The sequence below is a fragment of the Marinobacterium sp. LSUCC0821 genome (genome assembly GCF_012848475.1).
GTDB lineage: Bacteria > Pseudomonadota > Gammaproteobacteria > Pseudomonadales > Balneatricaceae > Marinobacterium_E.
Genome location: NZ_CP051666.1, coordinates 377,291 through 434,961 on the forward strand (window position 1 = coordinate 377,291; position 57,671 = coordinate 434,961).

Annotated in this window: 50 protein-coding genes and 3 tRNA genes (2 of these 53 running past the window's edge); 33 read left to right on the forward strand and 20 right to left on the reverse strand. The window is 47.7% G+C overall.

The window, feature by feature from the left end; translation table 11 throughout:
- A protein-coding gene (locus HH196_RS01935) for an ABC transporter ATP-binding protein/permease (protein ID WP_248276875.1) crosses the window boundary here: on the reverse strand, nt 1–566 show its 5' portion. It extends 1,240 nt beyond the left edge of the window; the window shows 566 of its 1,806 coding nt (coding positions 1–566); the start codon lies at nt 564–566; its stop codon lies off the left edge, out of view.
- A gap of 110 nt (nt 567–676) precedes the next feature.
- Here HH196_RS01935 and HH196_RS01940 point away from each other — a divergent pair, with 110 nt between their 5' ends.
- From HH196_RS01940 to HH196_RS01970, 7 genes are read left to right on the forward strand one after another with little or no spacing between them, the layout of a single operon-like run.
- Entirely contained in the window at nt 677–1,462 is a 786-nt protein-coding gene (locus tag HH196_RS01940) for a hypothetical protein (protein WP_169450416.1), read from the forward strand.
- A gap of 10 nt (nt 1,463–1,472) precedes the next feature.
- On the forward strand, nt 1,473–2,147 hold the full coding sequence (locus tag HH196_RS01945; protein ID WP_169450417.1) for a hypothetical protein: 675 nt from the start codon (nt 1,473–1,475) through the stop codon (nt 2,145–2,147).
- A gap of 14 nt (nt 2,148–2,161) precedes the next feature.
- Complete coding sequence (locus tag HH196_RS01950; protein WP_169450418.1) at nt 2,162–3,610, forward strand: caspase family protein; 1,449 nt, start codon at nt 2,162–2,164, stop codon at nt 3,608–3,610.
- Nucleotides 3,601–4,704 carry a hypothetical protein gene (locus tag HH196_RS01955; protein WP_169450419.1) on the forward strand — a complete coding sequence of 368 codons (1,104 nt, stop codon included), beginning with the start codon at nt 3,601–3,603 and terminating at the stop codon, nt 4,702–4,704. The genes HH196_RS01950 and HH196_RS01955 overlap by 10 nt, the downstream gene beginning before the upstream one ends.
- Nucleotides 4,694–5,164, forward strand: a complete 471-nt coding sequence (locus HH196_RS11520; RefSeq protein WP_211160806.1) for a hypothetical protein — start codon at nt 4,694–4,696, stop codon at nt 5,162–5,164. Before HH196_RS01955 ends, HH196_RS11520 begins: the two co-directional genes overlap by 11 nt.
- Before the next feature lie 9 nt (nt 5,165–5,173).
- Nucleotides 5,174–5,467 (forward strand): hypothetical protein, encoded by a 294-nt coding sequence (locus tag HH196_RS01965; RefSeq protein ID WP_169450420.1) that lies wholly within the window; start codon nt 5,174–5,176, stop codon nt 5,465–5,467.
- 4 nt (nt 5,468–5,471) lie between these two features.
- The gene (locus tag HH196_RS01970; protein WP_169450421.1) at nt 5,472–5,996 is read left to right on the forward strand and encodes a hypothetical protein; all 525 of its coding nucleotides are present in this window, start codon (nt 5,472–5,474) and stop codon (nt 5,994–5,996) included.
- On the opposite strand, the gene HH196_RS01975 is transcribed toward HH196_RS01970, so the two are convergent.
- Nucleotides 5,981–7,360 carry a histidine kinase dimerization/phospho-acceptor domain-containing protein gene (locus HH196_RS01975; RefSeq protein ID WP_169450422.1) on the reverse strand — a complete coding sequence of 460 codons (1,380 nt, stop codon included), beginning with the start codon at nt 7,358–7,360 and terminating at the stop codon, nt 5,981–5,983. The genes HH196_RS01970 and HH196_RS01975 overlap by 16 nt on opposite strands.
- The gene (locus tag HH196_RS01980; RefSeq protein ID WP_169450423.1) at nt 7,360–8,019 is read right to left on the reverse strand and encodes a response regulator transcription factor; all 660 of its coding nucleotides are present in this window, start codon (nt 8,017–8,019) and stop codon (nt 7,360–7,362) included. The genes HH196_RS01975 and HH196_RS01980 overlap by 1 nt, the downstream gene beginning before the upstream one ends.
- A gap of 162 nt (nt 8,020–8,181) precedes the next feature.
- On the opposite strand from HH196_RS01980, the gene HH196_RS01985 reads away from it, so the two are divergent.
- The 12 genes from HH196_RS01985 to HH196_RS02035 all read left to right on the forward strand — a co-directional run bounded on the left by HH196_RS01985 (nt 8,182) and on the right by HH196_RS02035 (nt 17,924).
- On the forward strand, nt 8,182–8,763 hold the full coding sequence (locus tag HH196_RS01985; protein WP_169450424.1) for a cytochrome b/b6 domain-containing protein: 582 nt from the start codon (nt 8,182–8,184) through the stop codon (nt 8,761–8,763).
- Nucleotides 8,753–9,139, forward strand: a complete 387-nt coding sequence (locus tag HH196_RS01990; protein ID WP_169450425.1) for a DUF1924 domain-containing protein — start codon at nt 8,753–8,755, stop codon at nt 9,137–9,139. The genes HH196_RS01985 and HH196_RS01990 overlap by 11 nt, the downstream gene beginning before the upstream one ends.
- Before the next feature lie 15 nt (nt 9,140–9,154).
- A complete protein-coding gene (locus HH196_RS01995; RefSeq protein WP_211160807.1) occupies nt 9,155–9,778 on the forward strand; it encodes a diheme cytochrome c in 624 nt (207 codons plus the stop codon).
- Between the two features lie 16 nt (nt 9,779–9,794).
- The gene (locus tag HH196_RS02000; RefSeq protein WP_169450426.1) at nt 9,795–10,052 is read left to right on the forward strand and encodes a PepSY domain-containing protein; all 258 of its coding nucleotides are present in this window, start codon (nt 9,795–9,797) and stop codon (nt 10,050–10,052) included.
- Between the two features lie 2 nt (nt 10,053–10,054).
- The gene (locus HH196_RS02005; protein WP_169450427.1) at nt 10,055–10,726 is read left to right on the forward strand and encodes a response regulator transcription factor; all 672 of its coding nucleotides are present in this window, start codon (nt 10,055–10,057) and stop codon (nt 10,724–10,726) included.
- Nucleotides 10,727–12,055, forward strand: coding sequence for a sensor histidine kinase (locus tag HH196_RS02010; RefSeq protein ID WP_169450428.1), 1,329 nt, complete (start codon nt 10,727–10,729; stop codon nt 12,053–12,055).
- 50 nt (nt 12,056–12,105) lie between these two features.
- The gene (locus tag HH196_RS02015; protein ID WP_169450429.1) at nt 12,106–12,618 is read left to right on the forward strand and encodes a helix-turn-helix transcriptional regulator; all 513 of its coding nucleotides are present in this window, start codon (nt 12,106–12,108) and stop codon (nt 12,616–12,618) included.
- 97 nt (nt 12,619–12,715) lie between these two features.
- Nucleotides 12,716–13,708 carry a hypothetical protein gene (locus tag HH196_RS02020; RefSeq protein ID WP_169450430.1) on the forward strand — a complete coding sequence of 331 codons (993 nt, stop codon included), beginning with the start codon at nt 12,716–12,718 and terminating at the stop codon, nt 13,706–13,708.
- 52 nt (nt 13,709–13,760) lie between these two features.
- Nucleotides 13,761–14,879, forward strand: a complete 1,119-nt coding sequence (locus HH196_RS02025; protein WP_169450431.1) for a PQQ-binding-like beta-propeller repeat protein — start codon at nt 13,761–13,763, stop codon at nt 14,877–14,879.
- A 92-nt stretch (nt 14,880–14,971) separates the two neighbouring features.
- Nucleotides 14,972–16,909: an acetoacetate--CoA ligase gene (locus HH196_RS02030; protein WP_169450432.1), complete on the forward strand. Its 1,938-nt coding sequence runs from the start codon at nt 14,972–14,974 to the stop codon at nt 16,907–16,909.
- Nucleotides 16,910–16,981: 72 nt separating this feature from the next.
- On the forward strand, nt 16,982–17,107 hold the full coding sequence (locus HH196_RS11600) for a hypothetical protein (protein ID WP_256366882.1): 126 nt from the start codon (nt 16,982–16,984) through the stop codon (nt 17,105–17,107).
- Nucleotides 17,097–17,924, forward strand: a complete 828-nt coding sequence (locus HH196_RS02035; protein ID WP_248276876.1) for an HD-GYP domain-containing protein — start codon at nt 17,097–17,099, stop codon at nt 17,922–17,924. Before HH196_RS11600 ends, HH196_RS02035 begins: the two co-directional genes overlap by 11 nt.
- 36 nt (nt 17,925–17,960) lie before the next feature.
- On the opposite strand, the gene HH196_RS02040 is transcribed toward HH196_RS02035, so the two are convergent.
- Complete coding sequence (locus tag HH196_RS02040; RefSeq protein ID WP_169450433.1) at nt 17,961–19,220, reverse strand: MgtC/SapB family protein; 1,260 nt, start codon at nt 19,218–19,220, stop codon at nt 17,961–17,963.
- A 170-nt stretch (nt 19,221–19,390) separates the two neighbouring features.
- Here HH196_RS02040 and HH196_RS02045 point away from each other — a divergent pair, with 170 nt between their 5' ends.
- Nucleotides 19,391–22,405 carry an ATP-binding protein gene (locus HH196_RS02045; RefSeq protein WP_169450434.1) on the forward strand — a complete coding sequence of 1,005 codons (3,015 nt, stop codon included), beginning with the start codon at nt 19,391–19,393 and terminating at the stop codon, nt 22,403–22,405.
- Here HH196_RS02045 and HH196_RS02050 read toward each other — a convergent pair.
- The 5 genes from HH196_RS02050 to HH196_RS02070 all read right to left on the reverse strand — a co-directional run bounded on the left by HH196_RS02050 (nt 22,379) and on the right by HH196_RS02070 (nt 24,701).
- Complete coding sequence (locus tag HH196_RS02050; protein WP_169450435.1) at nt 22,379–22,774, reverse strand: response regulator; 396 nt, start codon at nt 22,772–22,774, stop codon at nt 22,379–22,381. The two genes, HH196_RS02045 and HH196_RS02050, sit on opposite strands and share 27 nt — an antisense overlap.
- Before the next feature lie 82 nt (nt 22,775–22,856).
- Nucleotides 22,857–23,354 (reverse strand): GyrI-like domain-containing protein, encoded by a 498-nt coding sequence (locus HH196_RS02055; protein WP_169450436.1) that lies wholly within the window; start codon nt 23,352–23,354, stop codon nt 22,857–22,859.
- Nucleotides 23,351–23,710 carry a hypothetical protein gene (locus HH196_RS02060; protein ID WP_169450437.1) on the reverse strand — a complete coding sequence of 120 codons (360 nt, stop codon included), beginning with the start codon at nt 23,708–23,710 and terminating at the stop codon, nt 23,351–23,353. Before HH196_RS02060 ends, HH196_RS02055 begins: the two co-directional genes overlap by 4 nt.
- Nucleotides 23,711–23,757: 47 nt before the next feature.
- Nucleotides 23,758–24,240 carry a hypothetical protein gene (locus HH196_RS02065; RefSeq protein WP_169450438.1) on the reverse strand — a complete coding sequence of 161 codons (483 nt, stop codon included), beginning with the start codon at nt 24,238–24,240 and terminating at the stop codon, nt 23,758–23,760.
- 65 nt (nt 24,241–24,305) lie between these two features.
- Nucleotides 24,306–24,701 (reverse strand): response regulator, encoded by a 396-nt coding sequence (locus HH196_RS02070; protein WP_169450439.1) that lies wholly within the window; start codon nt 24,699–24,701, stop codon nt 24,306–24,308.
- Between the two features lie 142 nt (nt 24,702–24,843).
- Here HH196_RS02070 and HH196_RS02075 point away from each other — a divergent pair, with 142 nt between their 5' ends.
- Nucleotides 24,844–25,416 carry a peroxidase-related enzyme gene (locus HH196_RS02075; RefSeq protein WP_169450440.1) on the forward strand — a complete coding sequence of 191 codons (573 nt, stop codon included), beginning with the start codon at nt 24,844–24,846 and terminating at the stop codon, nt 25,414–25,416.
- Nucleotides 25,417–25,833: a DUF4426 domain-containing protein gene (locus tag HH196_RS02080; RefSeq protein ID WP_169450441.1), complete on the forward strand. Its 417-nt coding sequence runs from the start codon at nt 25,417–25,419 to the stop codon at nt 25,831–25,833.
- Here the strand turns inward: HH196_RS02080 and HH196_RS02085 are convergent.
- Both HH196_RS02085 and HH196_RS02090 read right to left on the reverse strand, forming a co-directional pair.
- Nucleotides 25,830–26,318: a universal stress protein gene (locus tag HH196_RS02085; RefSeq protein WP_169450442.1), complete on the reverse strand. Its 489-nt coding sequence runs from the start codon at nt 26,316–26,318 to the stop codon at nt 25,830–25,832. The two genes, HH196_RS02080 and HH196_RS02085, sit on opposite strands and share 4 nt — an antisense overlap.
- Nucleotides 26,319–26,514: 196 nt before the next feature.
- On the reverse strand, nt 26,515–26,706 hold the full coding sequence (locus HH196_RS02090) for a DUF6726 family protein (RefSeq protein ID WP_169450443.1): 192 nt from the start codon (nt 26,704–26,706) through the stop codon (nt 26,515–26,517).
- 159 nt (nt 26,707–26,865) lie between these two features.
- On the opposite strand from HH196_RS02090, the gene HH196_RS02095 reads away from it, so the two are divergent.
- Complete coding sequence (locus HH196_RS02095; protein ID WP_169450444.1) at nt 26,866–27,759, forward strand: DMT family transporter; 894 nt, start codon at nt 26,866–26,868, stop codon at nt 27,757–27,759.
- Nucleotides 27,760–27,762: 3 nt separating this feature from the next.
- On the opposite strand, the gene HH196_RS02100 is transcribed toward HH196_RS02095, so the two are convergent.
- Complete coding sequence (locus HH196_RS02100) at nt 27,763–28,233, reverse strand: hypothetical protein (RefSeq protein WP_169450445.1); 471 nt, start codon at nt 28,231–28,233, stop codon at nt 27,763–27,765.
- Nucleotides 28,234–28,529: 296 nt separating this feature from the next.
- On the opposite strand from HH196_RS02100, the gene HH196_RS02105 reads away from it, so the two are divergent.
- Complete coding sequence (locus tag HH196_RS02105) at nt 28,530–28,859, forward strand: co-chaperone YbbN (protein WP_169450446.1); 330 nt, start codon at nt 28,530–28,532, stop codon at nt 28,857–28,859.
- A gap of 597 nt (nt 28,860–29,456) precedes the next feature.
- Here the strand turns inward: HH196_RS02105 and HH196_RS02110 are convergent.
- The 3 genes from HH196_RS02110 to HH196_RS02120 all read right to left on the reverse strand — a co-directional run bounded on the left by HH196_RS02110 (nt 29,457) and on the right by HH196_RS02120 (nt 29,743).
- Nucleotides 29,457–29,533, reverse strand: a tRNA-Pro gene (locus HH196_RS02110).
- Nucleotides 29,534–29,571: 38 nt separating this feature from the next.
- Nucleotides 29,572–29,648 (reverse strand) — tRNA-Pro (locus HH196_RS02115).
- Between the two features lie 19 nt (nt 29,649–29,667).
- Nucleotides 29,668–29,743: transfer RNA gene (locus HH196_RS02120), tRNA-Asn, on the reverse strand.
- 151 nt (nt 29,744–29,894) lie between these two features.
- Between HH196_RS02120 and ycaO the strand changes: the two genes are divergently transcribed.
- Both ycaO and HH196_RS02130 read left to right on the forward strand, forming a co-directional pair.
- Nucleotides 29,895–31,628 (forward strand): 30S ribosomal protein S12 methylthiotransferase accessory factor YcaO, encoded by a 1,734-nt coding sequence (gene ycaO, locus HH196_RS02125; protein ID WP_169450447.1) that lies wholly within the window; start codon nt 29,895–29,897, stop codon nt 31,626–31,628.
- Nucleotides 31,629–31,800: 172 nt separating this feature from the next.
- Nucleotides 31,801–41,439: a retention module-containing protein gene (locus tag HH196_RS02130; RefSeq protein WP_169450448.1), complete on the forward strand. Its 9,639-nt coding sequence runs from the start codon at nt 31,801–31,803 to the stop codon at nt 41,437–41,439.
- Nucleotides 41,440–41,706: 267 nt separating this feature from the next.
- On the opposite strand, the gene HH196_RS02135 is transcribed toward HH196_RS02130, so the two are convergent.
- Complete coding sequence (locus HH196_RS02135) at nt 41,707–42,285, reverse strand: gamma-glutamylcyclotransferase (RefSeq protein WP_169450449.1); 579 nt, start codon at nt 42,283–42,285, stop codon at nt 41,707–41,709.
- A gap of 202 nt (nt 42,286–42,487) precedes the next feature.
- Nucleotides 42,488–42,973 (reverse strand): hypothetical protein, encoded by a 486-nt coding sequence (locus HH196_RS02140; protein ID WP_169450450.1) that lies wholly within the window; start codon nt 42,971–42,973, stop codon nt 42,488–42,490.
- A 414-nt stretch (nt 42,974–43,387) separates the two neighbouring features.
- On the opposite strand from HH196_RS02140, the gene HH196_RS02145 reads away from it, so the two are divergent.
- Nucleotides 43,388–45,106 (forward strand): long-chain fatty acid--CoA ligase, encoded by a 1,719-nt coding sequence (locus HH196_RS02145; protein WP_169450451.1) that lies wholly within the window; start codon nt 43,388–43,390, stop codon nt 45,104–45,106.
- 61 nt (nt 45,107–45,167) lie between these two features.
- Complete coding sequence (locus tag HH196_RS02150; RefSeq protein WP_169450452.1) at nt 45,168–46,169, forward strand: ArsJ-associated glyceraldehyde-3-phosphate dehydrogenase; 1,002 nt, start codon at nt 45,168–45,170, stop codon at nt 46,167–46,169.
- A 132-nt stretch (nt 46,170–46,301) separates the two neighbouring features.
- Here HH196_RS02150 and HH196_RS02155 read toward each other — a convergent pair whose 3' ends face one another.
- The 3 genes from HH196_RS02155 to HH196_RS02165 form a co-directional block, all read right to left on the reverse strand.
- Complete coding sequence (locus HH196_RS02155) at nt 46,302–46,619, reverse strand: hypothetical protein (protein ID WP_169450453.1); 318 nt, start codon at nt 46,617–46,619, stop codon at nt 46,302–46,304.
- Nucleotides 46,620–46,775: 156 nt separating this feature from the next.
- Complete coding sequence (locus HH196_RS02160) at nt 46,776–47,633, reverse strand: pseudouridine synthase (protein WP_169450454.1); 858 nt, start codon at nt 47,631–47,633, stop codon at nt 46,776–46,778.
- A 79-nt stretch (nt 47,634–47,712) separates the two neighbouring features.
- Nucleotides 47,713–49,983 carry an Orn/Lys/Arg decarboxylase N-terminal domain-containing protein gene (locus HH196_RS02165; RefSeq protein WP_169450455.1) on the reverse strand — a complete coding sequence of 757 codons (2,271 nt, stop codon included), beginning with the start codon at nt 49,981–49,983 and terminating at the stop codon, nt 47,713–47,715.
- Between the two features lie 335 nt (nt 49,984–50,318).
- Here HH196_RS02165 and HH196_RS02170 point away from each other — a divergent pair, with 335 nt between their 5' ends.
- From HH196_RS02170 to HH196_RS02190, 5 genes are all read left to right on the forward strand, one after another.
- Complete coding sequence (locus HH196_RS02170; RefSeq protein ID WP_169450456.1) at nt 50,319–51,725, forward strand: Wadjet anti-phage system protein JetA family protein; 1,407 nt, start codon at nt 50,319–50,321, stop codon at nt 51,723–51,725.
- On the forward strand, nt 51,725–52,456 hold the full coding sequence (locus tag HH196_RS02175) for a DUF4194 domain-containing protein (RefSeq protein ID WP_169450457.1): 732 nt from the start codon (nt 51,725–51,727) through the stop codon (nt 52,454–52,456). The genes HH196_RS02170 and HH196_RS02175 overlap by 1 nt, the downstream gene beginning before the upstream one ends.
- Nucleotides 52,443–55,856, forward strand: a complete 3,414-nt coding sequence (locus HH196_RS02180; RefSeq protein WP_169450458.1) for an SbcC/MukB-like Walker B domain-containing protein — start codon at nt 52,443–52,445, stop codon at nt 55,854–55,856. Before HH196_RS02175 ends, HH196_RS02180 begins: the two co-directional genes overlap by 14 nt.
- 297 nt (nt 55,857–56,153) lie before the next feature.
- Complete coding sequence (locus HH196_RS02185; RefSeq protein ID WP_169450459.1) at nt 56,154–56,501, forward strand: hypothetical protein; 348 nt, start codon at nt 56,154–56,156, stop codon at nt 56,499–56,501.
- An 18-nt stretch (nt 56,502–56,519) separates the two neighbouring features.
- Nucleotides 56,520–57,671: the 5' portion of a DUF3422 family protein gene (locus tag HH196_RS02190; protein WP_169450460.1), read on the forward strand. The gene runs 177 nt beyond the window's last position; 1,152 of the gene's 1,329 nt are visible here — the first part of the coding sequence; it begins with the start codon at nt 56,520–56,522; its stop codon lies off the right edge, out of view.

Here is a 57,671-nt window from a genome sequence, read left to right on the forward strand (position 1 = left end):
ATGATCAACGCGTAATAGACGCTAAAGTTGATCAGAAGAATGGCTGCCACCATGCCAAGCTCTATCAGGGTTGGCACAATGTTGAACACCATCATGCGCATTAGGAAGCCAAAACCGTTACCACCTCGATCGATATCGCGCGAGATGCCGCCTGTCTGCCGTGATAGATGGAACTCCAGCTCCAGTGAGTGAAGATGTCTAAACACCCGCAACACCATCTGCCGCATCGCCCGTTCGGTTATGCGGCTAAATACCGCATCACGCGCTTCGCTAAAAAAGACAGAGCCAAAGCGGAGCAGGCCATAGAAGATCAGCATCAAAATAGGCACTGCAATGATTATGTGCTGTGTCTTATCTAGGCCATCAACAATCTGCTTTAAAACCCATGGCATCGTCACCGTCGCCACCTTGGCAAGCACCAATAGAACAAAGGCAAAACCCATGCGAGCCCGGTACGCCCAGAGATAGGGCCAGATCGTTTTTAATACATTAAGGGCATCGTTCAAACCAACAGGTTCTTTATCTGGGCCAGAGCTACGACGACTGTTATGGGCGCTTCGGGACACAATTAAATTCCAATAGAAAATTGCAGTTTGCAAAGCTTATCAGATGTTGTGCTAAGGGGAGGTTTTTAATGGTTCAGAAAGGCTTAAGAATGGTTTGTTAGTATAAAAATATGAAGAAAAAGCCACTTAAATTAATTGCTCTTACTCTTGGTCTGCTCCTAGCTGCAAATGCTCAGGCAACGATCTATGAGCACCGTCAGTATTTCACCGGTGATATGACAGCTAACCAGGCCTGTGATGCCGCTGAGCGCGAAGTTCGTCGCTTAGCTCTTTCGGCTCAGTTGGGAGAGATTATTCAGAGTAGTAGTTTTCAGCAGTGCCTTGCCCAGGGGGATGAGGCGGGGCGCTGCTCGACACAGACGGACCTCTACGCACAGACGCCCAATGGATTCGTGAAGCGATTTGACCTTGTAAGTAAAGAGCTTGCTGTAACAAACCTTGGCCAGCTCTGTTTGGTTAAAGCGGATGTTGAGGTGGTTGCATTTAATGGCCAGCCAGATCCAAACTTTAAACTGATTGCCGATATCATTCCGGGATCTATTATTCGCGACCAAGAGGAGATCTCATTGAAGATCTCTAAACCCAATGGCAGTTGGCTATATATCTTTGCAGGGCGCCCTCTAAAGAGCTTTTCACTGCTCGTGGATGGGGAGTCGCATCTGAATGCATTGAGTGAATTTACCTACCCGGGGGATCTCTCTTCGGTACGCTGGATTGTTGAGAGTGCACTCTCTATCCAGAATGAGGAGCGACTTTGGGTAATTGCATCTCGCGAGCCGATCCAATTTCCATCAGAGTTGACCGAAAACCAACTCTTTGAACAGTTAAATCGAGCGGAGCGCTCGAGCTGGGATGCAGCGCCTGTGTCCTACACCATTTTACCGACCGAGAACTAGGAGACTCACTATGCGTCGTATCATTATTGCATCTACTGTTGCTGCTCTTTTAGCAGGGTGTTCATCAACACCTAAGCCAGGCACACCAGAAGCAGTCGCCTATGCTGAAGAGAAGCGTACTGAGACACTCACTGAAGCCGTTGAGCAGGGTATTGATAGCTTGCCTGACTGGTGTATGGAAGTGCCGCGTGAGGATTATGCGATCTTTGCCTGTGGTATCGGTGCATCGCAAGATATCAACATGTCTCGCACCCGAGCAGAACTTGAGGCGAAACGTCAGCTAGCTGACCGCATTGCGGGCACAGTAAGTTCACAGATCAAGCAGTTCCAAGAGTCTGTAGGTCAGGGTCTCAATGAACAAGTGGTTGAACAGATCTCAGTGGTAACCAAATCGTTAGCGACTGATGTTGATCTGACAGGCTACGTCACCAAAGAGATGGAGATTCAGGCACAGGGGCCACGTTACATGACCTATGTGCTTTTGGAGTACCCAATCGGTGAGGTGAATAAGTTGGTTGTCGATAAGGTGCGTAAAAACGAGGTGTTAAATACCCGCATCGCAGCAACTGAGGCCTTTGCCGAGTTGGAGCGTGAAATTCAAGCTGCGCGCAAAGCTAAAACGGGTTCATCAACAACCAAGGTGTTCACTGTCGATAACCCTGCTGAGCAGCTCTCGAATCAGTAAAAGCTGGGTGGCTTATGAAACGAATACTCTTAACAGCACTAGTTTCAATCGCTCCTGCAACGGAGGCCTTAGCTATGAGCAAGGTCTCTGCATTTATTGATGATTGTGTTCTTCAAGGTCAGCAGACAGAGGTGAGTAGAGTTCTGACGCCTTTCTCCTCAAAGGTGGCAGCCAATATTATCGCCTTCACGCGTAAGCAGCTTGATGGGGATTTGACCCCTGACGCCTGTCTTTTTGCACTTCGTGGTAATGCCGATCGACTTTCGCGCATGGTGACAAGTTCACAGCCCAGTTCTATAACGCCTATCGCGCGAACGCAGATAACCACAAACTCTAATACTTCGATTTCTAAAGTTAATTCTACTTCGACTACTCCAGCCATCCCAGTGACGCCTATTAGCCCATTTGCTGATCCTAAATCGGACTACTTTGAGAGTGCGTTTGAGACAGTTCGCGTGGATGTCGACGGAATAGAAGCACTCTTTAGCGGCAGAGTGCCATCGGACATCACCACTGTACGGTTAAACCGCCAGGCAGTGGCCATTCGTGCCGATGGCTCTTGGCAGCACCGTGCCTACCTTCCGGAAGCTGGATTGAGTGTTGATCTAGAGATGATTGATCGAGCGGGCGCTATGAATGGTCGAGCATTCAATATCACCCGTGGTAACTTCACACTAAGTGGTGGAGTTGAGCCAATTGAGCCGAAACTCCACGATCGAAGCCTGGGTGTCGATAGGGTTGCGGTGATTATCGGTGTCGATGGCTATCGCTCACTGCCTAACGCTGCATATGCAGAGGCTGATGCCTTATCTGCCTACAAGATGTTTACACGAACCCTAAATATCCCTGCAGCTAATGTTAAAGATCTGATCGGCACTAACGCCAATGAGGTCAATATCAAGTTGGCTTTTCGTCAGTGGCTAGCAAGCCGTGTCGTTGCAGGTAAAACCGAGCTCTATATCTTCTATGCCGGCCACGGATTAACAGACGGGCAGGGCGAGAAACGCTATTGGATGCCTTACGATGGACACTCGCAACTTCTTGATGATACAGCGATCGCGTTCAATGATGTGATGGAGACGGTGAATCGTTTCTCACCAGCCAAAACATTTGTCATTGCCGATAGCTGTTACTCAGGTGCTTCTCGTACTGAGGTCGCATTAACTGCACAGCGTCCTATTCGAGTGGTTAAAAAGCTCGATGCTTTACCAGAAAATACCTACCTATTTGCAGCAACTCAGCCAGATCAAACGGCACTTCCATATTCTGAAGCACAGCACGGCCTTTTTAGTTACTGGTGGTTGAAAGGGCTGGAAGGTGATGCAGATCTAAATGGTGATCGTCAAATTTCTGCTGGCGAACTCAACCGTTTCACACGTGATCGAGTTTCTCGCCAGTCGGGTGGCTTACAGGTTCCTGAGTTTTCCGGTAACCCCGAAACAGTGGTGTTGGCATGGGATTAAGAGAGCTCACTATACTTGGTCTGACGCTGACTATTACCGGATGTCAGACGCTTGATGTGGTTAAGCATCAAGAGCCTGAGTTGGGTGAGTTACAGGAGAAGAGTGTCGATTTCTGGTTAGATCCAAATTTCGTGCCGGATTCGTTGGAGTGTATTGCTGTTTACCCAACAGAGGCGGGTGATACAGCTGTAAAAGCCGAAGAGCTTACGCAAACTCATAGCATTCTGGTATCGCAAATTGCCCCTTATAATTACCGCGATGTGATTGTTCGTCGTGACCAAACAACTAAAGCTCTTGAAAACTGCCGAGGTCGAGTGAAATCGACTTTGCGCGAAGTGTCGGGTACCAACGTTGCGGTCTTTAGTGAGAAGAAGCGTGCACTCGAGATCCAGTTAACGGTAGATGGCAAAGAGGTGTGGCATGTGCAGCATCGGTTTGTCGCACGTGCTGGTTCTCTACCTACCAATCCACTCTCCTTGATAGTTGGAATTTACGAGGCGCAGCTCAACCTTAGCGAAGAGAATGTCTATGTTCACAACACTAAGCTTATTCGCCGCATGGTCGCAACCCTACCAGATCGCTCTGTCATCGATAACACCCAAATAACTAAACAGAGTCGAGTAGATTATGACCTGCTTTTAGATGCCGCAAGATACAGCGAAGTCGTTGATTTGTTGGCCACTCAAGCGCAGTTATCACCTTCAGAAAACTGGGTGCTAGGGCGTGCATATTTGGGCTTAAACAGTGACGAGCTGGCGCTGAATCAATTCATGGAGACGCTTCTCTATGAACCTAATTCTGCAAAAGCCTGGCTTGGTGTTGGACTAGCTAAGGGGCGATTAGGTCAGCTATCACATGCTTTTGCCGCATACGATAAAGCCCTAACGATTGATGAGCAGAGTTTTGTTGGGCACTTTGAACTCGGTGTGCTGCTACATCAGATCGATAACCCAGAAAGTGCTAACCACCTCAAACGTGCCGGATTGCTCGCAACGCAGAGTGATAACTTGGCACTAGCGAGCCGAGCGTTGTACGCTATCTCAAGCCAAGCACCCATGGCGCTTTCTAATGAGGAGTTGAACAGTGTCTTCTAAACTCACAATCTATAGCTTGCTAGCGATTCTCCTGCTGCCTCTGCCAAGTATGGGGGATGATGATGGGCATTCGGATTCACACTCATCCGATTCGGACTCTTCCAGCTCATCTAACAGCTCTTCAAGTAGTTCATCTAGCGGCTCGTCGGGTGGTTCTAGTAGTGGTTCAAGTAGCGGCTCCTCTCAAGATAGCCGCCATTTCTTAGAGCAACAGGCCTCTAAAGTGGATCGCTCACCTAGCTATCGAAAAGAGTTTTCAGCAAGTCAGCTTTCACAGATTAAAACCCTGAGGGCTATCTACCTAACAGATCAAAAGAAGAAACCGTTGTTCAGCTTTGAGGTGAATGAACGAAATCGTGAAGAGGCTGTGGTCGCTATCTCTAATGAGCTTGAATCCCAGGGTTTCACCGCTGTCGCTGCTGGTGACGTGCAATCAACGATCCTAGAGCAGTTGAATTAAGGGGCGATCATGTTACGAATTTCACTAATTCTAATCTCGCTGTTGATGGTTGGTTGTAGCTCTTTGGGTACACAGTTAACCCAGCAGAAAATGGCCGAGATACAGTTGCCGCTGACTACGCTCGATGACGGCGTTAAATTTACCTGGGGAATAGATCCAACAACGCGAGGTGAGGTAACACTCGTGCGCACCTTCGCAAAGGACGGGCAGGTATGTCGTCTTGTAGAAGAGCAAGAGATGATTAATGGAAAGCAGGGTAAAGCGGTATCAACCTATTGTATGCACGATGGTGAGTGGAAATAACAGCATGAAGTTCTCTCTTCTAAGTCTGGTGTTACTGGTATCAGCGCAGAGCTTTGCAGATGATATTGCCAGTGTTCCAACTGAATTGAGCTGTTCACTCTCGGGTTCCGGTTTCTCATCGGAAAGCGCTATGCAGAGTGAGACGAGGATGATCAATCTAACCTTTCTTACTATGCCGCCACTTCGCAGTGACCTGCAGAGCTTATCGGATGCCGAACTGGCTTGTCTCTATGTCGCTGGTTGGAGAGACAGAGCCATTTATGGCGATAACTTCGCAAGTGAAAAACTCTGCTACTCAAGAGAGCAAGCCGATTCGCAAAGTGTCTATGCTTGTCAGGTGGTTGGTCATAAGCGGGAAGATGGTCGCTACGCGTTTGATAATATGGATTGTGAAAATGGCGAGTTGGATCGACTCTCCTTGAATGACCAAGGGTTGATCATTGCAAGTGACTTCGCTTCGTCTCGTGAATTTGAAAATCACAATCGTGATTTCTTTCTAGGTGCTGGGCGCTGTCAGTTAACTAAGTAGTTGCTAACAGCCAAACGCGCGCAAAATATTCTCTTATTATTTGACTCCGTCACCATCAGGTTTAGCTCAAACCCTAAACGTTGCGCTATGGTTTTAGTGATGGATAGGCCAAGTCCGGAACCCTTAGCGCGATCAAGTTGTTGTCTTGCTCCCCGCACAAACAGCTGTTGGGTGTCTGTGTCGAGATCAAGGTCTGTCTGATTCATGATTTGGAGCTCACCCTCACGAAGATAGATCTCTAGAATAGAACCCTCGGTCCGGTATTTTAAGGCGTTCTCAATCAGGTTTTTCATCAAAATACCGAAGGCATCAATGTCGGTACGAATTTTCGTTGAGCTATCAATGGCTATCTGATGATCAGAGGGCTGCTCTCGTAGATCCATCAAAATCAGTTGAATCACTTGAACTAGGCTCACCTCTTCATTCGCCTCACTTTCACTAGCGTCGGCACGTGCCAGTTGCAGGAGCTTTTCAGTAACGGTCACCAGCCTGTCGACTTCACGCATTAAATGACTCAAATCGTTTTGTATCTGACGGTTGTGCGATGCATCCATCAGTTGAGTAATCTCACCCTTCATTAACGCCAGCGGTGTACGCAGCTCATGGGCGGTGTTTGAAGCAAATTGACGCTCCCGTTCTAGTAGCTGATCTACTCGTCCTAAAAGCTCATTTAGGCGCTTATAGACAGGTTTAAGCTCAATCGGTAACTCAAACTCTTGAAGTGGTTTTAGGCTATTAGGGTTCTGTTGTTGAATCAGGGCCGTTAGTCGGTGCAGAGGTTTAAGGCCTCGTTGAATTGAAACTGTAACTAGTAAAATCAGCAGAGGCAGCGCAACTGAGATTGGTACGAAAAATGAGAAGAGTACATCCTGAATCGCACTAAAACGTAAATCACGCCGCTCATGTATTTGTAGGATAAAGCGCCCATCCTGGGTGTGCAGGTTGAAAGCTCTTAATTCATTTGATTGAAAAAATCCCGGCTCCAAATTAGCTAAAGCGAGGTTGTCGCTTTGCTGGTGGGAGTTGATGACGGTATCGCCGGAGCGACTGTCGATTAGCCGATAAACAATATCCTCCTCATGGTCTGGTGAGGTCGCATTTCCAGAAAAGAGGCGATTTGAAAACTGAGGTTTAATGCTGGTGTTGTTGCTGATACCCCCCTGCGTGATTTGGCGACTGTAGTAGTCATCAAGTGCTAAGGGAAGAATGCGTTGTGCTGTCTCTTCTAGGGATACATCAAAGTAGCGCTCAAGTGCTGAGCCCACAGAGAGATAGGTGAGTCCAATGGCTGCGCTCCAAACCAGTAGAGTCCCAACAATTAAACGTTGGGTAAGGTGTTTGGAGAGGCTATTAATCTTTTTCATTAATCCAGATCTAATCTGTAACCTACACCGCGAATAGTGTTGATTAGCTTGCTGCCCAGCTTTTTACGGAGCCGGCTTATGTAAACCTCAACGGTGTTACTTTCGACATCACCTTTGTGGCCGTAGAGGGCTGACTCTAAAAATTTGCGTTCTAACACGCGACCGTGTGCTGCAACCATAATCTCAAGAACTTCCCACTCGCTGTAGGTCAGTTCTACCGTATTACCCCGTTTCTTGGCAATTTTTCGCTTCATATCGAGCGTGACATCACCCAGTTGGATAAGGGAGTCTGTCTCACCAACACGGCGTCGTTGCACCGCTTTGGCCCTGGCGAGCAACTCTGGAAAATCGAACGGCTTAACAAGGTAATCATCGGCGCCTAACTCCAAACCTTTGAGTCGATCTTTTAACTGATCTTTAGCCGATATAATTACAATCCCCATGTCAGGAAGGTTTTTGCGAACATAGTCGACAAGGTCCAATCCTGAGCCATCTGGTAGATTCAGATCACATAGCAACAGGTCAAAAGAGTCTGAAGTGAGCTGGGTCCGTGCTTCCGACAGGTTGAGTGCCTGTTTGCACATCATGCCATTTGAGACTAAATAACCCCGGATAAGGCCATTTAGATTTTCCTCGTCTTCAAGAACCAATATGCGCATTCAATTTTCCTCTTACGATTTCGCCAGTCTAACCTACTTTTCTTAATGAGTTCTTAAGTTAGAAATCAGCCTTTAAAAAAACGTAACTTAAAAAAATTAAGCTTGGTTTTAAGTTACCTAGTCGAAACTTCATGTCATAGAGAAGATTGTTTGGAGGCGTTTATGCCGATTATTAAAAAGAGCGTTCGAGTTTGGGACCCACTGGTTCGCGTATTTCACTGGACGCTGGTGCTGAGCTTCGCTGTAGCATGGGTCAGTGCAGACGAGTTTGATACCTTGCACTTCTGGGCAGGTTACACGATCGCCGCCTTGGTCGCATTTCGAGTTGTATGGGGCATTATCGGTACGCGCCACGCACGCTTTACCGACTTTATTTACCGTTTCAGAACTATAAAAAGCTATCTAATCGATTTGGCAGCGTTGCGTCCTAAACACTATGTAGGGCACAACCCAGCGGGTGGTTTGATGGTGGTTATCCTACTTCTTTCTTTAGCATTACTAACCTTTACCGGCATGGCCTCTGTTGCAATTGATGGCATAGGGCCGCTTGCAGGTACCTGGGTTGAGTCAATTTCAGGGCATTGGATGGAAGATATACATGAGGCCGTTGCTAACCTAGTTCTAGCCTTTGTGCTGTTTCATATAGCCGGTGTCTTGGTGAGTAGCTTAGTCCATGGGGAAAACCTGGTTCGGGCAATGATTAATGGAAAAAAAGAGATCGAGGAGAAGAGCGATGAGAATTAATAAATTAGCGATCGCGCTGACATGTTCACTCTTTGTCGTGGCTGCAAATGCAACACCAGTGAGTGATCGAATGGTGGCAGCATTCGAAGCGGCCAGTGGCAAAAGTGCCGATGCTTCTGCAGGTGAAGCTTTCTGGAATCGGGATTTTAACGGTAAGAGCTGTACTACCTGTCATGGGTCTGATGTGAAACAGGTAGGCCAACATGCAAAAACCAAAAAGGCGATTGATCCTCTAGCGCCTAGCGTAAATCCGGAGCGACTTACGCAGGATCATAAGATTAATAAGTGGTTCCTAAGGAACTGTAAATGGACGCTTGGCCGCGAGTGCACCCCTGCAGAGAAAGGGGACATCCTAATCTGGCTATCTAATCAATAAGAGCGAGGCAGAAAAATGAAGCTTGGAATTAAAACGGTCCGTTGGATTTTGGGTACGACACTTTTAACTAGTGCCTTAGGTGTTGGAATGGTTGGCGTCGTAAATGTCGCTTCAGCAGATGAAGGTTGGAAAATCTTTGGACGTGACGATGACGACGATGAGCATGGTGAACGTCGCAATAGTGCGTCAAAGCAGGCTGACAATTCGCCGGTACGCCAACTCTATGTTGATGAGTGTGCTGCCTGCCATATGGCCTATCCAGCAGGTTTTCTACCGGAGCGTAGTTGGCAGAAGATGATGGGTAGTCTGGATAATCACTTTGGAGAAAATGCGGAGCTGGATCCAACAACGCAACAAGCGATTACTCAGTATCTGGTTGATAATGCGGCAGAAAACAGTTCAAATCGAAGGGCACGTAAATTTTTACGCAGTGTTTCAGATGGTGCTACACCACTGCGTATTACTGAGTTACGTTACTTTAAACAGAAGCATGATGAGGTGCCGGATCGTATGGTGACCGGTAACCCTGATGTTGGTAGTTTCAGCCAGTGTCAGGCTTGTCATGGCGATAGAGCAGAGCAGGGCTACTTTGATGACGACTCGGTTAATATTCCGAATCACGGCCGCTGGGATCATTAATCTCCTAGTTGCAGCAATGCCTTCTAATGCGGGAGAGAATCTCTCGCAGCGGGAGGCGCGTGAGTTGTTGGAGTCAGGTCATATCCTCTCGCTTTCTGAACTGCATGGCCGCCACGCTGAGACCTTCACGGGTAAAATTTTAGATCTAGAGTTAGAGCGTAAAGATGGCAAACTGATCTATGAGTTTGAGGTCCTTGGCAGTGACGGCGAAGTGCGTGAGTACTACATCGATGCAGCTTCAGGTGAACTTCTTGAAGAGAAGTTAGAGGATTAAGCATGCGCCTACTGCTTATAGAAGATGATCTCGATCTCATTAACCAGTTGAGACCCCAACTGCAAAAATCGGGTTTTGCGGTTGAGGTTGCGCAAGATGGTGTAGATGGCGAATTTCTTGCGCAAGAGGAGTCTTTTGACGGTATTGTTCTTGACCTTGGATTGCCTAACCGTCCTGGACTTGAGGTTCTCTCTAACCTGCGAAGTGCGGGTGTTGAGACTCCAATTGTGATTCTTACAGCACGCGACTCCTGGCAAGAGAAGGTAGATGGTCTAAAGCACGGAGCCGATGACTATCTCACCAAACCCTTCCATTTTGAGGAGCTTCAAGCCCGTCTAGAAGCCGTAATGCGCCGAAATCAAGGGCGTGCCGACAACTCGTTGGTCTGTCAGGGCGTTAGATTAGATGTGGATACCCAACAGGCGGTTGATGCATCAGGGCAGACTATTTCACTGACCGGTAAAGAGTTTCGACTGCTGCGTTATCTCATCACACATGCAGGTAAAATCGTATCCAAGACAGAACTGAGTGAGCATGTCTATGAAGAGGAGATGCTTAAAGATAGTAATGTGATTGAGGTCTACATCAATCGTCTTCGCCAATACTTCGGGAAGGATTTTATTGAGACAAAGCGCGGTCAGGGCTATATCGTTCAGCGGGATGAGAGCAACTAAATGTTGAAACAGGGTTACTCTATAGAGGCGCAGCTACAGAGTCGTTTAACCAAACTCCTGTTTCTTCTGGCTATCCTGCTACTAGTTCCATTACATCTAACTGTTCGCTCATTTGTTGATGGCATTGTCGAACAACGCCTCGGCCATGATGCTGAGACAATTATCACCGCAGTGAGTTTGGATCCAAACAACCAGTGGCAGTTGCAACAAGAGCGCATCTCTTCCATCTATCAGCGAGTAGAGTCAGGCCACTACTTTAAACTCCAGTCAGATCAGTTTCAGGCACTTTCGCGCTCTTTATGGGATCGCGAGTTTAACGTCTCATCACTAGCTCCTGGCATTGTTGATATTGCGGTGGTTATTAATGATGACCAGCGCTGGATGATTCTGACCCAGGGTTTCAAAAAATCTGATGTCACATTTACCATCGCTGTTGCTGAAGATGTGACTGAGCTCTATCACAATCAATGGTTGCTTGAGCTGGTTCTGTTGTTAATCATGTTTGTCGTTTTTGGATTTGTGGTGTGGTTGCAAAGGCGAATGGTGAAATCTGGTTTTGCTAGCCTAGAGCCTGTGCGACAAGCGATTGAGAAGGGTGACATTCGCGCATCGATCCAATTTCCGGATCAGTTGCCTAAGGAGATTGCCCCCTTAGCCTTTGCGCTTAATCGTTTGTTAGCTCGCTCAGCAGCGCAAATAGAGAGATCTCGTACAGGGTTAGGTAATCTCGCTCATGAGTTGAAGAGACCTATACAGAAGTTACGTTGGCTCGCCGCTGATCTAGATTCAAACGAAAACTCAGACAAGGTAATAGCGCTGAGTGAAGAGTTTCAACAGTTGATGGATCGTGAACTTCGCAGAGCTCGCATCTCTGGCACACCGACTCCTGGCAAACTGTTTACTCCTGATGCTGACTTAACCCCTATGGTTGAACTCTTTAAACGCATTTACCCAGCTAAAGCGTTGCGTCTGAAACAGTTGCCGCAATCTGAACTCCCCTATGATCGAGATGATATGCTCGAGCTTATCGGCAATCTGCTTGATAACGCACTCAGGTATGCGAAGACAGAAGCTGAGGTCTCGATCACCTTCTCAAGTGAAAACCACAGCTGGAGTCTCTCAATTGAGGATGATGGTAAAGGGGTGTCACCAGAGAATATGAGTCGTCTAGCGGAGCGGGGCGTTCGCTTAGATGAGGATTCTCCTCTGACAGGATCAGGGCTTGGTATCGCTATTAGTAAAGCGGTAGTTGAGAGTTATTCAGGGAGCATGAGTTTTAGTGATGCATCCATCGGCGGACTTTGCGTTAAAGTCGAATTACCCATCTAAGCTAATTTTGTTTAGACTCACTGAAAACAAAAAATAGACGAGTCGCCTGAATGTCATCATCGAAAACTAAACAGTTCCGTTTAACCTGGTTAATATCAGCTCTGGCTGTCATGTTGTTCGCAGAACTCTTCTTCGTTTTAGATTTCGTAGATGATCTCTATCTGTTCAACTTTTATCTGGTTAACCCTATTTATCACACTAAATTGGAAAACCTATCTTCATTTGCACTGGCGATCGCAATCTTCTTCACCTTTTACGAAATCAAACTCGTGCTGAAAGAGCAGAAGGATGTAAAGACATCTTTAGAGGTGGCCGCAGGTCATTTGAGTGATGTGATAAATACTCAGTTTTCGCAGTGGCAGTTCTCAGCGTCAGAATCTCAAATTGCATTATTGTTGATGAAAGGGCTCTCTTTGCAAGAGATTGCCGACGCTCGTGGGGCGAAAATCGGTACTGTGAAGAGTCAGTGCAGCAGTATCTATCGAAAATCTGAGCTGGCTAATCGCAGTGAATTAGTCTCATTTTTCATGGAAGACCTACTTGTCGCAAATGACGTGAATTAAACCTAAGGTTTATTCAAATAAACATAAGTTTATAGTCAGGTTTAAGCTACTGTTTTAAAAAGAGTGTGCAACCGAAAACAAATATAAGGGGATGCACATGAAGAAGCTCGCTACCATTGGTTTGGCGGTGACTTTAGCGACAGCTAGTCAATTTGCTCTTGCAGATAAGGATATCGACGAAAACACTCCTGGCGCTCAAAAAGCCGTTAATCTTATCGGAATGTGGGTTGATGCAGGCGCGCCTGAAGGAAAATTCAACTACACCGACCTTGGCGGTCGAGACTGGGAAGGGGACTATCAGTCCGATATATTGCCTCTCTTTACTAAACACAATGTATGGGGCGATAACCTACCTGCCTGTGCATCTTGTCACTCGGGTAATACCGAACACTCTCTTCACGAGATGGACCTAACAGGTTACAAAGGGTTGATGATTGGCGGCGATGCGCTATCAAAACCACCGGGTGTTCCTCTCTTAGGTCAGAGCAAATCAGGCTCATCAGATTTCAATTGGAATACTTCAAAGCTTAAAGAGCGTCTAAGAAATAATCGTATGCCGCCTAATATGCAGTTTGATATCTCTGAGACAAACCGTGATGGCCCCTGTGTCGATCTCTCAGGTGATTCGGCTAAGATTCTGACTGGTAAATATGGTTGTGATCTTAACGCCGTTGGTATGATTGGTGCCTGGGTTGAAGGTGGCGCGACTCAAAATGATCCGTTTGAGTACGCTGGCGTTAAGCTGACCTTTGAAAAAGATGTTAAGCAGCTTTTTGTTACCCATGGTATTTGGCAGCAGGGCACGATGGCTTGTGCTTCTTGTCACTCTGGCCACACCGAAAATTCATTGCATGAGATGGATTTGACTGGTTACCAAGGCATTATGAGTGGTGGGGATGTTTTGTCTAAACCACCAGGAGTCCCGATTCTGGGTGAGTCTAAGATTGGTGCAAAAGATTTCGATTGGGCGAACTCTAAACTAAAAGGTCGCTTAAGAAATAATCGTATGCCACCGGGTATCGAGTTTGATATCTCGGAAGAGAACCGAGATGGTCCAGTAGTGCTACACGGTCAGCGCGCAGACGATTAACCCTCTGTTAAAAGGCCTCAAGTCCATTCGCTTGAGGCCTTTTTGGTTTTATATGAATCACTTCTTTCTGACTATACTGCTGGGGCTTATCCCCTTTGAATCTTTTGCTGCGCAAGCGCTGTTAAAACCATTGTGGCAAAGCCAGCTATCCGCACCATTTAATAAAGCACCAATTATTGGTGATAATCTCATCTATGCTGCGCCGTCAGATGGCTCTCTTTATGCGCTAGACCAGCGGACGGGTAAGACTCTTTGGTCGCTACCCACTGAATCTATCTGGGATAGAGGCGTTACCCTTCATGGAGAGCAGATTGTTGTCTGTTTACGCGATGCCTCTGTGGCAGGACTTGATGCTGCTACTGGACGCGAGCTCTGGAAAACATCACTTGGGGATCTCAACTGTCAGCGTGATTCTGTTGCTAAAGGGGATGACCTCTACATATCAACCACCTATGTTGGCCCCGGCCTTAAAGGTTCGCCTCTCACAGGTGCTAAGTTGTTTAAGTTGGATCGCACCACCGGTGATATTCAATGGGAAGTGACGACTGAAACCTTCTTACTTCAGAGCGCATCCGTTGATGGTGATCGGCTTTTTGTTGGCGGTAGTTTTATCGACACTGCATTTACTGAAGAGGAGGGTGGGCCGGCCTACTACTACCTCATCGATACCGAAACTGGCAAAGTTCAATGGCGGGCCTACTCAGAAGATGGGCTCCCTAAAACTCTATTTTTAAACGGCGGTGTAGCAAGTTACATCGCCTATCAGGATTTCATTCAAGCCTTGGATGCCAAGACAGGGCAAGCGCTTTGGCGTCGCGATACAGAGAATTGGGTCTCGGCATTTTTAGGTCAGGACAAGAGGCTCTATTTTGGTTCTGCAAACACCTTTGTGCACTCCTGGAACCAACAAGATGGTAAAGTAAACTGGCGCTACAATATGCCAGGTAGCTCGTTTGAGTACCTACTTGTAGCCCCGCGATTAGTAGGTGATAGCCTCTGGTTTTTAAGCCAAAAGGGACAAGTATTTTCACTTGATGCGAATACGGGTGGGCTCGAATACACAGCACCTACAGGGGTGGTGAGCCGGATAGAAGCGGATTTTGCAGCAGGTAAAATGGCTGTGGGAGACCTTGATGGGAAACTACACCTCTTCGAGCTTCCTCAACCCTAATTTCCAGATGTGAAATCAAATGGTTGGACCAGCGTTGAAGTGCTGTGCTGCTCGCGCTAAGGTTGCTTGAGTTATCTTTTTGGGATTGTTCTATGCAGCCTCTCTGGTCACCAACCGAAGCACAAATTTCTGATGCTCAATTAACCCGTTTTAGAACCTGGTTAGCGACTCAAGATCCAGAGTACTCTTTTGCCGATTACGATTCACTCTGGCATTGGAGTACGAGCGATATTTGGGGCTTTTGGGAGGCGCTGCGTCGTTTCTTAGCGATAGATTTCACAATCCCTGCGCATTCCGTCGTCGACACTCTTACCGATATTCCAGGTGCTAATTGGTTTTCGGGTGCGTCCCTTAACTTTGCTGAGGCGCTATTAAAACGACGCGACAGTGAGAGCGCCGTTATCTTTCGTGGCGAAAATGGTCGCCGATATTCATTGAGCTATGCCGATCTGTATCAACAGACTGCTAAGTTTGCGCACTATCTAAAGGCGCAAGGAGTGGTCGCAGGAGATCGCGTAGCGGGCTATATGCCCAACATCCCTGAGACTATCGTTGCGATGTTAGCAACTAGCTCGATAGGCGCTATCTGGACTTCATGCTCCCCCGATTTTGGTGCAAATGGGGTGGTCGATCGTTTCGGGCAAACAGAGCCGAAAATTCTAGTGACAGTGGATGGTTATCATTATGGCGGTAAGAAACTAGATAATAGAGACAAGCTTCCGGAGATCTTAGAGCGTATTCCTAGCGTTAAAACAGTTGTCGTGGTGCCTTTCTTAGATCTGGATATCGACCTATCAAACATCCCCAAGGCAATAAATTGGAATTCAGCGACAGCTAACGATGTGGCTGAGGTTGAGTTCGCACAGTTACCCTTCGATCACCCGCTATACATCATGTACTCATCAGGCACGACGGGTGTACCTAAGTGCATAGTGCATGGCGCAGGTGGCACATTGATACAGCATCTTAAAGAGCATGTGCTGCATACTGATATGTCTGCTTCAGATCGAATGCTCTATTTCACCACCTGTGGTTGGATGATGTGGAACTGGATGGTTTCGGCACTGGGGGCAGGTTCTTCGCTTGTGCTGTTTGATGGCTCACCTTTCCACCCATCCGCTAGTGCGCTCTGGGACATCATTGAAGAGGAGTCGGTGACGGTATTTGGTACAGGTGCGAAGTACATTGCTGCCATTCAATCGAACGGTTTAAAACCAGCAGCATCGCATGATCTAACCAAGCTAAGAGCTATCCTCTCTACCGGTTCTCCTCTCTCACCTGAGAGCTTTGAATTTATCTACAAGGATGTGAAGTCTGATCTGCATCTTGCTTCGATTTCAGGGGGTACAGACATCATCTCCTGTTTTGCCTTGGGTAACCCAACGCTTCCGGTCTATACCGGCGAGATACAGTCGCGTGGTTTGGGTATGGCAGTAGATATCTTCGATGACGAAGGTAATTCAATGCCAGCAGGTAAGGGTGAACTCGTCTGCACTAAACCCTTCCCAAGTCGCCCACTGGGCTTTTGGAACGACCCAGAGGGTGTACGCTACCATGAGGCCTACTTTGACCATTTTGAAGGGGTGTGGGCACACGGTGATTACGCAGAGATCACAGCGCATAAGGGGCTAATTATTCATGGTCGCTCAGATGCCGTGCTTAACCCAGGTGGTGTTCGTATTGGCACAGCTGAAATCTATCGTCAGGTTGAGAAGGTTAGCGAGGTGGTCGATTCAATCTGTATCGGCCAGCCCTATGAGGATGATGTTCGCGTTGTGCTGTTTGTCGTGCTGCGCGACGGTGTAGAGCTGGATGATCAATTAATCGCCAAGATTAAAACCACAATTCGCTCTAATACAACGCCACGCCATGTGCCATCGATCATCAAAACAGTTGCAGACATCCCACGAACTAAGAGTGGCAAAATTGTGGAGCTGGCTGTCCGAAATGTTGTGATGGGTGCGCCGGTTAAGAATGTGGAGTCACTGGCTAACCCTGAGGCGTTAGATAACTTCAAAAATATTGTCTGAAATCACCCAGCTTCGTTACAGCTCGCCTATACTGCTTTTAGAATTAAGCTAAAAATAGATTTTGAGGCGTATATGACAGTTGATCGATTTGGTTTGTTATCTGGACGGTTAGGTACCCTGACTGATCGTGTTGAGTATGTTCACGGTTTAGTGATGGAGAAACTTCCCACGGTCGATCGCATCATGGGTGTGCTCTAAGGGTTACAAATCTTCATTCACAGTAACCCTAAACAACGGTTCACAACTGATCGGTTTTCTCTTCTTCGATAGCTCGCAACAAGGTACTTTTACGCCGGAAGTACAACGCGATCTGTTGATCTACTCAAACCTCATTCAGATGGCAGTTGCCTCTGAGTTGATGGTGATCGATTCGTTGTTAGCAACCACGGCAGCTGCGCGAGATTTTGCTGATCTGCGTGACTTTGAAACTGGTAAGCACCTAGACCGAATGGCCCAGTTCTCAAGGCTTATTGCCCGTGAAATTGCCGAGCAACTTGATCTGTCGGATGAGTTTGTGGAGCAGCTTTACCTCTTTGCGCCGTTGCACGATATTGGAAAAATCGGTATTCCCGATCAGATACTCTTAAAACCGGGTCGTCTAACACCAGAAGAGCGAACTGTGGTTCAAGAGCACGTTGCTAAGGGGGTATCCATCATCGAAAAAGTACTCACTGAGTACAGCTTAAATGCAGTTTCTGATACCCAGGTGTTGATGAATATCATCAGTTGCCATCATGAGTATTTAGATGGATCGGGTTACCCAAATGGGAAGTCTGGCGATGAAATTCCGGTTGAAGCGAGGGTTATCACCGTTGCTGATATCTTTGATGCGCTAACCAGTATTCGACCCTACAAAAAACCTTGGGATGTAGATGATGCGATTGATGAACTGCGTCGTATGGCAAGTGAATCCAAGCTCGACTCTCGTGTTGTTGAAGCGCTAGCTAAACACCGTGACGAGGCGGCGAGACTGGTCGTTGAGCTGGCCGACCTACCAGAGGATATCTCTGCTTAAACCTTCGTTTACGTGATTAGCAAGGGACTCTAAACCCTAGCTGTAAAGCACCCAAACTGCATAGAATGCCACCCACATCAGTAGCAGTGTGCCTGGAACTAACAGGCGAAAGAGTAGCGCGCGGCTCCCAAGTACACCCACATAAGCAATCTTAACTAAGCTGTTTACGGTGGCTGCAAGAATAATCCCAACGCTGGCTGTCTCGTTGGTAATGGCATCTCCCGCCATGCGAGACATGGCTAGGGTAGGTGCATCCGCATCAGTCAGAGCCGATATCATCGCCACCCACACCACAGCGCTCTCACCTAGGTAGGTAATCGCTAAATGTGACGCGAGCAGTATGGCAGCTAATAAGCCCCCAAAAATGAGTGCTGGAAGCGGTTGGAAGGGGCTCTGTTTAAAATCGGGTTGTGCCAGTGCTGGTGATGTATCGGTTTGCCTGAAAAGAAAGAGTAGAGCGCTTGCAAGAAAGATGAGTGTCATGCCGCCTAACGGAAGCCATAACGCGGCCAATAGTTCAGGTTTAACCACCATCACCTCTAAAAGCATGCGCGGAAACATGATGGTACAGGCCAATAGAATGGCGCCTGCGCAGACATCTGGAAGCGTTGGGCTGCGGATGCTAAAACGTGCCATCGATATAGTCACTGCCGTACTCGAGACGAGCCCGCCAGCTAGACTAGTGATAACCAGGCCACGCGTTGCTCCAAAGATACGAATTGCGAAGTAACCGATCAGGCTAATTCCTGCGATTAACACCACCATCCACCAGATCTCGTAAGGATTAATAACCTGCCAGGGGTCGATTGGGCGGTCGGGTAATATCGGCAGTAATACAATGCTGATAATGGCGAGTTGCAATATGCCAGTCATCTCTTCTCCATTCAGAGAGCGCACACCTGAGTGTAAGAAGGCTTTAAATCGAAGAATTACCGCAACGGTCACGGCGCCAATAGAGGCCAATTCAGCTTCGTTGTAGAGAGGTAGCATACCTATCAAAAATGTTATGAATGCCGCAATCAAGGTCGTGATGCCGGCATCATGGCCACGTTGTGACCTCAACCAATAGGCGATAGCCAACAGGCTAAATAGACCCAGCATCGCCAGCGGAGCGATTAAAATCGAGATGATTTGCGACAGGTGTGCAGTAAACGCCCCAGCTATAGTAATTAGAGCGAATGTTCTTAAACCTGCAACCCTTGCTCCCTCAGCACGCTTACGTTCATGCCAGCCGCGTTCTAGGCCAATGAGCAGTCCCAGCATAAGTGAGATGAGAAAGGGTAAAAACTGATCCATGGAGCATTCCGATGGGTTGATGATCGGGTTTTATCTCCCCTAATAATGCGCGTTAGATCGCTACTTTTCTATTGAATTATTAAACTAATTTCGTCGGCATTTTTTGGCATGATGCTTGCATATTTAAAATAAATTAACTCAGCTAAATTTTTTATAAGGCTATGTTTTTTATGAAAAAATATCGGTTTATCAAAGGCGTTTATTCAAGTTCTCTGAAACTGCTTTTTATGATTGGTGCGCTACTTATTGGCAACTATGCGAATGCTAATCTTCACACTAAGAGTGCAGAGCAGCACGATGAGGTGTGGATTCTTCTTTCTGGCCATGAGCAGATTCCTTGGTATGCAGAGCTTGCGCGCGGTATGGATGAGCGCACATTTGAATTGATCAATGAAAGTGTCGAACATCTGCAACGCAATGTATTTATTGAAAGGATAGATGCATACCGCACTGGTAACAGCCAGCGACTTGATGAGATTGCACAGGCTCTTGTAATGAAACACCAAGGGCACTACCCCAATCTTATTGTTGCCGAAAACAACGCCGCGCTTTGGGTGGCTAACAGGGTAAATGAGCTTTTAGGAGCACCAATCAAAATCAATGCAGTCAATGTGAGTTCACAAGCTATCGCTGGTTTTTCTAAAAATGAGATGTTTAATTTCGCTAAGGGTTTCGAGACCATCACTAGGACTATGCCAGAGGTTGAACGAGTCTATGCCATTTTGCCAAGTTCAAGACGGACCGAGGTAGAGGATACCTGGTCATTTGAGTATGAATCTCAATTTGAATTAGAACTTCTGGATGATGCTTATACCAATCAAGAGATAGTAGATACCTTGGCAAATGTCCCTGCCAATAGTGCCATTCTTTACTTAGGGCGAACTACCGACTCTATTACTAGTGAAGGCTTGCCTGTTCTCTTGGTTAAAGAGATTACAGAGTTAAATACGGCTCCGCTCTTCAGTGTCCAAAGTACCCTAATGCGAGCAGGTTCGGTCGGTGGTTATGTTGTACATGCAAAAGATTTAGGTCGAAAGATTATCGATATGGCATACCTAATTGATGAGAGTTTGAACGCTGCTAAGCCACACTACTTTTTTGATTATCAGAAGGCAAATAAATGGGGTTTGCAACTGGAGAATCTTCCTGAGACCGCAGTGCTGGTTAATTCACCAGAGTTACTTCTTGATGCGGAGCAACTTACAGAAATCGGTGCTGGTGCTGCGCTAGTGGTTTTATCAGCACTGACCCTTGTACTACTTCGTGAGAGACAAGTTCATATTCAAAAAGAGAGAGCTTATGAGATACAGCAACATCTAACAGAGGTCTCTGAACAACGGATTCAACAACTCAAAACGGCGATGGATTTCGCCAAAATCGTACTGTTTGAAGAGAACGTAACCCAACAAACAGGTCGGTTTATTATTGCGCCTGAAATTGACGAAGGTGAAGCACCTTATGTTGGGTCCGCTCGTCTTGCCAGAACACGCCCTGAATTTCGAGAGGCTGTGCAAGAGAGTTTGTCTAAATTGAATGAACCTGTTGAGTACCCTCTAACAATCGATGCTTGGGATGAACCCAAATGGGTTCGAAATATGGTGATTTCCGAATATCGCAACGAGAACGGAGATCTTATGCGTCTTCAGCTATCTCGTGATATCACCCAAGACCTCAATCAGCAGCATGAGCTGGTATCAGCATACAAAAAGACCGAAATGCTGCTAAAGCGATTAAACGATGTGGCAAATGCTGGAGAGATAGGTCTCTTTTCGCATGACATCATCAATGATGTATATGAATGTAATGATACTTATAGGGAGATTTTCCAACTTTCAAAAGATCAGTATCCGAAGATTACGATGAAAGATACTGCGTCAAGATTTGACCCCGCCTTTCTAGAAAAGTACCACCAAGAGCGTATGGATGCTCGCAAAACTCGGGAGGCAACAACACACTCCCGTCGTTTATTGATGCCAGATGGATCGATTAAAAATGTGCTGTTACATGTGCGTCCAGAGTTTGAGAGCGATACTTTAACTGCGATCACGGGTAGTGCTTATGATGTCACAGAGCAGGAGCGTTTGATTCAAGAGAAGTCGGATGCGTTAGCCCGTATGGAGCAGTTTGCAGAACGTCAACGTCAGCTATTCGGTGTAATTGGCCACGAATTGCGTACACCTGCTGCTTCTTTGAAGATGATGTTGGACGCACAAAAGAGTGAGGCGAAAGGGCCCTATTCACAAGAGATTCGCAACACGACAGATCATCTAATGTCCGTATTGGACGATCTACGTGCAGTGGTAGAGCCTGATCTTTTGACTCATAGAGTCTTTAGTAACGGCGTTCCACTTCAGGTGGTGGAAGGGGGCATTACTACGCTTCGTCAACGCATCGATGTTGATGGAATTAAACTGTCTATCACGTCTGATGAAGCTTCAGGTAAATGGTATAAGTTTGATTTGCGAGGCTTACGTCAGGTTGTTACAAATCTTGTTAAGAATGCACTGATTCATGCCAACCCTAGTCAGCTTGAGATTGATCTTTCAGTGAATGATGGACGGCTAATGGTCGCGGTAAGTGATGACGGTAAAGGTATTGCAGAGGATCAATTCGAAGAGCTACTTCAACCCTTCGTTCGCGGCGATACAACGGCTGATGGTACGGGGCTTGGTTTACATATCTGTCGCGAAATTCTGCGAGGTTCAGATGGGGATTTAACCCTGGGGACTTCGAGACTTGGTGGCGCTACCTTTATAGCGGAAATTGAGTTGTCAAATGCTACTGATACTTCAGGAGCAGTTGAAAACGAGCAGCCAGATCGGACCCTAGAAGGTAAACGAGTATTGGTAGCAGAAGATAATCTAATGCTTCGGACACTCACCAAAAAGTTGTTGGAAGAGATGGGTGCAACGGCATCACTTCATGATAATGGGGAAATGGCATTTAAAGCGTTTGAAGCAGGTGAGTTTGACCTAGTAATTACAGATATCTTTATGCCAGTTATGAACGGTTATCAGCTATGTGAAAACATCCGTTCTTTGGGGAGTGATATTCCTATACTTGGTGTATCGGCAGCAACAGTTGGTACAGAGGTAGATCAGCTCATTGATGCGGGTGCGAATATTGCACTCCCTAAGCCGATTACTAAAGAGGCTATTTTAAAAGCTTGGGCTGTTTTGGTTTAGTTTTCTGCGTATAAAAGCGTCGTCAATATTGCGACGCAGTTTACTCACCACGCAAGGCTTATTCAGTATCGCCTCTACATTAAAGCGAGATAGCTTCTCTTGCTGCGCTTCATCTGAAGTGGCGGTCAGGACAATGATAGGGGTCTCTAAGTATTTAGGCTCTGAGTGGGCGAGATAGTTGAGTAGCTCAATCCCATCCTCTTTATCGATTTGTGGGTCGATTATGATTAGATCGATCTCTTCATCCATAGCCTGTTGAATAGCGGACTGTGAATCACGCGCAAGCAGAACCTCAAACTCATCCGAAAGAGCCTCTTTAATGCTTGCTAGTGTATATGTCGCATCGTCGATGCAGAGAATCTTCTTCATAACAATCCATTCGTACTATGTATACGATTGGACAACAGTTACTGAATTGCCTCAACACATCTTTAGGCTATTATTCCTAAGTCTATGATTTTAATGGTAGATAGATGTCAGTAAGTAGTGCTTCAGGTGCTGTGTTTGGGTCTGTATCTAGAAACTGAAGAATCACCGGCCCACCGCTATCTTCTTCGCCACTATTAGGTAGCCAAGAGGTCACTAACCACTCAACCATCGGGATGTTTTCCCTAGGACCTTGGTACTGTGCACGTGCATATCGCCCAGAACTTATAAAACCGGGCTTTACTCCTGCATCTGCATCGCTAATTTCACTCTCTACAGAGAATGCCAGTTCAACTCGTTGCTCTGGTGGTTGTCCTGGGTTCTGGTGAACGGCAGATTGATTGGGTGGGTAGAAGAGGGCGTAAGTGCGATGGCCTTTGCTAGGTGAGAAGCCATTTGCTTTGCGAAATGCAATCATCTTACCGATGGTGCGTCCAAGTTCAGTTACTAGGCCTTGATGTTCCATATAGGCAATTTGCACCTCTGGAAAGCGGACGATTTCAACGGTTGTATCTCTATTCATTCCTGCACGATATCACTCTGATTACGCTCTGCCAATCTAGCTTGAATGCTCTCCAACTTAACTCGAGCATTGTTATAGCTTAGTAGAGGTCTTCGATCTGTGGATCGTCTTCCACGTTTCGTTAATTGATGCCCTTCAAGGATCATATGATCGCGTTTAGTACTGTTTTTGCGGCGATCAAAGGTGCTGATGCGTCGCTCTTCACCTTTGTATTGGCGTTGTGACATCATGCGCCACCACTCGCACGCCAACTCTTTATTGGCAAAGAGAGGGCTACTCTTTCTGCAGCACTCAGTCTCCCAATAGAAGACGATTCGTGTTTTATGAATATCCCGACAAAGAACTAAATCTTCCACAATTTCTGCCTATTTTCTCAATCGTTTAATAAGGGTAGTACAAATATCTAAATGCGCGATCGAGAACGTATCGGAGAGCGGTGTAGATATTGAGAGGTTGTGAGATCTAACGATTGTGCAACCGCTTTTACTGCGATTGGGTTAGGTGTGTGGGCGAGTTGTTCAATCAGTTTGCATTCGAAAAAGAAGGCGCGCTCAGTCCTCTCGATCCCCGATTCGATGACTGACAGAACCCACTCCACCATTTGACTAAGTATGTTTGGTGTCAGAAGGGGGGCGATCTCATGCTGGAGCTCTCGCTCTGCAATTTTAATGGTGCGATAGAGTTCTGACTGGGATATCTGGCCGTTAAACGCCTTTTCTGTCGCTTCGACAACGGCAGGGTGGTCGATGTGCTCCAGCATCAAGGTGCGTGCAAGTTGTGGCAGGTGGCGAAGATCTATTTCAGGCTCGTGTGTCGCAATGGGTACCCGTGCGGTTAGGGAGTGAACCGGTTTAGATGAGTCGGTGTTAGTAGTTTTGTTATACATCCTATTCTCCTAAGAAAAACTATTCCTAGGAGATTAAGCAGGAATCGTGCCAGTTATTTAGTAAGCTAAGATTTAGCTAATGCAATGATCGCCTCAACTTTCATTCGGAAAAGTTGCGCAGATAGCCCTTTAGGGATGGTTAGGGATGCGCCTGCTTCAAACGCGATTCGCTCCATCTCGTAATTGTTATGGCTGGAGAACAAGATAACAGGGATGTGGTGCTCTTTGATGTTGGCGCGCACATATTTGGTCAGTTCGATGCCATTCATGCCACCCAAAACTATGTCGATGACCATAAGGTCGAGGGATGGTTTGCTACCCTCGTAATAGCTAACAAACTCTTCACCAGATGAGAATCGTGAAACATTCGCAATTGATGAGAGTGCCGATTTCGCAAAATCACGAGTGAACTGGTCGTCGTCGATTACAGCGATATTTAATTTGGCGTTTGAATCTGTCATTAATAGTTTCACTCTTGATAGCAGTATAGTTACATCGTAAGTGTAAGTATCAGTTACTGATTGATTCTTTGTTCTTGCGAATGACGTTTAATCTAACATATTTTATGTTTCCAGATGTTATTAATTCGGAGCTCCTTAATCAATGACGAACTCTTCGCCGATTAGTGCCTTTCCAATACCTGAAATGATTGATATCCCAGAGGATATTCGTGAATTGATTCTATCTGTTCAGGAGAAAAGTGGTTTTGTTCCTAATGTGTTTCTTGCATTAGCGGCGCGCCCTGCAGAGTTTAGAGCGTTTATCGCCTACCATGATGCATTGATGGAGCGCGAGGGAAACCTTACCAAAGCGGAGCGTGAGATGATCGTTGTGGCTACCAGTAGCTATAACCAGTGCCAATATTGTGTTGTTGCGCATGGCGCGATTTTACGTATTCGAGCAAAAGATCCACTGATTGCAGATCAGATAGTCGCTAACTACCGTAAAGCTGATATCACATTGAAACAGCGAGTGATGCTCGACTTTGCACTTAAGGTCGCTAAAGAGGCCAATGCAGTAGGTGAAGCTGATTTTGAACTGTTGCGCAGCCATGGCTTTAATGCGGACGACATCTGGGACATCACGGCTATAACAGGGCTGTTTGGATTTTCAAATCGCATGGCAAATGTTATGAGTCTGCGACCGAATGATGAGTTTTACTCTTTAGGACGATAAATGAACATTAAACATCTACTTCTGCCCTTGGTACTTCTGGTTAATCAGGCTGCTCAAGCAGAAGATGCACCCTGTAAAGTGAAGATCTACGCCTCTTCAACTGCTGAGCTATCCTCAGCGGTAGCTGATCTATATGGTTTTAGAAAAGAACCTTCGCTTGGTTATCTGACCGTGACCTGTGTTAATCCGGCAAGTTTTCAGTCACTAGAATTTGTTAATCCACAGGTACATGTGACGGGTGGCGGGCTTGATCAGACGCTTACCATGAAAGAGATGTATGAGAGTACACGGGTTATCTACACCACCAATTTCCAATTTGTGCACGGAAATGAGATGCAATTTGCGATTAACACCCCGTTGGAAGGGAGTGAAGGGGTGTTAGATCACAAATTCAGTCAGGTCTTCTACAACCGTTAACGCGGTGGTAGTGGTACCACTAAAACCGGAATCATGCTGTGGCTAATGACCTTCTGAGAGGTAGAGCCTAACAGCATGTGCTGTAGTGTTGAGTGGGTTCGCACACCCATAACAATCATGTCGGCATTCATCTTGTCAGCGGTATCGGTAATTGTGCGCCAAGGCGTACCCTGTTCAACAACTGCTTCAACGCTTGGTGGGCGTTGACTAGGGTCGTCAATCTCATCAAAGATAAACTTTTCGATGCGCTCTTTGATCTTGTTGATCATGCGCTCGGCACCTTCGCGCTCCAACTGCTCAAGAGTTTCGCGGTCAATTACATTCTGTAACACCCCCTTAGCTCCATCACTTACCTGTTCTAGGGTATGAAGAAAGGTGAGTTTGGCACCGTATAGGTTTGCCATTTTTACAGCGTGGCGAAATGCAGGGCGCGAACCCTCACCAAGATCTGATGCGTAAAGAATATTTTTCACACTAGGTAACATTGTCGACTCTCCATTCGATCCAATGTCTGTACTCTAGCGGGAATAATAAAAGCTGCTACAAGAACCTGTTGTTCTTATGATCCATAGCAATTTTTGCCCTGAATAGACTTCAAAGATTGATATAGGTTAGGGCAACCAGTCCAGAACAAGCAGGACAGGACAAGGTAGGAAGCAGAGAGAGGGTGGTACGTAAGGGTTAAATCGGAATCTCGTCGATACCATCTGCAACTGTATCAATTGCTTCATCAACGGGTTCACCCACGACAGGAACGACAGAGACGATAGCACCGCCTATACGCATAGGAACTGTGACAACCTTGGTGAGTACGCAACCCTGCAGTGTCAGGATTGAGGCGATCACGATTAAGCCTTTCAACGCGGTGTTCATAAGATCACTCCAAATGATTTCGGGGTATGGTAACACGATGGGAGCGAATCAAAAAAATCGAATCAATTTACTATTTTTAATAGAGATTCCACTTTACACTGCCGCTAATCTATTTGATGCGACCAACGTCAAATTATCTCTTATTCGCAGGTTCCCTAGATGAGCACCGATCAAAAATCCCAGCACACCCAGAACACCGCACTTGGTATCGCTCTTATGTGCTTAGGTTTTTTCTGTTTCTCAGTCTCGGATGTGGCTGCAAAGATGCTTACTAACCACTTTCATGCCACGCAAATCGCCTGGTTTAGGCAGTTAGGGCTGTTTACCGGGGTATTGATTCTGCTGGTTTTGAAAGGGCCTGGTATCTATAAGACTAACCATCTTGGAACCCAAGTTTTCCGTGGCTTAATGAGTGCTATCACCCCGGTACTGTTTATATTTGCGATTGCGCATATGGCCTTGGCTGATGCTGTGGCTGTTACCTTTGTTGCGCCTTTTATTGTCATCATTATCGGTGCTTTGGTGCTAAAAGAGCGTCTTACCAAGAAGCAGTTATTGGGCATAGTGGGTGCTTTCATCGGGACGTTGATTGTTATTCGACCTAGTTCAGGCGTCTTCCAGCCAGCAGTTATTTTTATACTCTTGTCGTCAGTAGCTTTTGCGATGCGCCAGATAGTCTCTAGGTTAATTGCAGGTTCCGATAGCAGTTCAACGACGGTTGCCTACGGTGGTACGGTATCTGTTCTTTCGCTGGGTGTGATTATGCCCTTTGTTTGGCAAACCCCGACCACGATGGAAGAGTTAGGGTTGCTGTTGGTACTAGCAGGTGCAGCTGGATTTGCGGAGTTCTTTTTGATTAGAGGGTTGGATGTTGCCTTGGCGGTGATACTTTCACCCATGCAGTACACCCTGATTTTGTGGAGTTCGATTTGGGGCTGGCTCTTCTTCGCAGACCTTCCAGATATCTGGACACTGATTGGATCCGCAGTAATTATCCTTTCGGGGATCCTCTCTTCAGGTGTACTTAAATACCTTAAGAGAGGCGTGCGTTAAGGACTACTGAAGGCAGTTTATTTCGGTATCTTTATCGCTACAGCTGTAGAGTATTTTCATGCCGATTTGGTGAAGCTCGCGGTCATAGCTTTTTTGGCTAAAACAGCTGTTTCCGGTGCGATTAAAGTAGAGCGTTTCGTGATCGAGTAAGACAAACGCATGCTCCTTCTCTTGGTAGTTAAAACGCATCACAGTCTCACCTTGAATCTCTCCGAACTTATCTGTTCTAACAAACCCGGTGTTGCAGTTGGTAGGAGTGTTATCGACCACTTTTGGGCCTGCCGCGGTGGGGCTTATGATAATGGTCGGGTCAGCACCGGTTAAAATCGCAAGCTGCTGCTCTTTAATCTGTTGCTCTGCATCCATTTTTACTAATACCTCATTGGTGTACTCCAATAGAGGTGATACCAGGTAGGATACCGCTAAGTAAGTACCGGCAACGGCACCTGACATAATTGCAGCTAAGCGAAACATAACGCCTCCTGAATCTATCTTCTTTACTGCACCATAGTTCGTTTTTTGTACATGTAAAGTGCGCAGATATGACAGATAAGACTCAGGTTGTTTCTAAGCGCAAAAAAGTTAAAAAAGTTTAAAATATCGGGGTCAGAGTAGTCTTATTAGACTACTCTGACCCCATGGATACGGCTCGTAGGAGCTAGCCTGTAAGGCTAAGCGGCTTCAAAAATTCCCGTAGGCACGCATGCGCAAAGCGAAGCCGCGAATATATTTTCGGGGTCAGTGGTAAGACTCCAGTGGAAACCCTAAGCATGATTAATCTAACCACCCATCAAGAGCTAATAGATCAGATCCAATTGAACCAAGCTGTATTGGTTCTGTTTGGTGGTATCAATTGTGGAATATGCCAAGCGATTAAGCCCCAGTTAGAGAAGTTGATAGAGCAGAACTACCCAGAGATGAAAACCCTCTACGCAGACTGCCAGACCTATCCAGAACTAGGCGCACAAGCATCTGTATTCTCCCTACCTGTAGTAAGAGTCTATTTCGAAGGTCAGCTCTTTTTAGAAGAGGTAAAGGCATTTAGCTTAGGTAAGTTGGTCGCTGACTTAGAGCGCCCATATGCTTTGATGTTGGAATGAATAAACATTGGGGGTTAAAACATCGGGGTCAGAGTAGTCTTATTAGACTACTCTGACCCCATGACTCCAGGAGCGCATTCGCAACGCGAAGCCGCGAAGAATATAGAGGGATAGACTCATTGCCTCGCTTGCGCGATCTAATGCCCCTGCGGGCGCCTTTGGCGGTCTCAATTGCTGGCGCAATTGATACTCGGGCTATCCATGCCCTCGGCCTTTCAGGCCCTGACTGAAGTCAGTTCAAAATTGTTCCAGACAATTTTGGCGACCCCCTTCGGGGGTTCTCACCCTCAACTCCGACCGAATAGGCACGAGTGTACGGTTCAGAGTACTGAATTGAATCTTGTGCGGATAGTGATTTCTTGGTTCAGGTAGGAGCGCATTCGCAACGCGAAGCCGCGAAGATTACAGAGGGATAGACTCATTACCTCGCTTGCGCGATCTAATGACCCTGCGGGCGCCTTCGGCGGTCCAAAACACTTTGTGTTTTGTCGAACCCACGGGGGATCGTTCACCCTCTACACCGACCAAATAGGCACGAGTGTATGATTCAGAGTACTGAATTAGATGCGATGTATGAGGTGATTTTGTAGTGTTTAATGGTCGGAGTAGAGGGATTCGAACCCCCGACCCTCTGGTCCCAAACCAGATGCGCTACCAGACTGCGCTATACTCCGACGAGTCTCTTCGTGGTGAAGAGTGAGCTGAGAAAAAGTGGTCGGAGTAGAGGGATTCGAACCCCCGACCCTCTGGTCCCAAACCAGATGCGCTACCAGACTGCGCTATACTCCGACTTTTTCTCTTTGAGAATTGGCTCCTCGAGCTGGACTCGAACCAGCGACCAATAGATTAACAGTCTACTGCTCTACCAACTGAGCTATCGAGGAACTGCTCAAGTGAGGCCGCGTATATTAGAGATGAGGGCGATATTCGTCAAGCGATCACACCAAACTTTTTACTTGAAATGCTTCAGGTATAATCTCCCGAATTAATAAAGGGTTAGCTACAGTTAACCCAACAGAATTTAGAGAACAAATAATGATCAAAATTCCAGGTAAAGATGCCCCGCTTGAGGAGTCAATCGCGCGCATGAGCGAGGGCTTAAAAAGCCTGGGATTTGATATCGAAGAGGTGAGCTGGCTTAACCCGGTTCCTTATGTTTGGTCGCTCCATATTCGTGATAAAAACTGCCCAATGTTGTTCACCAACGGTAAGGGTGGAACGCCAGAAGCAGCGCAAGCGAGTGCATTGGGTGAGTTTTATGAACGCCTCAGTACTAACTACTTCTTTGCAGACTATTTTCTAGGTGATGAGGTTGCCGATAGCGACTTTGTCCACTACCCGAACGAACGCTGGTTTCCTGCTAAGGGCGCACACTGGCCCGAGGGTTTGTTAGACGAACACTCGCGTAATCACTACGACCCAGATGATGAGCTCACCGCTGATATGCTGGTAGATTTCAACTCTGGTCGTGCTGATCGAGGCGTGTGTGCCTTGCCGTTTGAGCGTCAGCGCGATGGTGAAACAGTTTGGTTCCCAGTAAACGTGCTCGGCAATCTCTACGTTTCGAATGGTATGGCAGCGGGTAATAATAAGTTTGAAGGGCGGGTGCAGGCACTCTCAGAAATCTTCGAACGTCATATCAAGAACACCATTATCTCAACCGGTATTACGCTGCCTCGTATACCAGCAAAAGTCATTGCTAAGTACCCACGTATCGAAGCAGCTATTAAAGCTCTGCGTGTACATGGATTTGTGGTCGATGTGCGCGATGCCTCACTTGGTGGCAAATACCCATTGGTCAATGTGACACTCTTCAATAAAGAGGATGGTGGCTGTTTTGCATCCTTTGGTGCCCATCCAAAGTTTGAAGTGGCACTAGAGCGTACCGTGACAGAGTTACTACAAGGTCGTGCTCTTGATGCACTCTCCGACTTCCCACTCCCAACCCTTGATATAGAAGAGGCAGCAGAACCGCATAACTTAGAGATGCACTTCATAGACTCTAGCGGCGTTGTGCCCTGGGATATGTATGCAGAAGAGCCTGACTATCCATTTACTGAGTGGAACATCGAAGGGGATTCTGAAGCAGAGTTTGCAGAACTTTGTCGCATCATCCATAAGGTTGATATGGAGATCTATATCGCCGACTACGAGCATCTAGGGGTATATACCTGCCGCATTTTGGTCCCAGGTATGTCCGAGATCTATCCAGTTGATGAGTTGGTGTGGCGAAACAATAATCAGGGCAATGCGATGCGTTCTGCGTTGCGTTTTGCAAATGAGCTTGATGTCGATGCCGCGCAGGATCTATTAGAAGATCTAGAGCAGGGCGCAATAGATGAACTTCAGCGCGTTGCCGAGCTCATCGGAATCGCTACTGATGAAGATACTCTCTGGCACTCTGTTCGTGTGCTTGAGGTTAAAATCCTGCTGGCGCTTAAAGTGCAAGACACTGAGCTAGCAATGGATCTAGCCAATGCCCTAATCAGCTCAGGTCAGCTAAGTGGCGAGCGACTCTCGTTAATTCGCTGCCTAGCGCAGCTGTTAACTATCTCCCTCGATGATCAACGTGATTTAGCACATTACCAGCGTCCGCTCATTGCTCTATATGGTGAAGCGACCTTTGTTAAGGCTCAGGCGATGGTACAAGGAGAGCAGCTGTTTGATGATCTAGCGCTTTCAGGCGGTTCGCTCGACAGCTTCAAGGCTCATCAATCAATGTTGGCTGTTTATCAGAGACTTCAGCAAGCAAAAGCAGAGCATTCATAAGCTCGTTAATCAGGCTCTGCCTGTCGCAATTGTCACCTAAAGCACAAAAGCGAAATAATTAACTCAAAAAAAGGGTAAAAAAAGCCGTTTTCTAGTACCAGGGTACAATGCGCAAAACTCCAAGTTGGCCTAATTTTTGCTACATCAGGTCAAAATCGATTGGAGATATATCATGAGCTTTGTAATTGGAACCGTTAATGCCCTCGTTGGACAAGTTATTGCAGTGGCAGAAGACGGAAGTTCGCGCATTCTAAAATTAGGTGATGCGGTTCTTAACACAGAAGTGATTCGCACAGTTGAAGGTGCTCAAATTGAAGTAGCCCTAGCCAACGGGGAAACAGTTTCAATTGCAAATGCAGGTGAATGGCTAGCCGAACAGGCACTCACCCCACAAACCCTCGCTCAGATTCAATTCCAATCTACACCTATAGGTACCGTAAATTCAGTCTCAGGTAACGCAGTTGCTGTAGCCGCAGATGGCAGCGAGCGGGTACTACTTGCTGGCGACTCAATTTACCCAGGCGAAATCATCCGCACATCGCCTGATTCAGCTATTCAAATCGCAGTAGATGGTGCCTCTCCAATCACCATCGGTGGCGGCGATAGCTGGGTAGCAACAAGCGACACCTACACCCCAACACAAGATTTTGACCCAACAGCAGCAGCTTCATCAGACATCGACGCCATCCAGGCTGCAATCCTAGCCGGCGTAGACCCAACCCAAAACGCCGAAGCAACCGCAGCCGGTGGTGAAACCCCAACCGAAGATGGCGGCTCAAGCTTCGTAACCCTAGAGCGCACCGCAGCAGAAGTTAACCCAGAAGCAGGGTTTGATACTGTTGGCCTAAATCAGACGATTACACCGTTCAATGAAGAGCCGGCTTTTGTGGCTGCCCTCACTTTGAGCACACCGGAGGACCCGGATGCACCAACAGATGGACGCAATACAGCTCAATTCACAGATAACTTTGTTAACGGAGTTGAGTACTATAACTATGATAGTAAATCATCTTATGACGCTGATGCCAGCAGTTACACCAATAGCGGCTTAACGGGTGATCGCGGTACCCCCGGCTCTTTCTCTTATACCGAAACAGAGTTTATGGTATTTAAAATTGGAGCGGTAATTGTTGCTGAATTTCCTGCTTCCCAAATAGATGGACCATACCTGTTCATCCAAGACTTGAACGCTGGCCTGACGCTCGCAGACACTAATGAGTGGCAGGTAGAGAACACTGCAATATTTCTACAAGCATTGGATTCCGATATTCAGGACTCGAATGGTTCAGAGGGTTTCCAAACTAATGAGGTTTCAAATTCAGAGCAGGCTTTTGAATCAAACATTAATATTACAGCAGAAATCCGAGAGGCATTCTCGCAGTACGTCGACCCTCGTACGGGAGATATTCTAAACCTCCAGTCAGCCGACAAGGTAATGATTTCCAGAGCGCTCGCGACTCAGGGAATAGAGTTTACTCGCCAGACTGAAGTGGATCCAAACTCTGAAGATGGAATGCAAAACGTTTTCGAGACGATCGCTATCGATCATGTCGTTGGGACCATTGAGGATCTCGCTGGCGATCGTGCCCCTGCATCAACAGAGCAGCGTATTGAGGACACCATCGATGCGGGTGACGGGGTAATTACGTATTACTCCAACAATTTACCAGTGGACAGTGAAGGAAACTATTACATCGAGTTTGATGCTGAAGGCCTCTTAGCAAACTCAATCGGTAAACAAGTTATGACGAACAATATGGACATTACCGATGTTCAAGCGGTCGTAACGCTACCCGGTTTTGATAATCCAGTTGGAACCGTGACCTACGATGATATAACCCGCACAGGCAGAATAACTTTAGACGGTCTGAGCGCTGAGGATTTAGAGTCTGGCGCACTGGAGACACTTAATTTTGGTTACACCATCTGGGATTGGACAGCTAACGTGCAGGTTACTGTGCGTCCTCTTGATCTGTATAAAGCACACTTGTCCGCAGAGGTTGAAAATGTGGATGAGAGTGTTGAGTACAACACTGTCTCTATCAAAAGCAGCCTGACTTTCGAGACTGATCAAAAACTTACAGTGAAGTTTGCACCCGAGGGCGGCGGCGAGAACTTTGCCGAGTACTCGGATGATTTTCGGGTTCCTGTGCAGTACTCAAACGACGGCGGTGATACCTGGGTTGATATGCCAACCCTGCCTCAGACTTACAACTACGTTAACGGCGACTATGTCTACGATAAGCCGCTCCCGATATTTGAATTCACTTTGGCTGCTGGTAGTGATTCTGTACTGATTAGAATCCCGATATGGGATGACGTCGAAGATGAGGGAGCTAATACTGAAGAAGCACGTGAAATCATAGATATGTTGATTGAGGGTGAGAACTTCTTTACTGAGAATGTCCAGCCCGGAATTATCGATAACGATCCATCTGACGTCCCCTATGTTGATGTCAACTTCGCTGTTGTTAGTGAGTCTGACGATTACGCCGATCTCACAATCACTCTGCACGACAGGAACGGTAACAGCGCTACTGCAAATGGTGACGTCACAGTCACTTACCAGTTACTCGATCTCTCTGCTACTGGCGGAACATCGGACGCAATTAATTCAGGTAACGACTATGTAGATTCAAGTGATACATACACTATAACCATCCCGAGTGGTGATAGTTCATTCGTTGTCCGTGTACCGATAATTGATGACCTGAATATTGAAACAACAGAGTTCGCTCTGATTGACCTCCTAAGTGTTACCGGAAAAGTGGTTGGCGAGGCGAATGACCTAGTTATTGGCGACCCTCAGGGTACCATCCGTATCTACGATAACGATGCTCTTAATGTTGTTGGCCAACAAGATTACGAAGGCAACGACGCCGTATTCTCTGTCACTGTTGATCCCGAGCAGATTGATGCAGGGGCAATTATCACGCTGCGGCCCACGAATTCCGGAGCTTCTGCGACTCCCGTAGACGACTTTGATCCGACTACCCTGCATGCCTACACCTTGAGCGATATTGGCGAAAAAGTTGAGATCACGCTGGATGAGAACTTGAGCTTTGAGTTGGGTGGTCGCGAGCAGTTCTATGTTGCGTACGAGACTACTCAAGATCAGGTTATCGAGTCCCCAGAAACGGTGAGAATCCAAGTATCTGCAGAGTTTTTGGATGATCAAGGAGATCAGGTTGAGCGCGTTGGCTTGGGTACGGCAACGATAGTTGATCCAATTATCGCAGCGAATGATGCAGATTCTTTCACCGAAACAGAACTAGAGACGGGACTAACAATCTCCGGATCGATCAATGTCCTAACGAACGATACAGAACCAACTCCAGACGCAGAGGCTTTGAAGGTTCAGCAGGAAGCGGTGGATGTGTTTACATCGGACGGTCAAACAGTAATAGGTGTAGTTAATTTTGCCAAAGACGGCAGCTACACATTGACATTGAACGCAGCGGGTCAGGCGGCTGTGAATGCGTTGGATGCTGATGAGAGCCTGACGGTTGAAGCAGACTACACAGCAGAGAACCAGGATGGAGTAACCGACACCGCCACCCTGACCGTGACGATCAACGCTACTAACGACAAGCCTACGATCACTTCAAGTAGCGGCAACCCAGAGGGTGCTAACGACGTTGTGTATGAATCTGGCCTGGCTACGGGTTCGTCACCAAGTGCAAGCAGTGTGGTTGCGGCGGGCACAATCACCGTTGCAGACCCCGATGGTCTGGATGATATCGTATCGATCACGATCGATAGCGATACGTTCACGCTTGCTCAGTTGAATGCGGCGACTGCTGGTTCACCACTGACCGTGACCGGCGACAAAGGTACGCTGAGTATCACGGATTACACCGACGGTGTAGCGACATACAGCTACACGCTGACCAGTGCAGTTGATGACGATGAAGTGGGTGCGAGCACTCAGGAAGTGTTCTCCGTGACGACATCGGATGGCACTTTGAGCTCGGATCCTGCGTCTATCACGATCGATATCAGTGATGATGCACCGCGTGCTGATGATGACGCGAATAGCCTGGGTGAGGACGATACATCCACTTCAGGTAACGTATTCGGTGCCACCAACGCAAGTACCAATAATGATGCGGATATTGCAGGTGCAGACGGTGCTTCGGTAACGGCAGTACGCACAGGGGCAGAAGATGCGACAGGTACATCAGGCTCACTCGGAGTTGCGCTGCAGGGTACTTACGGTACGTTGACACTGGGCACAGATGGTCAGTACACCTACACCCTGACCGCAGATATGAGTGCTCTGGATGACGGCGAGTCTGAGACAGATACCTTCACTTACACCATCACTGACGGTGATAGTGAGACCGACACGGCTGAGCTGGTGGTAACGATCAATGGCAGCAACGATAAGCCAACGATCAGCACAGATAGCGGTAATACAGATAATGCGAACGATACTGTTTACGAAGCTGGTCTGACTTCAGGCTCGGGTATCGGTTCAACCGCGACGACAGTCGGTGGCACGATTACCGTAGCGGATCCAGATGGTCTGGATGACATCGAATCGATTACGATCGATAGTGATACCTTCACTGTTGCAGAGCTGAACGGAGCATCTTCCGAATCACCACTGACCGTGACCGGCGACAAAGGTACGCTGAGTATCACGGATTACACCGACGGTGTAGCGACATACAGCTACACGCTGACCAGTGCAGTTGATGACGATGAAGTGGGTGCGAGCACTCAGGAAGTGTTCTCCGTGACGACATCGGATGGCACTTGGAGCTCGGTTCCTGCGTATATCACGATCGATATCAGTGATGATGCACCGCGTGCCGAGAATGACAATACAGGCTCTCTGACAGAGGACAGCACCCTGACGCTCACTGGTAATGTTCTGGATAACGATGTTGTGGGTGCAGACGAGGTGACGGGTGTTGATGCAGATGCAATCAATACAGATATATTCGTTGAGTGGGCGGCAACGGATGCGCAGACTGCTGGCGGTCTGGATCTGTCTGATTACGGTACGTTGTCACTGAATTTGGATGGCAGCTACAGTTTCGCATTGGATAACTCATTGGAATCGGTACAGGCGCTGACGGCTGATGACACGTTGGTGTTCACAGTGGGATACACCATGCAGGATGCTGACGGTGATGAGTCTGATGCAACTCTTTCGATCACGATTACTGGTACGAACGATGCACCAGTGGCGACAGCCAACAGCAACACAATTGCAGAAGATGCAGTGGCACCAGTGACAGGTAACATGGTCACGGACAACGACGGTAATGGCGTTGACAGTGATACAGATATCAGCGATGTGCTGACTGTAAGCAACATCGATGCAACCGGAGCGAACCAGTACGGTACGCTGACGTTGACTAACGCTGACGGCAGCTACAGCTACGCGATCGACAACACCAATGCGGCAGTTCAGGCCCTAGCAGTGGGTGAGACGTTGACCGAGACCTACACCTACACGCTGAGCGATGGTAACGGTGGTACAGACACAGCGACGCTGACGATCACGATTACGGGCACAAATGATGCCCCAGTCATCGCTGGTGGTTCTACCGATGCAAGCGGTGCAGTAACAGAGCTTGCTGACCTGTCAGCGAACGAGCTGACCGGTACTCTGAGCGATTCAGGCACGATCACCTTCACGGATGCAGATAGCACAGATACGCACGATGCTACTGTTGTGACGAAGTCGTATTCAGGCTCTGCAGAGCTCGGTTCGCTGACGCTGTCGGATAACGTTGATAATACAGATGGTACGATCGGTTGGGCGTTCAGCGTGTCTGATGCGGCCGTTGACTTCATGCGTGAAGGCGACACGATCACTCAGGTGTACACAGTGACCATTGATGATGGTAACGGTGGTACGGTAGATCAAGACATCACGGTTGTGATTACCGGCACTAATGATGCACCGATTCTGACGGTTGATGCGACTGGCGGTGTAACAGAAGATGCAGCGACTCCGACTCTCACAGATAGCGGCACACTGAGCTTCGCCGATGTTGATACAGCGGATACGCACACGGTGACAGAGTCGTACAACTCAGATGTTGTTTGGTCGGGCGGTACGCTGAGTGCGGCGCAGATTACAGCGCTGACTTCAGGTTTTAGTGCTGATTCTGATAGCTGGGACTACAGCGTTGCAAACACTGACGTTCAGTTCCTGAGCAAAGACGAGACAGTGACGTTCAGCTATGACGTGACTGTGAAAGACGATTCGGGCGCATCGAATGACTCGGATACGGAGACCGTTACGATCACCATTACGGGTACAAACGATGCCCCAGTCATCGCTGGTGGTTCTACCGATGCAAGCGGTGCAGTAACAGAGCTTGCTGACCTGTCAGCGAACGAGCTGACCGGTACTCTGAGCGATTCAGGCACGATCACCTTCACGGATGCAGATAGCACAGATACGCACGATGCTACTGTTGTGACGAAGTCGTATTCAGGCTCTGCAGAGCTCGGTTCGCTGACGCTGTCGGATAACGTTGATAATACAGATGGTACGATCGGTTGGGCGTTCAGCGTGTCTGATGCGGCCGTTGACTTCATGCGTGAAGGCGACACGATCACTCAGGTGTACACAGTGACCATTGATGATGGTAACGGTGGTACGGTAGATCAAGACATCACGGTTGTGATTACCGGCACTAATGATGCACCGATTCTGACGGTTGATGCGACTGGCGGTGTAACAGAAGATGCAGCGACTCCGACTCTCACAGATAGCGGCACACTGAGCTTCGCCGATGTTGATACAGCGGATACGCACACGGTGACAGAGTCGTACAACTCAGATGTTGTTTGGTCGGGCGGTACGCTGAGTGCGGCGCAGATTACAGCGCTGACTTCAGGTTTTAGTGCTGATTCTGATAGCTGGGACTACAGCGTTGCAAACACTGACGTTCAGTTCCTGAGCAAAGACGAGACAGTGACGTTCAGCTATGACGTGACTGTGAAAGACGATTCGGGCGCATCGAATGACTCGGATACGGAGACCGTTACGATCACCATTACGGGTACAAACGATGCCCCAGTCATCGCTGGTGGTTCTACCGATGCAAGCGGTGCAGTAACAGAGCTTGCTGACCTGTCAGCGAACGAGCTGACCGGTACTCTGAGCGATTCAGGCACGATCACCTTCACGGATGCAGATAGCACAGATACGCACGATGCTACTGTTGTGACGAAGTCGTATTCAGGCTCTGCAGAGCTCGGTTCGCTGACGCTGTCGGATAACGTTGATAATACAGATGGTACGATCGGTTGGGCGTTCAGCGTGTCTGATGCGGCCGTTGACTTCATGCGTGAAGGCGACACGATCACTCAGGTGTACACAGTGACCATTGATGATGGTAACGGTGGTACGGTAGATCAAGACATCACGGTTGTGATTACCGGCACTAATGATGCACCGATTCTGACGGTTGATGCGACTGGCGGTGTAACAGAAGATGCAGCGACTCCGACTCTCACAGATAGCGGCACACTGAGCTTCGCCGATGTTGATACAGCGGATACGCACACGGTGACAGAGTCGTACAACTCAGATGTTGTTTGGTCGGGCGGTACGCTGAGTGCGGCGCAGATTACAGCGCTGACTTCAGGTTTTAGTGCTGATTCTGATAGCTGGGACTACAGCGTTGCAAACACTGACGTTCAGTTCCTGAGCAAAGACGAGACAGTGACGTTCAGCTATGACGTGACTGTGAAAGACGATTCGGGCGCATCGAATGACTCGGATACGGAGACCGTTACGATCACCATTACGGGTACAAACGACGATCCAGTCATGAGTGTTGGTAACGGATCAGTAAGTGAGTCTGGTCTTGCCGCAGGAACGTCACCTAGCCTTGCCGCTAGAACGGATTCTGGTGTAATAACACTTTCCGATGTAGACGGTACTATTGGTAGTGGCTCAGATGTGACCGTAACGAGCGATGGCCAGTACGGTACAGCATCAGTGTCATGGAATTCTGAAGACTCTCGGTGGGAATGGTCATACGAACTGACCTCAGCTGTTGATGAAGACGGCGCTGATAATCAGTCGACAATTCCGAGTGAGGATTCGTTTGATATTACTATCGACGATGGTGCAGGTGGTGTAGTTACGAAGACTTTAACCATCTCGATTGCAGATGACGCGCCCGCGCAATTCAGTGCCGAAACCGTATATGTATCCAATGGCGGAACGGCCTACGCTGAGGGAAGTCTCGATGCTGTTCAGAATATCGGTGCGGATGGGGTTAGGTCTATTGTATTCACAACACCACTAGCCACCGGAGGTAGCGTAGAGGTCTCAGGTACTGATTTTTATTTGACCGATTCTAATGGCCGAATGACTTCGGGTGGGAGTGAGATTCTGTTGACTGGCTTTGATACTGGCACACTTGTCGGTACTACTGTTTCAGGCTTGAAAGTCTTTGAAATCGCGATAGATCAGGCAACAGGCGAATATGTTATCGATTTTGATAAAGCCCTCGATGACGGCTCTGGGTTTACTTTCTCGGACTTCAGTAAAGCACCTGCGGGTAACAAAGAATGGGTTGCCTTCGATAGGGATGGGTTTGCAATAACGGACGTGACTGATCCTAATCCTGACAGTAATGATATCTTGATCACAGCGGGGGCGCATACTGTAAATACCTCGTCAACAGATATTGGAGCCGCCAACCAATGGATTGGCTCAGGTGACTCAGTTCGTCTGGACATGGTTACTGATGTGCGTTACCTGACTGAAGTTGTTCAAGAGAAAATTCAGGGTGTTTGGACAGACGTTGAAGTAACCCGCAGCGAAGGGGATGCCGGTGGATTTGATTACGACAGCCATTACAGCTCCGACACTGTTACGTTCACGGTAATGCAAACTAAAGGTGGTGGGAGCTCGTCATTGAGGGTTGCTGCCTTCGACTTTGACGACGCAGGAGACAAAACCGATTTAGGAGGCGAAAGTACAAGCGTTAGTTTAGCTTTGGCTACTGTTGTTGTGAAATCCGCCACCGGAGTGACCCTGTCTGCTGGTTCAGATTACACGGTTTCAATTAGCGGCACTGACGTGATTGTGTCGGGATTAGACGCTGATGATACTGTTACAGTAACAAATCCAGTCGGATCTACCTTTGAAGCTGTGGAGATCTCCTACGAAGCAGATTCAGACTTCGCTTTGGGTGGGTTTGGATTTGAGTCTACCCAGGCTGGATCCGACCTAAATATGTCTTTTGACCTAACCGCGACCGACACAGATGGAGACAGCATTACATCCACTTTGGGCCTGGTAAATATCCAGCCTGATGCCAGTGTTTTGACTGGCGGTACAGGAGATGATGTGATGGCGGGTGATGCTGGAATCGATAACATCGTTGGTAATGCCGGCGATGACATTATATTCGGTGGTGCCGGCAGCGATGTAATGTATGGTGACAGCTCATCAAGTCTAGATGGCACTGTCGGTGTCGATACATTTGTCTGGGAAAGTGGCGACGAAGGTACACTCGAGTCGCCGGCAATCGATGTTATCAAGGATTTCGATGCATCGAATGGTGGTGATATTCTGAATCTTTCAGATCTTCTGGTTGGAGAGCATGACGGCTCCGGAGTAGACACGAATAATCTAGATGGCTACTTTGATTTCGCGACCGTTGGCGGCAATACTGAGATCAGTATTCGACCAACTGGAACAGGTGGTGAAATCACGCAAAAGATTATTCTTGAAGGTGTTGACCTCGGTGCAGATGGAAGTAACGATGCAAAAGTTTTGGCACAGTTGCTCTCCAATGGGAATCTGGGCGTGGACAGCTAAAACCGAGTCGACAATAACGCTCTCAAAGAGCTATCCAGATAAATGAAAACCCCTCTGTTCTCGGACTAGGGGTTTGCTTTTTTGACAGTCGCATTCGAGGCGCTCCCTAAAAAGTCAACAAAAGGGGTAGGGCCCCTTAGCGGGATAATCGTCGTCGACTTTGGTGGCTAGAGCGTTTATGGATTCTGTCGCAGGTACCCGTAGTAATCGCTGTAGATCCCAGTTGGCACCCGGCCGGTTTTTTGTCGGTGTGTATAAGGTAATATTTTAGGCATCCCTCCTTGAATCTAGCTTTTGGAGTAGGACGTGGATAGCATCTACCTGTGGATCTTTTACGTTATGAGCTTTTAGGGCTTCGGCAAGTAGCTCGACATACTCTCGGTTTGTGCCGCTGGGGCCTTCGCTTATGTGGATCTGTTTTGCGATATCAATATCGGAAGCGGGGCCTAGGAAGGCGGGGTTGTTTGGCATGCCGATGTAGGTGACGCCGGGTTTGCGGGTTACGTCCTCAAACTCTAGCTCTTTGATTAGTCTCAGGTAGCCATTTTTTTCGCGATGGTCGAGGTGGTCGAAGACGTCAGCGGTTACTCGGTAAGCGATACCAAAACAGCGTTCAGATGGCTCTTCTATAAGGGTTAAAACCCTGCCTGGCTTATCTGGTGTGCCGCGGTGGTCGTGGCTACCTTGCCAGAAGCGTCTGCTCCATCCGCATAGATAGGCGGGTTTTGATTCGAGATAAGGGAAGTCGACCTTATAGATGAGAGATCCATACCCGAATAGCCAAATCTCATCGAGTGTTTCTATATCGCTACGGTCGCTGTTGATGGCGCGGGTATCTTGGATCATTTCTCTATTTTGGAATAAGTAATCTATCTTTATGAAAAACTAGTTTAAGACATTAGAAAAACTCAGAACACTTGCGGTCGCACTCTATCTTTTTAGGCATATATTTAACTCATAGCTCATGTCCCTTGTGTAACTAGTGCAAAGTTTTAGTTCCGTTCTTTGCACATTCAGACACCTTTTTAGGTGTCTTTTTTTGTTTGAACTATTCTAAAAGCTCTAAAACATCTGTCACGGCAGCGCTTATCTCTGCTGGGGTTTTCTTCTCTTTACTTAAAAGGGTATCAACTGCGCCTGCAAGTTTGGTAATACGCTGTTTCGCTTCGCGATTTGTTTTTGCTGCTTCGAAATCACCTTTAAGTTTTGTTAGAGGAATGTCGCTAGTCTCTAACTCACGGATATCTCCTGAATTGAGCGCTCCCAGAAGTTTATGAAGTTGCCCTCTATTTTTAAGGCCAAGCTCTTTAACGAGCATATTTACTGCTTCCTGTTTTTCACGGCTTTTGCCTTTCGATTTATCACTTTTCTCATGTTTCGATTTGGAGTCGTGTTCGTCTCGATCTTTTTGAGAAGATCTTTCACTCGGTGATTCCGACTTGTCGTTTTTAGCGAATGCCGAATGATGCATTATCGGGCTTAGGGATAGGGGAATCGCCAATAGGAGTGGGGTGAATCGTTTTAATTGCTTCATAGCCTTACCTCATCTGGTTTCTATGAAGTGTAGTTAGAATTCTGAAATTTGCGCCCAAAAACAAAAAGGCCAGCATTCGCTGACCTTTCCCTCATAAGACCTTTCGGTCAATGTTGCAGATTAACCTGCAATTAGCGTACCCAAGAAGATGATCGCTGGTGAGATTGCGGCTAGTAGAAAAACTACGTCCAATGCCCATACTGCAACCGATGTGTGATCTTGTGAAATAGCAGCCATTTTTGTGCTCCTTCTGTTTGTTTGGATGAGTTTAGATTAGCACTATCTAATATTGTTTCATTGATCTCTATCAACAGATTGTTCGTAGAGGAAAATTGATGCAGCTTTTCTCGTTTTATGGGTTTTGGTGTATTGTTTCGCATAACAATAATTTTGCTAAAAAATAGAAGAATAACGATGAACCTAGTTAAACGTTTCTTTGATCAAGCTGATCGATTTGGTGATAAAACATTCCTTGGTGCTAAAGGGAAAGATGGCTGGTACACCCATAGCTGGAAAGAGACTGCAGATGCTGTATCAACATTGGCTGATCTTCTGCAAGCACACGGAGTAGGTAAGGGAGATCGTGTCCTTCTTCTCTCGGAAAACCGTCCAGAGTGGGCAATTTCAGATCTAGCTATTATGGCAATAGGTGCCTACGCAGTACCTGCATATACCACGCACAATGTGGATGACCTTCGCCATATTCTTGCTTTAACCGAGCCTAAGTTTGCTATCGTCTCAAGCCAGGCGCTTGCTGACCGTGTCTTGGAAGCTAACGTCTCGGAAGAGACGGTCGATAACATGATCGTGCTAGAGGCAGGCTCCCACGAAAAACCGGATTGGCATACCAAGCAAGTTGCTTGGCCAACGACTGTTGAGAACGCAGTGCGCCCCGATATCAGCCATATAGATAAAGATGATGTCTGCTGTTTGATCTTTACTTCTGGCACCGGTGGTCAACCGAAAGCAGCTATGCTGACGCACGCCAACGTGATTCATAACGTCGATTCAGCCAAAGAGATTCTTGATGTTATTCCAGTGGATGAGAACGATCGTTTCTTATCCTTCCTACCCCTAGCGCACGCCTACGAGCACATGGCTGGTTTCCATATGCCGATTACTCAGGGTGCCGAGATCTTTTACTGTGAGTCGACAGACAAGCTTGCCCAGTACCTTGGGGAAGTTTCTCCCACCATGGCAACGGCAGTTCCGCGTCTCTATGACATGCTCTACGCCAAAATTAAGTCGGGTGTAGATCGCTCTAGCGGCGCTAAAAAGTACCTCTTCAACAAGGCGCTATCGATTGGTATCAAACGCATCAATGAAGAGCCTTTAACAGTATTCGAAACCCTAATTGATCCGCTGCTGACTAAGCTGGTGCGTAAAAAGCTACTGCAGCGTTTTGGTGGCAAGATTAAGTATTTTATCTCTGGTGGTGCACCACTTGACCCTGAGATCGGTAACTTCTTCACGGCACTGGGTGTCGGCATTATTCAGGGGTACGGCCAGACAGAGGCCTCGCCACTAATTTCAGTGAACCATCCAAACAAGATTAAGATGTCCACCGTGGGTGCGGCTATGAGCCAGGTGGATTTTAAGATCTCTGAACAGGGTGAGCTTCTTATTAAAGGCCCTAACGTCATGAAGGGTTACTGGCGCAACGAGTCAGCCACTGCTATGACGATTATCGATGGCTGGTTGCATACCGGTGATTTGGCAACAGTGGATGAAGACAACTACATCTCTATCGTAGGTCGTTGTAAGGATCTAATCGTTACCTCGGGTGGTGATAACGTAGCCCCTGCCAAAATTGAGAGCAAACTAGCTCTGGAAGAGGAGATCGACCAGGCGGTTGTCTTTGGTGATGTTCATCCTTGGTTGGGTGCGGTGATAGTGCCTAGCCCAGAGTTTGCAGCAACCGTTAAAAGCTCAGAAGAGCTTGAGAAGAAGATCTCAGCTGTTGTGAAACGTGTCAGCCAAGAACTTAACTCGGTAGAGCGTATTCGAAAATTCATTATCCGAGATGAACTTTTCACGATTGATAATGGTTACGTCACTCCAACTCAGAAGATTAAGCGTGCCAAGGTTATTGAAGATTTAGCTGAAGAGATTGATGCGTTGTATGGGCGTTGATACAAAACTGTCACATTTATCTGTAACAATATCGTCATCAAATCTTTATCTGGAGTGAGCGATGGCTCTGCGAATTGGCATTAATGGCTTTGGCCGAATGGGGCGTTTAACGGCGCGTGTGCTTTTTGAAAATCCCGCTGTGGAAATTGTTCACATAAACGACCCTGCTGGAGATGTTACTACTCTGGCTCATCTACTCAATTTCGACTCTGTGCATGGTCGCTGGAGTCGCGAAGCGATTGTTGAATCAGGTGCGATGGTCGTTGGTGGGCGTGCTATTTCTGTGTCTGCCAACAAAACTATTGAAGAGACTGACTGGAGCGGTTGCGACTTGGTGGTTGAAGCTTCAGGTAAGTTTAAAACCAAAGAGAAGTTGCAGGCATACCTTGATCAGGGTGTTAAGCGTGTAGTTGTTACAGCTCCCGTTAAACAGGAGGGGGTGTTAGATACGGTGATGGGTGTAAACGATCACCTCTTTGATCCTTTAAAACACCCGATAGTTACGGCAGCTTCTTGTACTACAAACTGTCTTGCGCCTGCGGTAAAAGTGATTCACGAGAACCTAGGCATTAAGCACGGTTCCATGACCACGATTCACGATATTACCAACACCCAGACGATTCTTGATGCCCCGCATAAAGACCTGCGCCGCGCACGTGCCTGTGGCATGAGTTTGATTCCTACCACTACCGGCTCTGCAACAGCCATTACCCACATCTTCCCAGAGCTTAAAGGTAAGTTGAATGGCCATGCTATTCGTGTGCCACTCGCCAATGCGTCGATTACAGATTGTGTGTTTGAAGTTTCTCGTCCTACTTCGGAGGAGGAGGTGAATAACCTTCTTAAAGCTGCTGCAGAAGGGGAGTTGAAAGGTATTCTCGGTTTTGAAGAGCGACCATTGGTCTCAATCGATTACAAGACCGACCCGCGTTCAAGTATCGTTGATGCGCTATCTACAATGGTAGTGAATGATACCCAGGTTAAGTTGTACTTGTGGTACGACAATGAGTGGGGATATGCGAATCGAACAGCGGAACTCGCTTTGAAGGTCGGATTGGCTTAGGGCTTTTGTAGGAACCTTCCCGAAGAGACGGTGAAAAGGTCGGCGCCCCTATGGGGAGCCTCCTACAGAGTGCCAGTTAAGGCCATGGATGGCCTGTATTCAGTAATTGCGGGAGCACATTACTGTCGCCACTTATTCCCAAACCTCACGAATAGGCTCGCCAAAGTCGTCGTAGATAATTTTACGTTGCGGCTTGCGAGCCTTTTTAAGCAACTTTGGATGCTCTTTCGCTAAGCGGCGAGCATCGATATCTTTTAGCACATCACTTACCGGTGTTCGCTCTTCACGTGGTTTCCCATCGTTGAACACAGGGCGAATTAAACCGCCATTAGGCACACCGCTTTGGCCACGCGGAATCTGCGTTACCTCACCACCAGACAATAAAAAGTCCTGAACCTCTTTCTGAAGCTCTGCACGAATTTCGGCTTTAGTCTTTTTATTGAACATCATAGGGTTGGGCGAAAAGTTTTAGCCTAAAAGTTAGCGAACTGCTTATTGTAAGGGTTTGTAGGGTGGTTTGCGATATACGCTAAATTCTTTATTGAATATTCAAGAGCAAATACCCAGCTTAAAGCGGAATATTAGCTTTTAAAATAACGTCTTAGATTAAGAAGCCAAAAGCTCTGCATTTGCATGCTCTTTTAGGAACGCATCCGAAAGCTCAAAAGTTACCACGCGCTTTTGGATAGGGCAGGTAAATGCTAGTTGCAAGGCATAGAGCTGCATGCCGGTGGTGTTTTTGTTGTCGCTTCCGTATTTAGGATCGCCCATAACTGGGTGGCCGATCATATTTAGGTGGCGACGAATCTGGTGGGTGCGGCCTGTTAGGATCTCTACGTGAAGGTCTGATATATCATTCGCTTCATCATAGGCTACACGCTCGAATAGGGTGTGCGCGGTCTTATCATCCAGTTTACGAGTGACTTCGCCTTTAAGTGGAGCCTCACCACGCACAAGAGCGCGGTAGAACTTCTTTACCTTACGAAGCTGAAACTCACGGGATATTGCTGCTGCAACGCCTTGGCGGTGTGCAATCACCATAAGGCCTGCTGTTTCACGGTCTAAACGGTGAATTAGAAAGCCGCTACGTTTTGGCTGAAGGGTCAGTTCAGCAATGCGCATTAGCGCTAAATGGTCGCACCAGTCGTTACCTTGCGCGATGATCCCCTCTGGTTTAAACCAGACAGAGTAACCTTGCGCATCATGCAGGCAGACGGGTGTTTTTGCTTTGCGTGCTAGTAGATTCTCATTATAGAAGAGCTCAATACGATCGCCTTTTAATAGCTCCTCTTTGGCGCGACGCAGGCGCTTGCGAGGTTTATTATGGCGGGTCAGCCAAACAGCACCCTTAGTCAGAGCATCTTTAATCTTTTGCTTGGAGATGCCTGTCTTATCAGCAAGGTAGTCGGTAACAACCACTCCCGCTTCATCATCTTTAAGGGTTTTGTTTAGTTCGTAAATCATTAAATGCTCTTATGAATCTTGCGAATATATGTTGCCTAACTGCAGAAAAACTAACGGCCCCGAAGGGCCGTTTTGAAGGTTAGGCTGGTTCTTTCACACAATCGATGAAGTATTCATCCTTGCCATCGATATGCTCACGCACCAGGCCGTGACAGTCCGTCTCAAATCCTGGGAAGGCTGCGTTGAACTCACGAACAAACTTCAGGTAATCCACAATCGTATCGTTGAAACGCTCGCCAGGAATCAATAGCGGAATACCTGGTGGGTAAGGCGTTACAAGCATCGCTGTGGTGCGGCCCTGTAGCTCATCAATCGATACGCGTTCAACTTCGCGGTGAGCCATCTTCGACCAAGCATCCGCTGGAAGCATTGATGGCTCGATCTTCGATAGGTACATCTCTGTCGTGATCTTAGCAACGTTGAACTTGCGGTAGATGTCGTGCAGCTGATGACATAGGTCACGCAAACCAACGCGCTGGTATTGTGGATGTTTCGCCACAAACTCTGGCATTACACGCCACAACGGCAGGTTGTTGTCGAAGTCATCTTTGAACTGTTGCAGTTCGGTAACCATCGAGTTCCAACGGCCCTTAGTGATACCGATGGTGAACATGATGAAGAACGAGTAGAGACCAGTCTTCTCGATGATGATGCCGTGCTCAGCGAGGTATTTGCTAACAATCGCCGCTGGAATGCCGTGCTCATCAAACTCACCATGAATGTTTAGTCCCGGTGTAATGATAGTCGCTTTGATTGGGTCGAGCATGTTGAAGCCCGATTCGATTTCACCAAAGCCGTGCCAAGTATCATCTTCGTGGATGACCCAAGCATCACGATCACCAAGACCTTCGGCATCCCACTTCTGTGGCCCCCAAACTTTGAACCACCAGTCGTTATCACCAAACTCTTTCTCAACTTTCACCATCGCGCGGCGGAAGTCGATTGCTTCGTAAAGTGACTCCTCAACCAATGCGGTACCACCCGGTGGTTCCATCATCGCTGCAGCAACGTCACAAGAGGCGATAATCGCGTACTGTGGGCTGGTTGATGAGTGCATAAGGTATGACTCGTTGAAACGGTAGGTATCCAGCTTACGGTTCTTAGCATCCTGTACAAGAATCTGAGACGCCTGCGAAAGACCTGCAAGTAGCTTGTGAGTCGATTGGGTCGCAAATACTAAGGTGTCTTCCGAGCGTGGACGTGGTTCGGTACCGCCAATCGCGTGCATGTGGTTATAGAAGCTGTGGAACGCAGCGTGTGGCAACCAAGCTTCGTCAAAGTGGAGGGTATCGATATTGTCGCCGAGCATCGATTTGATGGTCTCGACGTTGTAAAGGATACCGTCGTAGGTCGACTGAGTAATGGTCAGTACGCGCGGTTTTTTATTAGCCGCATTGCGTGCAAATGGGTGCTCTTCGATCTTGCGGCGAATGGTCTCAGGGTCGAATTCACTCTTAGGAATAGGGCCGATGATGCCGTAGTGGTTGCGTGTCGGCATCAAGAATACCGGAATCGCACCACACATGATGATCGAGTGGAGAATCGATTTGTGACAGTTACGATCCACAACCACGATATCGCCAGGCGCAACGGTAGAGTGCCAAACAACCTTGTTGGATGTTGATGTACCGTTGGTTACGAAGAATAGGTGGTCTGCGCCAAAGATGCGTGCTGCACTCTGCTCTGAATCAGATACTGGGCCGGTATGGTCTAGCAGCTGGCCAAGCTCTTCTACTGCGTTACATACGTCCGCACGGAGCATGTTTTCGCCAAAGAACTGGTGGAACATCTGACCCACTGGGCTCTTTAGGAAGGCTACGCCACCCGAATGACCAGGGCAGTGCCAAGAGTATGATGAGTCGCTTGCATAGCCCATCAGTGCATTAAAGAACGGAGGTGCCAGTGATTCTAGGTATTTCTTAGCTTCACGAATAATGTGGCGTGCTACGAACTCGGCAGTATCTTCAAACATGTGAATGAAGCCGTGCAATTCGCGCAGAATGTCGTTCGTTACGTGGCGTGAGGTACGTGTCTCACCGTAAAGGAAGATTGGAATTTCGGCATTACGCTTACGCACTTCGTGAATGAAGTCGCGAATGTTGTTGAGTACCGCATCAGAGAGGTCCTCTGATTCGCCTGAATCGAACTCTTCATCATCGACAGAGATGATGAAACACGAAGCACGGCTCGCCTGCTGTGCAAACGCAGTGAGGTCGCCGTAGCTTGTTAAACCCACAACTTCAGAGCCCTCTTTCTCAATCGCAGCTGCGAGGTCGCGGATACCGGAACCAGAGATGTTTTCTGAACGGAAATCTTCGTCAATGATGACGACAGGAAAACGAAATTTCATCCACTATGCCTATCTGTGTGGTGAAACCAATCCGCCTTGGTGAGTAGGGCTCAGCCTTGCGGTGCCAATTTGCAATCTAAGATTGCTTAAAAGGTCGATTTTAACAGGGTTGTACCCTAGGTAAAGCGATAGATTTGTTACAAATCAAAATTGCTAGAAATTAATAGCGTTAAGCTAAATCCTTTATTGGAAACTAGGTGTATTCTCGAGTTCTGTAAGACTTCGACTAACGAGTCAGAAAACGGTCCTATACAGGCCTCGTTTTTTTGTTAGAATCGTTTGCTTGTATTGATGTGATACTCGGCAACGAGTGTTCTTGTAACGGTGGAAATTGAGTGCTTTTTAACAAGCTTCCAGACGATATCTTCGCCCCTCTCTCAGGGCAGAATAGACAGGTGTACCAAACGGTTCTTCTTGAACTGTCTGACCTGTTCTTTGATGAAGATCTTATCGACCCGTTTATTCCTAAAGATTTAGTCCGCTCCCAAATCGAAAATGCCGTCGTCAGAATGGGCGTGCGTCGTTGGGTTGCCGAATCGGATGACGAGTCAGAAACAGAACTCCCAACCTCAAGCGCTGATTACACCAACCGAATCTACCGTCGACTAGTTTCGACTGGTTGGCTGGAAGAGGAGCAGAAGATCTATCGCACCTATGTGCTTCTGCAGCCATCGGTTAGTTATCTGCTGCGTAACCTTGTCTCGATAGCGCGCTTCGAAAAACGTAGCTACGGTGGCACGGTATTGAATGTGCTTTCGTCACTTGAGTCGGCACTAAACGATCCAGTAGGGCGTGGTATTACACTTGCAGAAGCGGCAGATACTGCCTCTGAATTTAGTGCACACCTAACCGACATGTTGCTTGGTCTTCGTGAGTTGAAGATTACTCTTTCGGAGAGTCATAACCCACAAGAGATTGTGCGTGGCTTCTTTGAGAGATTCGTAGAGCATATTCTAGTTTCTGACTATAAGACATTGAAAACAAAGAACAACCCGTTCCGTTTTCGTCGTCAGATTCTATCGCTACTACGAGACTTGCAGTTCGATACTCTTAAGGTTGAACTGCTTACCAAACACTACCAGATGCAGTATGAGATTGAGTCAGAGTCCGCTGAGGCGATGGTCTTTGCCCATATCAATCGCATTATTCGTATTTTTGAATCTGTCGATCAGCGCCTCGCGATAATCGATGATTTCCGTTACCAGCTTGAGAAGCGTGTAGCTGATACAGTGCGTTACATGGATAAGACGACGCCAGGTATGGCTGCTCGTCTGTCACGTGTTATCAGCAAGCTTTCTGAGAAAGATGGACGCGAGATTCCAGCGGTTCGTTCGCTTGAGCAGTATGGTTTCATCTCACCATCCTCGATCCGCTCACCAATTAAGCGCCGTGTAGAAACAGCACCGCGTGTTATTACGCAGCAGCAGATCGACCCGAAAGTGCTTCATATGCGCCAACTCTTTAAAGAGTGGAAAGCGCGTCGTGAAGTTAAAGTAGATCGTATCGATGAGTACCTCGAACGCCACTTTATGGATGGCCAGAAGTCCGTAGCGGCAGCCGAATTTAAGATCGATTCAATTGAAGATTACATCTGTTTCAGCTATGTGCGACACCTCAACTCATTGGGGAAAAAAGCGCGTAAGACAGCTGACCGATACCAGATAGAGTTTGACGAAGCTTACGTGTGCGTTGCCGATATGGTGGAGTGCCGTGGTTTTACTATTCACAGGAATAAAGCCTGATGCTTGGTGATTTACAAAAAGCGCTAGAGCGCAACGAGAAAACAACAGAGTACGACTTCGTGCGTGCTGCTAACTCGCTACTGACTAACCAGTTCCTGTATGCGGACCGTCCCGCGCAGCGCGACAACTATTTTTTGATTGCGCAGAACATGAGCTACTTCCGCAATCTCTTCTCTGCAATTGGCTGGTCTGTGGTCTACCAACCGGATGAAGCCTACCTTGGCATTGTGCCGCAGGGTGAAGAGCGTGTGATGCGTCTGAAGTTGGATGAGTCACTGCTGCTTCTCTGTTTGCGTCAGATGTACGAGCAGAAACTTGAGAACTTTGAGGTTGAAGGTGGCAAGGCGTACATCACTTCCGATGAGATGCTAAGTACCTATCAGAGCTTGACCGGCAAAGAGATTCCGAACGAGACTCGCCTGAAAGAGATTCTTGCTCTGTTTGCCCGCCATGGTGTTATTGAGCGTGGTAAGGCTGACGAGACCGATCCTAAAAATATCCCTCTGGGGATCTACCCAACCATCCGTCAGGTGGTGGTAGAAGATTACATCCGTCAGCTTGAAGCACTTTGCGATATGGAAGGTGGTTCTGACGACAGTAATTTGGAAGATGTTTCAGATGAGTCAGAAACTGCTGCTGAGAGCACATCGAAAGCTGCAGAAGAGAGCGCTGACGAAGAAGAGATTAAACACGAGAGCGATGTAGAGGAGGGTAGCGATGAAACAGCTTAATCGCATCGTTCTAGTTAACTGGTATGTACTGGGTGCAATGGAGATCCCTATTAAGGGTAACGTTGCCATCGTTGGACCTAACGGTTCTGGTAAGTCGTCACTGCTGGATGCGATACAAACGGTATTGATGGGTGGCCATAAGCGCCACCTAAGCTTCAACGCATCAGCCGGTGAGAAGTCAGAGCGTTCGCTGCGTACCTACTGTCTGGGTGCTTTGGATGATATGGGTAAAGCATCTAACGTTCGTGAAGACTCGTTAACCTATTTGGCACTAAGCTTCTTCGATACTGAGACTGCTCAAGAGAGCTGTGTGGGTATTGCGATTAACGCATCTACCGCTAGCCCAGATGAAGATATTCTAGGTCGCTTTATTCTGCCTAACTTCTCAGTCTCGCTAGATGACTTCAGTGTGAAGCAGGGCGGTGGTCGTATGCCACGTCCTTGGGCGGAGGTGCGTGAAAATCTGATGAAGCAGTGCCCAGATATGCTGCTCGAGAAGCGCGCTAGTCGTTTTGTTCGTGAGTTGGTAACACACCTAAGTCACGATCCACAGATGCCAAATGACGATGATAAATTCGTTAAAAACTTCAAAAACGCACTGAAGTTCGTCCCTATCGATAGTCCAACTCGTTTTGTGCGTGAGTTCGTGCTCGATGAGAACGTCGTGCATGTGGGTGCCTTCCGTAAGTCGCTGGACGAATACCGCGCTATGGAAGAGAAGACACGTGACGTTGCCAACCGTATCGATGAGCTGGTTAAGGTTCAGGAGCTCTGCTCAGGTATTAGCCGAAACATCAAGAATGCGGTTGAGTATGAGTGGGTTGTTCATGAAAGCCGTTTCGAGAGTGCTGACCTTCGTAAAGAGGAGGCTGAAGAGCGTATCGAGAAGTGGCAGGAGCAGGAAACAGAAGTTGAGAAAGAGCTGGCAACAGCGGGCCAAGATCTCAACACAGTCATGCAAGATCTTGCCAATGCCCGAGCTGCACTCAACAACACTGACTCTGCACACCAGATTAATGCCCTTGAGTCATCGATCCGTGCCGGCCAGCATGAGCTGAGTGTCGTGCAGGAGCGTATTCATAAAGCCTACTCATTGATGCGTACAGCGGTTGGTTTTAACCAGCAGCGTGATCTGCTTCCAGAAGAGTTTGTAACCTTGGTCGATCAGGCTGTTGAGATCTGGCGTTCGGGTGAGAACCTGATGGCCGATGTATGGCCAACCGATCCTGTGAGTGTTGATAACACTATGGATGCGATGCGTAAGTCGATTGAGAACGTGCGTCGTAAAGTTTCGCGTCGTTACGAAGACTCTGTAATTCGTATCGCTGAACTGCGTTCGCAAATTCAGAACCAGAAATCAGCCGTTGAACAGCTTCAACAGGGTCGTGCGCCAGTGCGCCGTAACACCGCTGATCTGATGGAGCTACTTAACGAATATGGTATCGAATCGACCCCGATTTGTGAGTTGGTCGATATTACCGATGATAAGTGGCGTATTGCGATTGAGTCCTTCCTAGGCGCTCGTCGTGAAGCTCTTATTGTGGATCCTGATCGCGTTAAAGAGGCGATCACCCTTTACCGTCGTAAAGGTCGCCACCTTAAAGGTTGTCGAATCATCAACACCACTAAATCTGATGAGTGGTTGAACCGTGCTAAGTCAAACACGCTGGCGCAGTTTATCGAGACCGATAATGACCACGCTCTTGCTTACATGAATCGCGCCCTTGGTGGTGTGATGGCGGTAGAGACAGAAGCGGAGCTGCTAAAACATGAGCGAGCTCTGACCTACGACTGTATGTTGCAGACTGAGGGCTCTACTACTGCTATCAATGAGATGACTCCGATCATGGGTATTCGTCGTCGCGGTGATCAGCTTGCACTCCAGGGTAAGCAGGTAGACCAGTTGGTGAATGAGTTTACACTGCTTGGTCGTCAGCACGAGTCGCTAGAGAAGCTGCGAGATGCGCTTATCAGCCTTGATGGTGGGCTTAACCAAGTGAACGAGAAGGTGTTCGATCTGAGTGAGCAGCGTAAGAAGTTGACCCACCAGGTTGAGGGCTATCAGCAGACCATTATCGATCTGCGTAACCAGGATGATACCGGTCTTCAGCAGCGTATTACCGATCTAGTCGCTAAACAGAAAGAGACTGAACAGAACCAATCGGCACTGATGGATAAACTCCAGAAAGCGCGTACTGGTTTGATTCGTGATACTGCAGCGCTTGAAGTACTTGATAGCGATCTGACTGAGCATGCTGAAGCACGTGCGGCTTGTGAAGCTAAAGCGGACTTTGATGCGCAGTCAGCGCAAGAGAAGCGAGACTACCTTGATGAGAGCTGTGATGGTGAGCTAGAGCGCATCATCTTTGAAGCGGCTAAGAAAGCCCAGTCTGAGCTTTCACTTCATGAGAAGAAGAAAAATGGTGTGCGTGATGCCGTTGCGCAGTACAAAGCGCGTCACCACGGTGGCGGCTTGAGCCATCAGGGTCTCGATAAGATAGGCCCAGACTCTTCACATGAAGATCTTGAGCAGTATGTTAACGATACGGTTGAAGCGCTTCGCGAATCTGAGCTGGCGCAGTACACCGAAAAAGCAGAGCGTGCCCGTCTTGAAGCTGAGTCGGCATTCCGTTCAGACTTTGTTGCGCACTTGAATGATCAGATCAATAAGATCCGAGACATGATCCGCGAGTTGAATGCTCACTTGAAGAACCGTCCTTTCCACAAAGAGATGTACAGCTTCGAGATGATGCCAAACCCAGAGTTGAAAGAGATTCTGGAGTTGGTGGAAGCATACACACGCCTAGACTCTGCAAACGTTGGCTCACTCTTTGATATGAAGTTTGATACCAATAGCGAGCACAAAGGTGCCCTAGAGCGTATCCATGAAGTATTGAAGGATGAGGGTGAGAGCAGTCTTCTGCAGGACTACCGAAACTTCTACAACTTCGAGTTGGTGGTGAAAGATCTCGACGGCAACCGCAAGACAACCCTAAGTCAGCGTATCAAGACAGGTTCAGGTGGTGAGCACCAGGTACCTTTCTACGTTGCGATGGCAGCAGCTCTTGGTGCTACCTACCGCCTGAAAGAGGGAGGTGATGGTAAACCTGTGGGTGGCTTCAGCCTATCGGTATTCGACGAAGCGTTTAACAAACTCGACTCGGAAAACACCGTAACCTCTCTCGGCTTTATGAGCGATCTTGGTCTTCAAACGATCATCGCTGCACCAGATGAGAAGTACTCACTGCTTAGTACCTGTATGGATACCATCATCAACGTCTGTCGTGATGGCCGCGTGGTCGATGTCGATGTCGAGTTCCCGACGGATCTAGGTAAAGCGCTGCTTGCTTCAGACCATCCTTACAAAGTGATGGCAGAGGAAGAAGAGGCGGAGATTTAATCGATCATCGCGTCGCTCTGCGAGCTAGCTCCTACAGAAGATTTCTCCTGTAGGGGCTAGTTTTAACCTCTCTGTAGGAGCTAGCCTGAAAGGCGAAGCGACAAACCATTACCTCTCGTAGGAGCTAGCCCAAAGGGCAAAGCGAAAACCCAAATCGCGTCGCTCTTCGAGCTTGCTCCTGTAATTATTTCCAACCAAGCCTCCCCAAATCCTGTTTATTTCTCATAATTTGATTTTTTGCACCTGCGTTAAGCTTAGTTATATGTTTATAATCAAACCTTAAATTGAGGATTTGAAATGAAATTGCTTAACCGCTCGGGTATCTCTATTCGTCCTAAGCAGCCGTTCTATGAATGGTTGCAGGCCAATTTTAATGAAGAGCTACCCACCTTCGAAGAGCTTTGCTCTGAAGGTAACATCTACCTTTTTGATGAGGTTGAGTCGGAAGAGGATTTCTCCAGCGCACTCGATCAGCACTGGGCTGCCATACTTGAGAATGAGTTGGGTGCTTGGGATGAATTTGGTGATTGCTGGCCAGAGCTAACGCGGGCAACTTTTGATAGTTGGCTAGCCGTTGATCTTCAGTTAATGAGTTTCGATTTAAGCAAGCAGTCTTTAATGCGCGCTGACTTGGATATTGGTTAAAGTGTAGGGAAGGGCAGAATGTCTAATCAGAGTGGTTTAGTTTGGCATGAAGATCGAGATTGGCTCTATGATGAGCTGCACTCACGCCCATTCCAACGTATCTCTGGTGATGTCAGTATCACTCATATTGCTGTGCTTGCTAATCAACAGGAGCGTAAGGTCCAGAGCGAGCAGATTCAAAAGCTACTAAGTATGCTGGGCATGGAAAGTGATGCGGTCGATCAAGCGTGTAACATCTATACCTCAGATGACCTTCGTATTCGTTGGGAGCAGCACCTAGAGTTCACTTCACTCACCATCACCGATTCCCGTGAAGGGGTTGCCTCAACTCAGCCCTTCTTCACCACAGCCTTAGATCGCCTACCTGATGGTTGGTTAAGCCGCTACCCTGGTAAGACAGTAGCCGCCTTTCATATGCGTATTCAAAACCTTAAGGGTGCTCATTTACCTGCACCTAATGATGTTCGTGCGCAGTTGGATAACATGCAGATGATCGGCAGTTTGCCGCAAAACGGTGCTGCACAGATATGGACTACCTTCCGTACGCATGGCGATAACTTTGGTCGTTTCCTGATTTTTAATAACAGCATGTCCAAGGGCCAGATGGGTCGAATGGTGCAGCGTGTTATTGAGGTTGAGACCTACCGCCTTTTGGCTCTGCTAGGCCTTAAAGAGGCGCGTAATCTTTCTCCTGTGGTCGCTGATATGGATAGCCGTATGGCAGACCTAACCCGTCGTCTCTCTACGGGTGAAAAATCGAATGACACAGAGCTATTGGGTGAGTTGATTAATCTATCTGCGGATATCGAAGCAGAGCGTGCCCGCACCACTTTCCGCTTTAACGCGAGCCGTTCGTACCACGATGTCATGGCAGCGCGTTTGGATGAGCTGCGTGAGGATGAGGTTTCGGGCCACCTCACTTTAAAAGAGTTTTTGATTCGCCGTCTAACGCCTGCTGTGCGTGGCTGTGAGACCATGCATAACCGATTGGATGACCTCTCCAGAAGGGTAAACCGAGCCTCTGATATGATGCGTACCCGAGTGGAGATGGCGATACAGAACCAGAACCAGCAGTTGCTCAGCTCAATGGATCGTCGATCACGCATTCAATTGGCGATGCAGCACACGGTAGAGGGTCTATCGGTCGCAGCTATTAGCTACTATGCAGTG

What these genes read in the sequence shown, in the direction of transcription:
- HH196_RS01940 (WP_169450416.1), top strand. Translation starts at nt 677, where the DNA reads ATGAAGAAAAAGCCACTTAAATTAATTGCTCTTACTCTTGGTCTGCTC.
- HH196_RS01945 (WP_169450417.1), top strand. Translation starts at nt 1,473, where the DNA reads ATGCGTCGTATCATTATTGCATCTACTGTTGCTGCTCTTTTAGCAGGG.
- HH196_RS01950 (WP_169450418.1), top strand. Translation starts at nt 2,162, where the DNA reads ATGAAACGAATACTCTTAACAGCACTAGTTTCAATCGCTCCTGCAACG.
- HH196_RS01955 (WP_169450419.1), top strand. Translation starts at nt 3,601, where the DNA reads ATGGGATTAAGAGAGCTCACTATACTTGGTCTGACGCTGACTATTACC.
- HH196_RS01965 (WP_169450420.1), top strand. Translation starts at nt 5,174, where the DNA reads ATGTTACGAATTTCACTAATTCTAATCTCGCTGTTGATGGTTGGTTGT.
- HH196_RS01970 (WP_169450421.1), top strand. Translation starts at nt 5,472, where the DNA reads ATGAAGTTCTCTCTTCTAAGTCTGGTGTTACTGGTATCAGCGCAGAGC.
- HH196_RS01975 (WP_169450422.1), bottom strand. Translation starts at nt 7,360, where the DNA reads ATGAAAAAGATTAATAGCCTCTCCAAACACCTTACCCAACGTTTAATT.
- HH196_RS01980 (WP_169450423.1), bottom strand. Translation starts at nt 8,019, where the DNA reads ATGCGCATATTGGTTCTTGAAGACGAGGAAAATCTAAATGGCCTTATC.
- HH196_RS01985 (WP_169450424.1), top strand. Translation starts at nt 8,182, where the DNA reads ATGCCGATTATTAAAAAGAGCGTTCGAGTTTGGGACCCACTGGTTCGC.
- HH196_RS01990 (WP_169450425.1), top strand. Translation starts at nt 8,753, where the DNA reads ATGAGAATTAATAAATTAGCGATCGCGCTGACATGTTCACTCTTTGTC.
- HH196_RS01995 (WP_211160807.1), top strand. Translation starts at nt 9,155, where the DNA reads ATGAAGCTTGGAATTAAAACGGTCCGTTGGATTTTGGGTACGACACTT.
- HH196_RS02000 (WP_169450426.1), top strand. Translation starts at nt 9,795, where the DNA reads ATGCCTTCTAATGCGGGAGAGAATCTCTCGCAGCGGGAGGCGCGTGAG.
- HH196_RS02005 (WP_169450427.1), top strand. Translation starts at nt 10,055, where the DNA reads ATGCGCCTACTGCTTATAGAAGATGATCTCGATCTCATTAACCAGTTG.
- HH196_RS02010 (WP_169450428.1), top strand. Translation starts at nt 10,727, where the DNA reads ATGTTGAAACAGGGTTACTCTATAGAGGCGCAGCTACAGAGTCGTTTA.
- HH196_RS02015 (WP_169450429.1), top strand. Translation starts at nt 12,106, where the DNA reads ATGTCATCATCGAAAACTAAACAGTTCCGTTTAACCTGGTTAATATCA.
- HH196_RS02020 (WP_169450430.1), top strand. Translation starts at nt 12,716, where the DNA reads ATGAAGAAGCTCGCTACCATTGGTTTGGCGGTGACTTTAGCGACAGCT.
- HH196_RS02025 (WP_169450431.1), top strand. Translation starts at nt 13,761, where the DNA reads ATGAATCACTTCTTTCTGACTATACTGCTGGGGCTTATCCCCTTTGAA.
- HH196_RS02030 (WP_169450432.1), top strand. Translation starts at nt 14,972, where the DNA reads ATGCAGCCTCTCTGGTCACCAACCGAAGCACAAATTTCTGATGCTCAA.
- HH196_RS11600 (WP_256366882.1), top strand. Translation starts at nt 16,982, where the DNA reads ATGACAGTTGATCGATTTGGTTTGTTATCTGGACGGTTAGGTACCCTG.
- HH196_RS02040 (WP_169450433.1), bottom strand. Translation starts at nt 19,220, where the DNA reads ATGGATCAGTTTTTACCCTTTCTCATCTCACTTATGCTGGGACTGCTC.
- HH196_RS02045 (WP_169450434.1), top strand. Translation starts at nt 19,391, where the DNA reads ATGAAAAAATATCGGTTTATCAAAGGCGTTTATTCAAGTTCTCTGAAA.
- HH196_RS02050 (WP_169450435.1), bottom strand. Translation starts at nt 22,774, where the DNA reads ATGAAGAAGATTCTCTGCATCGACGATGCGACATATACACTAGCAAGC.
- HH196_RS02055 (WP_169450436.1), bottom strand. Translation starts at nt 23,354, where the DNA reads ATGAATAGAGATACAACCGTTGAAATCGTCCGCTTTCCAGAGGTGCAA.
- HH196_RS02065 (WP_169450438.1), bottom strand. Translation starts at nt 24,240, where the DNA reads ATGTATAACAAAACTACTAACACCGACTCATCTAAACCGGTTCACTCC.
- HH196_RS02070 (WP_169450439.1), bottom strand. Translation starts at nt 24,701, where the DNA reads ATGACAGATTCAAACGCCAAATTAAATATCGCTGTAATCGACGACGAC.
- HH196_RS02075 (WP_169450440.1), top strand. Translation starts at nt 24,844, where the DNA reads ATGACGAACTCTTCGCCGATTAGTGCCTTTCCAATACCTGAAATGATT.
- HH196_RS02080 (WP_169450441.1), top strand. Translation starts at nt 25,417, where the DNA reads ATGAACATTAAACATCTACTTCTGCCCTTGGTACTTCTGGTTAATCAG.
- HH196_RS02085 (WP_169450442.1), bottom strand. Translation starts at nt 26,318, where the DNA reads ATGTTACCTAGTGTGAAAAATATTCTTTACGCATCAGATCTTGGTGAG.
- HH196_RS02090 (WP_169450443.1), bottom strand. Translation starts at nt 26,706, where the DNA reads ATGAACACCGCGTTGAAAGGCTTAATCGTGATCGCCTCAATCCTGACA.
- HH196_RS02095 (WP_169450444.1), top strand. Translation starts at nt 26,866, where the DNA reads ATGAGCACCGATCAAAAATCCCAGCACACCCAGAACACCGCACTTGGT.
- HH196_RS02100 (WP_169450445.1), bottom strand. Translation starts at nt 28,233, where the DNA reads ATGTTTCGCTTAGCTGCAATTATGTCAGGTGCCGTTGCCGGTACTTAC.
- HH196_RS02105 (WP_169450446.1), top strand. Translation starts at nt 28,530, where the DNA reads ATGATTAATCTAACCACCCATCAAGAGCTAATAGATCAGATCCAATTG.
- ycaO (WP_169450447.1), top strand. Translation starts at nt 29,895, where the DNA reads ATGATCAAAATTCCAGGTAAAGATGCCCCGCTTGAGGAGTCAATCGCG.
- HH196_RS02130 (WP_169450448.1), top strand. Translation starts at nt 31,801, where the DNA reads ATGAGCTTTGTAATTGGAACCGTTAATGCCCTCGTTGGACAAGTTATT.
- HH196_RS02135 (WP_169450449.1), bottom strand. Translation starts at nt 42,285, where the DNA reads ATGATCCAAGATACCCGCGCCATCAACAGCGACCGTAGCGATATAGAA.
- HH196_RS02140 (WP_169450450.1), bottom strand. Translation starts at nt 42,973, where the DNA reads ATGAAGCAATTAAAACGATTCACCCCACTCCTATTGGCGATTCCCCTA.
- HH196_RS02145 (WP_169450451.1), top strand. Translation starts at nt 43,388, where the DNA reads ATGAACCTAGTTAAACGTTTCTTTGATCAAGCTGATCGATTTGGTGAT.
- HH196_RS02150 (WP_169450452.1), top strand. Translation starts at nt 45,168, where the DNA reads ATGGCTCTGCGAATTGGCATTAATGGCTTTGGCCGAATGGGGCGTTTA.
- HH196_RS02155 (WP_169450453.1), bottom strand. Translation starts at nt 46,619, where the DNA reads ATGATGTTCAATAAAAAGACTAAAGCCGAAATTCGTGCAGAGCTTCAG.
- HH196_RS02160 (WP_169450454.1), bottom strand. Translation starts at nt 47,633, where the DNA reads ATGATTTACGAACTAAACAAAACCCTTAAAGATGATGAAGCGGGAGTG.
- HH196_RS02165 (WP_169450455.1), bottom strand. Translation starts at nt 49,983, where the DNA reads ATGAAATTTCGTTTTCCTGTCGTCATCATTGACGAAGATTTCCGTTCA.
- HH196_RS02175 (WP_169450457.1), top strand. Translation starts at nt 51,725, where the DNA reads ATGCTTGGTGATTTACAAAAAGCGCTAGAGCGCAACGAGAAAACAACA.
- HH196_RS02180 (WP_169450458.1), top strand. Translation starts at nt 52,443, where the DNA reads ATGAAACAGCTTAATCGCATCGTTCTAGTTAACTGGTATGTACTGGGT.
- HH196_RS02185 (WP_169450459.1), top strand. Translation starts at nt 56,154, where the DNA reads ATGAAATTGCTTAACCGCTCGGGTATCTCTATTCGTCCTAAGCAGCCG.